Genomic DNA, 54,927 nt, shown 5'->3' with positions numbered 1-54,927 from the left:
GAAGGGCCAGACCGTCGGCAAGATGGCGCTGGGCATCAAGGTCGTCCAGGTCGGCGGGCAGCTGCAGCCCGACGGCGTGCCGACCGACGTCGCACTCAAGCGCGCCCTGCTGACGGTGGGCGGCTACATCTTCTACTGGGTGCCGATCCTGGGCCCGATGATCGCGGGGCTCATCTACGCGCTCAACGGCGCGTCGCAGCTCTGGGACAAGCCGCTGCACCAGACGTTCGGCGACAAGTTCGGCAAGACCGTGGTCGTCAAGGTCAGGTAGCCCTTCAGGGCGACACAAGGGCCGGCTCTGCGCCGGCCCTTGTGTTATGTCCGCGTCCCCCGGTGAAAATGGTCAGAGTCCCCCGTGCGCTGCGAACACGTGAGGTGGGAGATATGGCCGGGACACCGCCAGGACCGCAGGCCCGCCCCGCTGAATGGTGGGAACGCCTGGCCGCCCGCTTCATTGAAGCGCTCGTCTTCGGGGTCTTCTATTACATTCTGTTCATTACGCTGTGGGGCTTCTTGCGGACTGTCGGGATGTCGGAGGTGTTCGGTGGCCGGCTGCCCGGGGTGATCGGTTGGGCGGTGGCCGGGTTCGCTTATGCCGGTTACGACTGGTGGGCTCATTCACGGCGCGGGCGCACGTTCGGTAAGGCGATCATGCGGATTCACCTGGCGCCGGGCGACCGGCCGCCCCGTACGCTGCTGAAACGGTCGCTGGTCTATCCGGCCCCGCTGATGCTCATGGGCATTCCGGTGGTCAATCTGGTGGCCGGAATGCTGCTCTTCGGCGTGGGGCTGCTCATCCTCATGGACAAGCCGCTGGAGCGGGGACCGCACGACAGGGTGGCGGGAACGCGGGTGGTAAAAGATCTTCGGTGAGACCGGCGTACCTGGGGCGACGTCTTTTCGTAAAATTTTCGGTTGATCCGGTAAGGAGCCTGGAGAGACTGGCATTAGGCTATGGGGCGTCCGGGTTGCCGGATGATGGCGCCCCTGCGACACGCAGGGCATCTGTGTGCCGCTATGGTCGGGTACGGGTGGTCATCGCCCGCGCGTCATGAGGAGCCGGGCTCCCGTGGCGGCGCGCCGAGCGCGTAAAGCGCCCCCGAAACCCCGCTAGCCGTGGAGGCGAAGGACGAATGGAAGCCCTAACGGACGTATTGTCAGCGCTCATCCCCCCTCTGGTGGTGGCCGGCGCCTTCATCTTTGGCGTAGTGAAGTTGGTCCGCTCCGAGGCCGTGGGGGGCCGCCGAAACCGCGAGGATCAGCCCGAGCGGCAGAACTGATCGGCTAGTCAGCCGAATCCCCGTAGCGCTGAATTGTCTCCACGCCTTTCCGGGTATATGTTTGGGCAGGCGAATGAAACAATGCTCCGCGAAAGGATTGCGTACATGGCCAAGCAGATCCAGGAGATTCTCATCGATGACCTCGATGGGGGCGAGGCCAATGAGACGGTCAGCTTCGCTATTGACGGCTCCTCCTATGAGATTGACCTCAGCGACCTTAACGCGAAGAAGCTGAGGGACGCTCTCACGCCTTTCGTGCAGCACGCGCGCAGGGCGGGCGCCGTATCCACGCGTCGCCGCGGTCGCGGCGGCAGCCGTGCGATGAGCCGGGAGAAGAGCTCGGAGATCCGTCAGTGGGCCAAGGCCCACGGCCTGCCCGTCAGCGAGCGCGGCCGCATCGCCTCCACCGTCGTGGAGAAGTACGAGGCCGCTCACTGACAAGCCCGTCACTCGACCATGCGCTTATGATGTTCGCCTTGGACCCCGGCGGCCGCCATAAGCGCATGATCGTTTCCCCGGCGTCCCGCGAATCCGGACTCCGTGGAGGATGATCTCCTAAGGCGCCCAAATGTGGGCGTTTTGGGCGCGCGCGTTCACTGGCCATCCCCGGCGCCGGTTTCCGGCGGGTTTCCGGCCGGGGCCGCGTTATGCGGGCGAGCGCGCGCCGAAAGCCGTGTGGGGCGGCCGAGCCCATTCAGGAGTACGCTCCGTGTACGCCGGGCCGGCCGCCCCCATTGCCGTTCCCGGCATGGTCCGCTTGTACGCGGGCGAAATCAGCGACCGCCGGGGGTTAACCCGGCGGCCCAACTCTTCACGCGCTGTAGCGTAAAAGCGTGATCCACTGCCGCCGCATCCGGCGGGAAACCCGTGGCGTACGGATGCGCGGCCGCGCGCGATATCCCGGTCCCGCGCTCCGCTTGCGGGCGCGATATCCAGGCCCCGCCCTCCGTCCGCGGCCATAAGACGCGAGTATGAGCAAGCCTCATGCATTGCCGGTTCCCCGGCATCGGCCCACAATGCGGCCAACTCGCGACCGGCCGGCATTCCGATTGCCGTGCACCTGCTGGTGCAAGGATCACGAGGAATGCGACGCATCAACCGGTGACGGCGTCTCATCATGCGGGATGCGTCCGGTAACCGGGCTGACCGGATGCCGCATTACCGATTACCGTCTGTACGGGCGCCTGCAGAAGCGCGATGCGCGCAGGGTGGCGAGTTGTGCTCAGGGCGTAGTGTGCGCGCTTGGCCAAGCCTCGCATCACCACATACGATGACGTCAGAACAGATACGCGGCATCAGCGACGCGCGGGCGAAGCGGCGTCCCCAACGCCGCCTTCGTGCCAGGCGTCCGATGGCCAGATCCGTGAGGGATCCGCGTGCGCCGCGAGTGGCAATTCGCAGTCGCCCCGCCGGGGCGGCTTAAACATCGTTCGCTTGCGGCGTAGCGGGAACATGTCACCCCCGAACAGTAGTTGGATGGAGGGTGAACGCCCTGCTCTCGGGGAACGTGTCTGCTATAGAGCGTGTCAGCGGCAGAGGGCACGGTTCGCCGAGCCAGGGCTAGCATGCGGGAGGACGGGACCGGATTTACCGGCCTGACTGACCGCTCTGTGAGGAGCGACGAGATGTTCGAGAGGTTCACCGACCGAGCGAGGCGTGTTGTCGTCTTGGCCCAAGAAGAGGCCAGGATGCTCAACCACAACTACATCGGCACTGAGCACATTCTTCTTGGTTTGATCCATGAAGGTGAGGGCGTGGCCGCCAAGGCTCTGGAGAGCCTCGGCATCAGCCTTGAGGGTGTGCGCCAGCAGGTCGAGGAGATCATCGGCCAGGGCCAGTCGGCTCCGTCGGGGCACATTCCGTTCACCCCGCGGGCCAAGAAGGTCCTCGAGCTGTCGCTCCGTGAGGCTTTGCAGCTGGGTCACAACTACATCGGCACCGAGCACATCCTGCTCGGGCTCATCCGCGAGGGTGAAGGTGTGGCGGCCCAGGTGCTGGTCAAGCTTGGAGCTGATCTCAACCGTGTCAGGCAGCAGGTGATCCAGCTGCTCCACGGTTACCAGGGCAAGGAGCCGGCCGCGGCGGGCGGCCCCCAGGAGTCGGCCCCGTCCACGTCCTTGGTGCTCGACCAGTTCGGCCGCAACCTGACCCAGGCCGCCCGCGAGGGCAAGCTGGATCCGGTCATCGGCCGCGAGAAGGAGATCGAGCGGGTCATGCAGGTCCTCTCCAGGAGGACCAAGAACAACCCCGTTCTCATCGGCGAGCCCGGCGTCGGCAAGACCGCCGTCGTCGAGGGCCTGTCGCAGAAGATCGTCAGGGGCGAGGTGCCCGAGACGCTGAAGGACAAGCAGCTCTACACGCTTGACCTCGGCGCCCTGGTCGCCGGCTCCCGCTACCGCGGCGACTTCGAAGAGCGCCTGAAGAAGGTGCTCAAGGAGATCCGCACGCGCGGCGACATCATCCTGTTCATCGACGAGCTGCACACGCTCGTGGGTGCGGGCGCCGCCGAGGGCGCGATCGACGCCGCCAGCATCCTCAAGCCGATGCTGGCCCGCGGCGAGCTGCAGACGATCGGCGCGACGACGCTCGATGAGTACCGCAAATACCTGGAGAAGGACGCGGCGCTCGAGCGGCGCTTCCAGCCGATCCAGGTGGCCGAGCCCTCGCTCAGCCACACGATCGAGATCCTCAAGGGTCTGCGCGACCGCTACGAGGCCCACCACCGCGTGTCCATCACCGATGACGCGCTCGTGGCCGCCGCGCAGCTGGCCGACCGCTACATCAGCGACCGCTACCTTCCCGACAAGGCGATCGACCTCATCGACGAGGCCGGCTCCCGCATGCGCATCCGCCGCATGACGGCGCCGCCGGACCTGCGCGAATACGACGAGAAGATCGCCAACGTCCGCCGCGACAAGGAGTCCGCGATCGACGCGCAGGACTTCGAGAAGGCCGCTGCGCTCCGCGACCAGGAGAAGCAGCTGCAGCTCAAGCGCGAGCGGCGGGAGAAGGAGTGGAAGGCCGGCGACATGGACGTCGTGGCCGAGGTCACTCAGGAGCTCATCGCCGAGGTCCTGGCGACCGCCACCGGCATCCCGGTCTTCAAGCTGACTGAGGAGGAGTCGCAGCGCCTGCTCCGCATGGAGGACGAGCTCCACAAGCGGATCATCGGCCAGGACGACGCCATCAAGGGCCTGTCCCGCTCCATCCGGCGCACCCGCGCCGGGCTGAAGGACCCCCGCCGTCCCGGCGGCTCGTTCATCTTCGCCGGCCCGTCCGGTGTCGGTAAGACCGAGCTGTCCAAGGCGCTGGCGGAGTTCCTCTTCGGCGACGAAGACGCGCTGATCAGCCTGGACATGTCGGAGTTCATGGAGAAGCACACCGTCTCCAGGCTCTTCGGCTCGCCTCCCGGCTACGTCGGCTACGAAGAGGGCGGTCAGCTCACCGAGAAGGTGCGCCGCAAGCCGTTCTCCGTGGTCCTGTTCGACGAGATCGAGAAGGCCCACCCCGACATCTTCAACTCGCTGCTGCAGATCCTGGAAGACGGTCGCCTGACCGACGCCCAGGGCCGGGTGGTCGACTTCAAGAACACGGTCATCATCATGACCACCAACCTCGGCACCCGCGACATCTCCAAGGGCATCGGGGTCGGGTTCGCGAAGTCCAACGACACCGAGTCCAACTACGAGCGGATGAAGGCGAAGGTCCAGGAGGAGCTCAAGCAGCACTTCCGGCCCGAGTTCCTCAACCGTGTCGACGACATCGTGGTCTTCCACCAGCTGACGCCGGTCGAGATCATCAAGATCGTGGATCTGATGCTCGCCCAGGTCGACGCCCGCCTGAAGGACCGCGACATGGGGCTCGAGGTCTCGCCCGAGGCCAAGCAGCTGCTCGCCGACCGCGGCTACGACCCGGTCATGGGCGCCCGGCCGCTGCGCCGGACGATCCAGCGCGAGCTGGAGGACTCCCTGTCGGAGAAGATCCTCTACGGCGAGCTCCGGCCGGGGCAGGTCGTGAAGGTGACGGTGGAGGGCGAAGGCGACGACGCCAAGTTCATCTTCAAGGGGGAGACCTCCTCGAAGATCCCGGACTCGGCCGCCGCGATCGCAGCGCCGATCCAGAACTGACGCCCCTCTGAGGGCCAGGGCTCGATCGAAAGCCCCCGTGTGAGTCGCTCACACGGGGGCTTTCGCGCGTCTGGGAGCAGCGGGGGGCTTTCGCGTGTCTAGGGTCGGCGGGGCTTTCGCGTGTCTGGGAGCAGCGGAGGCTTCCACTGTCTGGGGTCGGCGGGGGCTTTCGCGTGGCTGGGGTCGGCGGGGGCGTTCGTGTGTCTGGCGTCGGCGGGGGTCTTTCCGTGCCTCGGGTCGGCGGGGGCTTCGCGTGCCGGAGGTCAGGGCCTGATCAGGCGGCCGTAGGCGGCGCGGATGTCCGACTTCGAGGACTTGACGAACATGTCGCTGGGCGGGCCGATGTCGACGCCGTAGTAGGTGTAGTGGATGCGGCGCGGGCAGCTGGAGCCGCTGATCTGCACGCTCTTCGGGCCCACGCGCTTGCCGGTGTGCAGCTCGTAGACGCGTACGGGGATCTTCCGCTTTCTGAACGTCACGTACGTGTGGCCGCCGAGGGCGTGCTCGGACAGGTACGGGCAGGTTCTGACGGCGGCGCCGTTCTTGCTCTCGCCGGCGCAGATCACCAGGACGGCGTCCTCGGGGTCCTTGGCCAGCCACGACTTGGGCAGCTTCGCCCGGTGGTCCTTCCTGCCGAGCATGATCGCGCGGTGCGGGCCGCCGCCCCGGTAGCGGGGTGCGCCGTGGTAGGGCGCGGGACGCTTGCAGTAGTCGGGCTCGTCGCCCTTGAGGAGCTTCTTCACGTTCGCCAGCTCGATCTCCAGGCCGGCGCGCTCCTTGCCCTTCCTGGCCTTGGCGGCGAGGTCGTCCTTGGGGTACTGGTCGAGCAGCTGCTCGTACTGGGCCTTGGCCTGCTTCCACTCCTTGTCCTCGGCGAGGGCGTCGCCGCAGCCGACGATCGCCGCGGGCGCGACCTCCGGGACGACGTCCGCTGCGCGGTCCAGCACGCCGTCGCCTGCCTTGTGCTCGGCCAGCCAGTCGGTGATGGTCCTGGTGGCGCAGGCGTCTTTGGTGGGCAGGCCGCCGAGGAAGCCGTCCAGGACCTGCGCCGCCTTCGTCTCCTGGCCTGCCTTGAGTGCTTGCTGCAGATGGGCGAAGCCCGTCTCCAGTGCCTTGGTGTCGCCGGTCAGGGCGGTGGTCAGATCGGTGGTGGCCTGGGCGAGGAAGAGGCCGGCTCTGCGGTCCTCGGCGCCCTGCCAGAGCGCGGCCGGATGCTCGCGGTAGGTCTGGAGGGTGCGGGCGGCCAGCAGCCGGTCGCCCGCGGCCTGCTCGCCGGCCGTCACCAGCAGGCGGCAGGCGGCGCTGCCGTTCTCGGCCCGGACGGTCAGCGGGGCGGCGGCCACGTGGTGGCCGGCCCCCAGTCCGTCCAGGATCGACAGCGCCCGGGCGCAGTCGCCTCGGCGGTGGGCCGCTGCGGCGTCCTGCTCGATCCGGGCGGCGTCGAAGCGCAGGTAGCCGACGGCCAGCAGGACGACGAGGGCCGTACCGAGTCCTGCGAGCCGCTGCTGTCGCACGGGCTCGCCGCCGCGCGCCAGCCACCAGCCGTGGGCGATCAGGGCGACCCACCACACCAGCACCAGGACCTCGAACCAGGTGGCCCGTACGGCCATGACCAGCACGACGAGGAGCCCGTAGGTGATCACGCCGGTGCCGAGGGCGAGCATGGGGCGTCTCATCATCAGGTAGCCGACGCCCAGCAGGGAGGCGTTGCCGAGCGCCACCGCCCAGGGGTCGTGGACCGGCTTCGGTCGAGGTGAACTCACAGGACCCATGAGGGCGCCCTCCTCCGACGAACAGCTCGCTCGCCTGTCATTGTGGGCGGCTTGGCCGGGGAGGGGTCCCCGAAGGCTCTGAGGGGGCTTTTGGGGGGATGGTGGCGTTTGTCGGGTGTTCGGGGTGGGTGGGCGGTTCTGGGGGCCGTACGAGGCGGGTACAGGCGGTCCTCACTCCGGTTGCTGCCGGAAAGAGAGGTCGTTGCCTAATCGTTGGATGGCCGGGTATACCACCACCGCGAGTAGTACTACACTGCGTAGAGCATAGCCAAGTCTCATCCAAGTGAGTCACAAGAGCGCGATCTCAAACTGAGGCTGCTCCCAGAGGAGTAGCGGACCATCAACTCAGGGCGGACGCGCGCGGCAGCCGCAGGCAGGCATGCTCACTTGGTCGCACGCCCGAGGCGGGCGACGGGACAACATCAGCAAGCCGTGGAGGAAACCGATGCGCCTGCGTCACGATGACGGAACGCTCGTTCACCTCGCCTACAACGCAGGCGTCCACCCCGCTGAGGACCTGGAGAACCTCATCGCGCACCTCACCCGATACGCGGTCCCGGTGCGCAAGCGGCTGGGCGTGGAGCGGATGGGGATCGGGTTGTGGCTGTCCCCGAGCGTCGCCGACCACCTCACCGCCGACCGGATCGAGCTCGTACGCCTGCGCCGCTCCCTTGAGGAGCGCGGCCTGGAGGTCGTCAGCCTCAACGGCACCGGCGGCCGCAACCAGGACGTTCCGGGCCCCGACTGGGCCAAGCCCGAGCGCTACCGCTACACGATGGCGCTGGCCAAGATCCTCGCGTTCCTGCTGCCGGAGGACGTCCGGTTCGGCAGCATCTCCACCATCCCCATCGGCTGGCGCCGCGACTGGCCCGCCGACCTGCACTCCATCGCCACCCGCCGGCTCGAGCGGCTGGCCCGAGAGTTGCGCGGCATCTACAGCACGACCGGCAAGACGATCAGGGTCGGGTTCGAGCCGTGGCCGGGGTGCGTGCTGGAGACGACCGAGCAGGCGCTGGAGCGGGTGGGCGGCATCGACTCCGAGCACCTGGGCGTGTGCCTCGACGCCTGTCACCTGGCCGGCGGGGGCGAGGAGCCGGGCGCGGCGCTCAAGGGGCTCGCCGCGGCGGGCGCGCCCGTGGTGAAGCTGGGGCACGTGCACAACCACACCGGTGAGACGCCCAGCACCGGGGCCGTGCTGCACGACACGCTGACCGCCATGCTGTCGGGGGCCGTGAGCGGGAGCGCGCACATCGAGGTCGAGACCCACAACCTGACCGTGCCGGGCCGGGCCAAGGGCCCTGGCGCGCTGGTGTCGCTGCTGGCCGAGGAGCTGGCCTGGGCGCGGACGAACCTGACCAGCCTGGGGTTGCAGCTGGCCGCCTGATTCGTCGTCGAGGGGCCCGGTCGCTGGCGGCCGGGCCTTTCCGCGTTCTCAGAGGTTGCCGAACCAGCCGGGGGTGTCCAGGCGCCAGGGGTTGGCGGGAGTCATGGTGCGCAGGTCGGCTTCGAGGGCGCTGAGGCGGTCCTCGCTGAGCTCGGCGGCCCAGCGGGCGCGCAGGGTGTCGAAGATGCGGGCCGAGCGGGTGAGGGCGTCGATGCCGTACGGGGTGAGGCGGACGAGCTTGCGGCGGCTGTCCTGGGGGTCGGCGGTGCGTTCGACGTAGCCGGCGCTCTCCAGGGTGTCGATGGTCTTGCCGGCCGCCTGTTTGGAGACGCCGAGTGCGCGGCCGAGTTCGACGGCGGTGGTGCCGTCAGGGCCGATGGCCTGCATGACGAACCCGTGCATCGGGCGCAGGGCGGGATGGCCCTGGCGGGCCAGCTCGGCGTGCAGCTCGTCGATGAACATGCGGAACGCGAGCAGCAGGCGCAGTGGTAGTTCGAAGCCGGGGCTTGACATGATAGACAACCTGGTTAACTATATTCGACAATGTGGTTGCCTAAATCTTAGGGGTGAAACCTGGTGGCTGTCATAAGGGGCGCGCAGGCGCGCCGGTCGGAGACTCCTGGCGGGGTCATGACGACGTTCGCCTCGCCTGCGCAGGGCGGGGCGGCCCGGTCGATGTGGCGGGTCGACGCGCGGCCCGGTGCCGTGGGGCCGGTGCACGACTTCGATGCCGAGCAGGTGTGGAGCTGGGTCGCCGGGGCGGCGACCGTCGAGCTGGGCGGGGTGACGTACGCGGTCGCCGCCGGGGACACGGTCGTCATGCCGGCCCGTACCCTGCGGCGGGTGATCGCCGATCCCGACGCCGGCTACAGCGCCGTCGTCACGGCTCCTGCCGGGGCTCGGGCGCTGGCCGCCGATGGTGCCGATTACGGCGTTCCGCCGTGGATCGCGTGAGAGAGGAATGGCGATGAGTGTTGTCACGGCGTCAGAGGCGCGGCGGGTCGAGACGCCCAACGGGGTGATGACCACGCTCGCCTCGCCGACGCAGGGGCAGGCGGGGGCGGCGGTCTGGCGGGTTGAGGCGAGGCCCGGCATGGTGGGGCCGGTGCACGCGTTCGATGCCGAGCTGGTGTGGACGTGGCTCGACGGGGCCGCGGTGGTGACGCTGGGCGGCGAGCGGTACGAGGTGGGCGCCGGGGACACGATGGTGCTGCCTCCGGACGTCAGCCGGCAGATGGTCGCCGACGCCGAGCGCGGCTTCGTCTCGATCGTGACCGCACCGGCCGGGGCGAAGGTGTACAACCCGGACGGCAGGTCGGAACCCGACGCCTGCGACCTCGCCCCCAAGGACACAGAGCGCCTCGTGCCCCCGTGGGTCCGGTGACCCGGCTGTCCCACCGGACCCGGTGAGCCCGCTGCGGTCAGCCCGCTGGGAGCGGTAAGCCGGCGGCCCGCTGTGCGGCGCGCCCGTGCCGGGGCGGTCGAGCTGGTCGGTGGGTTCAGGCGTGGGGGAGGCGGTAGGTGCCGTCGTCCAATGCTTCGGCCAGGCCGTCGGTGATGAGGCCGTCCAGGGCGCGTTCGCGTTGGGCGGCGTCGTCCCACACCGCGTCCAGAGCCGACTTGGGGACCGGGCCGTGGGCGGCGCGGAGGACGGCCAGGAGGCGGCCGCGGCACTGGCGGTCGGTGCCGGCGTACGTCTGGCCCTTGCGGGCGGGGCCCGCGTGCGGCGGCTTGCCGTTGAGGCGCCAGGCGCAGAGCCCCATGATCGGGCAGTCGGCGCAGCGGGGGGAGCGGGCCGTGCACACCAGGGCGCCCAGCTCCATGACGGCCACCCCCCACCGGGGCGCGCCCAGCTCGGGCAGCAGGCTCTCGGCGAGCCGGCGTTCGGCGGCCGAGGTGGCGGTGGGCGGGTATTCCTCGCCGCGGATCGCCCGCGCGAACACCCGCCGCACGTTGGTGTCCAGCACCGCGTGCCGCCCGCCGTAGGCGAAGCTGGCGACGGCGGCCGCGGTGTACTCGCCGATGCCGGGCAGCGACAGCAGCGTCTCGTGGTCGGAGGGCACCTCGCCGTCGTGCTCGTCGGTGATGGCGCGGGCGCAGGCGTGCAGGCGCAGCGCCCGGCGCGGGTAGCCGAGCCGGCCCCAGTGGCGTACGGCCTCGCCCGGTTGCTCGGCGGCCAGCGCCTTGGGGATGGGCCAGCGTTCCATCCACTCGTGCCAGATGGGCAGGACGCGGACGACCGGGGTCTGCTGCAGCATGATCTCGCTGACCAGCACCCCCCACGGGGTCGCGTCGGGGGCGCGCCAGGGGAGGTCCCGGGCGTTGTCCTCGTACCAGTCCAGAACGGGGGTGTGCAGGAGGTTCGGCTCAACCACGCGGTCAAGCGTATTCGTAGATTAAGGCCGTCGGCGTGTCGTCACCCTAGGTGGTCGCTCGCTCACCATCCTTGGCGTATGGACCCGGATACTATGCGCGGCGACGGCGGTGACATCTACTGGCGGCGCCGGATGAGCGTACTGGTGGCGGTGCTCGTCGTGGTGGCCGTGGTGGCCTGGGCGTGCTCCAGTGGCGGCAGCGGGCCGGAGCGGGAGTCCCGTGCCCAGTCGTCACCGAGCGTCAGCGCTACGCCTGCCGTCGATCCGCTGCTCTCGGGCCTGCGTACGCTGGCCATGGGCACCGCGAGCCCGTCGCCCACGCCGACGGCCAGCCCCAAGCCGTCACCGTCCGCCCGGCCCAAGCGACCGGGTGAGCCGTGCGCGGACGAAGACCTCGTCCTCCACCTGCAGGGTGGCGGCAAGGAGCCGATCTACGCGGGCGGCGCGCGGCCGTCGTTCCTGGTGACGCTGGTCAACACGGGCCCGGTGATGTGCACGGCCGACGTGGGGCCGCGCGCCATGGAGGTCCGCATCACCTCGGGGTCCGACCGCATCTGGTCCACGGCCGACTGCGTGAGCGGCGAGGGCACCGACGTCAAGCAGCTGCAGCGCGGGGTGCCGTACGTGCGCTCGCTGGAGTGGGACCGGCGGCGCTCCAGCTCCGACTGCCGCGCCACCCCGCCGTCCGCGCTGCCCGGCACGTACGTGGCCATGGTGCGGATGGGCAAGCTCCGTAGCCCGAAGGGCGTCTTCCACCTGCGCTGACCGCGTCCGCCCTGCGGGTCGGGGCGCGGGGCCGCCGGTCATGCGCGGTCGTAGCGCGTCACCACCACACCCTCGTCGCAGACCCGCGAGCCCGCGAACCGCAGCCCCAGCCGGTCGGCGCCGCGCGGGAACAGCGGCCGGCCGCCGCCCAGCACCACCGGGTGCACGGCGATGTGGTACTCGTCGATGAGCCCGAGCCGGGTCAGCTCTCCTGCCAGGCCGGAGCCGCCTGTCAGCAGCAGGTCGGCGCCTGGTTGCCGCTTGAGGTCGGTGATGCGCTCCGCCAGGTCGGTGCCGATCACTTCGGTGGCCCAGTCGTCGTGCTCGATGGTGGTCGAGGCGACGATCTTCGGGGTACTGCGCCACAGGGGGGCGAACTTGAGGACGTGGGGGTGGTCGGACATCTTCTCGGCGTTCGGCCAGAAGGCGACCATGCCCTCCCAGACGCCCCGGCCGTACAGGAAGGTGTCGCTGCGTTCGCAGAGCGCCTCGGAGTAGGCCGAGAGCTCTTCACCCATCATGGGCCAGTCGAACTCGCCGGCCGGGCCGTCGATGTGGCCGTCGATGGAGGTGTGCACCCAGAAGATGAGCTTGCGCATGGTGTCCGATCCCTTCAGTGGTCGCTGTCGTGAAGGGGTCGGAGCGGATCGGCCGTTCTCGACATGCGGCGGGAGAAAATGTTCCGGCGCTGAGAAAGGCGTTCCGGCCTGCGAAAACGCGGGGCGACAGGGTCAGACGTAGCGTTCGAGTATGGAGGACTCGGCGAGGCGGGACAGGCCCTCGCGGACGCTGCGGGCGCGGGACTCGCCGACCCCGCCCACCGCCTGGAGGTCGTCGATGCTGGCCGCGAGCAGCTTTTGCAGGCTGCCGAAGTGGTTGACCAGCCGGTCGACGACCGTGGCGGGCAGCCTGGGCACCTTGGCGAGCAGGCGGAAGCCGCGCGGGCTGACCGGGCTTTCGAGCTGGTCGGCGCCGCTGTGGCCGAGCACGCGCGCCACAGCCGACAGGTCGAGCAGCTCGCCGGCCGACAGGTGGTCGAGGTCGTGCACGGCCTCCAGCAGGCGGCGCTGGCGGCGGCCGGCCGGGGCCGGGAGGTAGTCGCGGATGACCAGCTCGCGCTCGGAGTCGACGCCGGCCACCAGCTCGTCGAGCTGGAGCGAGAGCAGGCGTCCGTCGGTGCCGAGCTCGACGACGTAGCCCTTGATCTCGTCGGAGATGCGCCTGACCATCTCCAGGCGCTGCGCCACGGCGGCGACGTCGCGCACGGTCACCAGGTCTTCGATCTCCAGCGCCGACAGGGTGCCGGAGACCTCGTCGAGGCGGTGTTTGTAGCGCTCAAGGGTGGCCAGCGCCTGGTTGGCCTTGGACAGGATGGCCGCCGACTCTTCGAGGACGTAGCGGATGCCGTCGAGGTAAAGGGCGATGATCCGCATCGACTTGCTGATCGCGATGATCGGCAGGCCGGTCTGCCGGGCGACGCGCTGCGCGGTGCGGTGGCGGGTGCCCGACTCGTCGGTGGGGATCGAGGGGTCGGGGACGAGGTGGACGGCGGCGCGGACGATCTTGTCGTCGTCGCTCACCACGATGGCGCCGTCCATCTTCGCCAGCTCGCGCAGCCGGGTGGCCGAGAAGTCGACGTCGAGCTCGAAACCGCCGCTGCACAGCTCTTCGACGACACGGTTGTAGCCGAGCACGATCAGCCCGCCGGTCTGCCCGCGCAGGATGCGTTCGAGGCCGTCGCGCAGAGGTGTGCCCGGCGCAACAGCGGCCAGCGCTTCGCGACGGCGGTCGTCAAGACTCCTATCCACCTGACCCCCGTGTCGATCGGTCACCTCAGCTTAGCCGCGCTCAGGTGACGTGTGTGAGTGCGTCCCAGACGTTCTCCGCCTGCACCACCTCGAACCCGGGAGCGAACGCGACCGGCCCGACCGGCACCAGAGCGCGCTGGCCGCCGCGCCTGGGGCCGCCTTCTTCGAGCGATCCGGCGGGCACGAGGGCCCGCTTGAAGCCCAGCCTGGCGGCCTCGGTGAGCCGCCTGCGGACGTCCTTGACCGGGCGCAACTCGCCCGCGAGACCGACCTCACCGAGCGCCACCAGACCGGCGGGCAGCGGCTTGTCGCCTGCCGCGCTCGCGACGGCCAGCATGACCGACAGGTCGACGGCCGGGTCGGCCAGCCGGATGCCGCCGACCGTGGCGGTGAAGACGTCGCAGCCGCCCAGCCTGGCGTTGAGCCGCCGCTCCAGCACGGCGAGGATCATCTGCACGCGATAGGTGTCGAGGCCGGAGGAGGTGCGGCGGGGCTGCTGGGCGTCGGTGCGCGCGACCAGCGCCTGCACCTCGGCGGGCAGCGGGCGGGTGCCCTCGACGGTGACGGTGACGCAGGTGCCGGGCACCGGCTCGCTGCGCCGGGAGACGAACAGCCCGCTCGGGTCGGTGATGCCCTCGATGCCGCGCTCGTGCAGGTCGAAGCAGCCGACCTCGTCGGTGGGGCCGAACCGGTTTTTGATCGCGCGGACCATGCGCAGCCGCGAGTGGCGGTCGCCCTCGAAGTTGAGCACCACGTCGACCAGGTGCTCAAGGGTGCGGGGGCCGGCGATGGAGCCCTCTTTGGTGACGTGGCCGACGATGAGCGTGGCCATGTTGCGCTCTTTGGCCAGGCGCACGAGGTTGGCGGCCACCTCGCGCACCTGCGTGACGCCGCCTGGCACGCCCGTGGTCTGGGTGGTGCCGATCGTCTGGACGGAGTCGACCACGAGCAGTTGTGGCTGCACCTTGTCGACGTGGGTGACCAGGGCCGCCAGCTCGGTCTCGGCGGCGAGATAGAGCTGGTCCTGGATCGCGCCGATGCGGTCGGCGCGCAGCCGCACCTGGGCGGCGGACTCCTCGCCCGTGACATAGAGGACGGTGGTGCGCTCGGCGATGCGGGCGGCGGCTTCGAGCAGCAGCGTGGACTTGCCGATGCCGGGCTCGCCCGCCAGCAGCACGACCGCGCCGGGCACCAGGCCGCCGCCGAGCACCCGGTCGAGCTCGCCCACGCCGGTGGTGCGCGCCGCCGCCACCTCGGCCTTGACCTGGCCGATCGGCAGGGCGGGAGCGCTGGTGGCGCCGGCCTGCACGACGGTGGCGCCGCGGGCGCCCTCTTCGTCGACCGTGCCCCACGCCTGGCACTCGCCGCACCTGCCCACCCACTTGGGGGTGCGCCAGCCGCACTCGGCACAGCGGTATCCGGGCTTCTGGGCTGTCTTGGCCATGAGGAGCAGGCTAGCGCCCGGGGCCGACAATCCCGCCCGTACGGATCAGGACAGGCCGAGCTCGGCCTCCAGCAGGCGCTTCGGCTTGGCGCCCACGATCTGCTTGACCGGCTCGCCGCCCTCGAACAGCAGCATCGTCGGCACGGCCATCACGCCGTAGCGGGCCATGATCTCGGGGTTCTCGTCGGTGTTGAGCTTGCCGATCGTCAGCCCGTGCTCGGCCTCGATCTGCTCGAGTACGGGACCCACCATCCGGCACGGCCCGCACCACTCGGCCCAGAACTCGACCAGCACCGGCTTGTCGTTCCTGAGCACCTGCTCCTCGTAGTTCTCGGTGGTCAGCTTGATCATCTTCATCCCCTCACGAAGCAACCTGGGCAGGACTGGGCGAGCTGGGCGGCCACCTCGGCGCGCCGGGCGAGCAGCACCCGGATCTCCTGGTCGATCTCGCTGAGCTTGCGCTCATAGACCTCGACCGACTCGGCGCACGAGCCTCCTGAGCTGTGACCACGGCGCAGGCAGTCGACGAACGGCCGCGTCTCCTCCAGCGTGAAGCCGATCTGGAGCAGCGCGCGGATCTCGGAGACGAGCCTGACGTCGTCCTCGGTGTAGGTCCGGTAGCCGTTGGACGCCCGCCGGGCGTGGAGCAGGCCGTTCTTCTCGTAGTAGCGGAGGGAGCGGGTGCTCACTCCGGTGCGTTCCGCCAGCTCACCGATGCGCATGCGGCCAGGCTAAACGTTGACATCGGCGTCAATGTCAAGCGCTCAGAAGAAGCGCCAGCGCAGCACGTTGGGGTAGGCCAGCTCAAGGCCGGGTGTCTCGGCGATGGCCTGCTCGGCCACCTCGGGCGCGAACTCGATGCGCAGCACCGCCTCCAGGTCGGCCCTGCGCTGGAAGACCATCCTGAGGTCGAGCGGCCTGCGCTGCCACCCGTGCCGGTCCCAGAACGCCTCGACCTCGCGGGCGGAGTAGGTCGGCACCGTACGCGAGAACCACCGCCCGAACGGCCCCCGCGTCGCGTCGAGGTCCACCACGAACGCGGCGCCGCCCCTGCGGACCACCCGCGACAGCTCGCGCAGCCCCGGCTCGCACCCCGGCCCGAAGAAGTACGCCCACCGCGCCATGGCGACGTCCACCCCGGCGTCGGGCAGCGGCAGGTCCTGGGCGGCCGCGGCGTGCACGGTCACGTTGGGCAGCCCTGAGCAGCGGCGGCGGGCCAGCGCGGCGAGGTCGCCGTGCGGCTCGACGCCGATCACCCGCGCCGCCTCCGCGGCCAGGATCGGCAGGTGGTAGCCGGTGCCGCAGCCGATGTCGAGCACGGTGGCGCCGGCCCAGGGACGCAGCGCGCGCATCGCGGCGTCGGCGGCGCCGTCGGGGTCGGCCGCGCGGTTCTCCAGCTCGTAGATCTGGGGCGTGTTCCAGATGTTGGGGCTGGGGATGGCGCCCTTCGCGATCCGTGGCATGCGTCCCACGCTAGGGCCTTTCTCACACTCCACCGGACAGGGCAAGAAGGGCCTGACGCGCCAGATCGGCTTCTCCGCCTTAGGCTGGCTACGTGGCTGATGTCATCCGCGTGCCCAATGCGAAGATCGCATTGTCCACTGCTTCGGTATATCCGGAACGCACTCCCGACGCGTTCGAGCTCGCCGCCCGCCTGGGCTATGACGGCGTGGAGATCATGGTCGGGGCCGATCCCGTGAGCCAGGACATCGACGTGATCGAGCGTCTGTCCGATCACTACGAGGTCCCCGTCCTGGCCATCCACGCGCCCTGCCTGCTGGTCACGCAGCGGGTGTGGGGGCGCGACCCCTGGGCCAAGCTGGTCAAAGCACAGAAGGCGGCCGAACGGCTCGGCGCGTCGACGGTCGTGGTCCACCCGCCGTTCCGCTGGCAGCGCGACTACGCGCGCGACTTCGAGAACGGGCTGGCCAGGATGCGCGACGAGACCGACATCACGTTCGCGGTGGAGAACATGTTCCCGCTGCGTGCCAGGGGCAACGACGTGGTGCCTTACTCGCCTGACTGGAACCCCATCGACTACGACTTCCCCCAGGTCACGCTCGACCTGTCGCACACCGCCGTGTCCGGCTCCGACGCCATGGAGATGGCGACCAAGCTCGGCGACCGGCTCGCGCACCTGCACCTCGCCGACGGGCTCGGCGTGACCAACAAGGACGAGCACCTCGTGCCGGGCAGGGGCAACCAGCCGTGCGCGCCGATGCTGGAGCGGCTGGCCGGCAACGGCTACTCCGGGCTGGTGGTCCTGGAGATCAACACCAGGAAGGCCGCCAGCCGCACCGAGCGCATCGACGACCTGGCGGAGGGCCTGGCCTTCGCCCGGCTGCACCTGGCGGCGTCCACATGAGCGGGCCGCTCAAGGATCTGGCGCGGACGTTCGACCGGGTGGCCGACGCCTACGACGAGGGGCGGCCCGGCTATCCCGACGAGGTCTACCGCGCGATGACGGAGGTGTCGGGCGTCGAGCTCGACGGCGCCACCACGGTCGACGTGGGGGCCGGCACCGGCATCATGACGCGGGCGCTGCGGGCGCGCGGCTCGCGGGTGATCGCGGTCGATCCTGGCGAGCCGATGCTGGCCCACCTGGTCGCCAAGTCGGCGGCCGAAGCCGGGCCGGAGGCCCGCCCGGCGCCTGGGGCGGACGGCGGGCGGAAGCCCGGCGCGGAGGCCGGCGTGAGCGGCGCGGCGAGGGTGCCGCTCGCGGCGGTGCTGGGTGACGGGAACGCACTGCCGCTGAGCGACGGGGTGGCCGACCTGGTGACGTACGCGCAGTCGTGGCACTGGCTCGACCCCGCGACCTCCATCGCCGAGGCGCGGCGGGTGCTGCGCCCCGGCGGCGCCATCGTGGGCTGCTGGAACTTCAACCACGCCGCCCAGGCCGACTGGCTGGCCGCCTATGAGACCAGGCTGGCGGAGGAGGTGCCCACCTACTACGGCCCGGCGGTCGAGGAGTGGTCGGTGCCGCCGATCGCGTCGTCGTTCGAGGTGGTGGGGGAGCGCTGGATCCCGTGGACGCGGCTGGTCGGCATCGAGCACTTCCTGCTCGACCTGCGCTCCCACTCCTACATGGCGGCGCTGTCGCCTGAGCGGGCCGACGAGGTGGTGGGCCGGCGGCGGGCGGAGCTGCGGGCGGCGTTCCCCGAAGGCGTGCTGTCGGTGCCGATGCGGGCCTATCTGGCGGTGGGCCGGTGAGGTGCTACCGGCCGGGCGGGGTGCCGCGATGACCGCTCAGCGGCGGCGGCCGGGGCGCCGGCCGGGCTCGGCCGACACGCGCGGGGAGATCCTGGCGGCGGCGCGGAAGGTGTTCGCGGAGAAGGGGTTCGACAAGGCGACCGTACGCGGCATCGCGCGGGAGGCCGGCGTCGATCCCGCGCTCGTGCACCACTACTTCGCCACGAAGGAGGGCATGTTCGCGGCGGCCCTGCGGCTGCCGGTCACGCCGGAGGAGGTGATCCCGCTCCTGCTGGAGGGGCCGCGCGAGGAGATCGGGACGCGGCTGGTCCGCATGCTGCTGCGGGTGACGTCCGAGCCGGAGACGCGCGAGCCGATGGTGGCGCTGCTGCGCTCGGCGATGACCCACGAGCAGTCGGCCACGATGTTCCGCGAGTTCATCTCGAACGCGCTGCTCTACCAGGTGGCCGACCGGCTGGAGGTGCCGCACCTGCGGGTGGAGGCGGCCTTCGCGCAGATGTTCGGCGTGATTCTCGCCCGTTACGTGCTCAAGCTGGAGCCCCTGGCGAGTGCGAGCCACGATGAGCTGGTCGAGCTGCTGGGGCCGACGGTTCAGCGCTACTTCTGCGGGTAGAGCATTGTTCTAGAATGGGCGATGACCTTAGGGTATGTCGCGTGAGCCAGTAAAGTTACTCGTGGGTAGGATTGTGGCACATGCCTGCGCGGCGGGTGACCGTACGCTGACAGCCAACGTCGTCTGTGGGAGGACCCGTGCTCTGGGTAGCCGTCATCGGGCTCGTCATGACCGTCGCGGCGGTGGCCGTCGCCGGCCGGAGGGTGCTGTTCCTGTACAAGCTCGCGACCGTGGGCCCACCGGCGCCCGAGCGGACCGAGTACGCCAAGACCCACGTGGGCGACGAGATCAAGGCCCAGCTCGTCGAGGTGTTCGGGCAGAAGAAGCTGCTGAAGTGGACGCCGTCGGGCGTCGCGCACTTCTTCGTCATGTGGGCGTTCTTCATCCTGCTGACCGTCTACATCGAGGCGTACGGCGCGATCATCCAGGGCGCGATCATCGGCACCCCTGACTTCCACATCCCGCTCATCGGCACCTGGGGTGTGCTGGGCTTCCTCCAGGACTTCATCGCGGTGGCCTGCGTGCTCGGCCTGGTCGCCTTCGCGATCATCCGCGTGCGCAACTCGCCGAAGCAGCTCGGCCGCGGCTCCCGCTTCTCCGGCTCGCACCTGGGCGGCGCCTGGCTGGTCCTGTTCATGATCTTCAACATCATCTGGACCCTGTTCCTGGCCAGGGGCGCGGCCGCGGCCAACGGCAACCTGCCCTACTCCTCCGGCGCGTTCGTCTCGCTCGCGCTCGGTGACGTGCTGCCGCAGAGCGCGCTGCTGGAGGAGATCGCGCTGCTCCTGCACATCGGCTTCATGCTGGTGTTCCTGGTCATCGTGGTGAACTCCAAGCACCTGCACATCTTCACCGCCCCGCTCAACGTGCTGTTCTCCCGCCGCCCCGACGGGCTCGGCGGCGCGCCCGAGATGCGGGTGGACGGCAAGCCGGTCGACTTCGAGGACGAGGACCTCGACCCCGAGCGGCTCGGCCGCGGCAAGATCGCCGACACCACGTGGAAGGGCTTCCTCGACTTCTACTCCTGCACCGAGTGCGGCCGCTGCCAGTCGCAGTGCCCGGCGTGGAACACCGACAAGCCGCTGTCGCCGAAGATGCTCATCCTCGACCAGCGCGACCACGCCTTCGCGGTGGCCCCCTACCTGATGGCCGCCCAGAACGGCGTCGAGCACAAGGACACCGACGTGCTCGCGCTGCTGGACAAGCCGCTGGTCGGCGAAGAGGGCGTCATCCACCCCGACGTGCTGTGGTCGTGCACCAACTGCGGCGCCTGCGTCGAGCAGTGCCCGGTGGACATCGAGCACATCGACCACATCCTCGACATGCGCCGCTACCAGGTCATGGTGGAGTCGTCGTTCCCGTCCGAGGCGGGGGTGATGGTGAAGAACCTGGAGAACAAGGGCAACCCGTGGGGCATGTCCGAGATGAAGCGGGCCGACTGGATCGGCGAGCTCGACTTCGAGGTCGAGGTCGTCGAGGACAAGATGCCCGAGGACGCCGAATACCTGTTCTGGGTGGGCTGCGCGGGCGCGCTGGAGGACCGGGCGAAGAAGACCACCAAGGCCGTGGCGGAGCTGCTGCACATCGCGGGCGTCAAGTTCGCGGTGCTCGGCCCGATGGAGGCGTGCTCCGGCGACCCGGCGCGGCGGCTGGGCATGGAATATGTGTTCAACGCGCTCGCCCAGCAGAACATCGAGACGCTCAACGAGGCGGGCGTCAAGAAGATCGTGGCCACCTGCCCCCACTGCTTCAACACGCTGGCGAACGAGTATCCGCAGCTCGGCGGCACGTACGAGGTCGTGCACCACACCCAGCTGCTGGCCAAGCTGGTCGACGAGGGCCTGCTGACCCCGATCACCCCGATCGAGGAGAAGATCACCTACCACGACCCGTGCTTCCTCGGCCGCCACAACAAGGTCTACTCCCAGCCGCGCGACATCATGGCGAAGGTGCCCGGCGTGCAGACACAGGAGATGCACCGCCACAAGGACCGCGGCTTCTGCTGCGGCGCCGGCGGCGCACGCATGTGGATGGAGGAGCGCATCGGCAAGCGCATCAACACCGAGCGCGTGGACGAGGCATTGACCACGAATCCCGACACGGTTTCGACCGCGTGCCCGTTCTGCATGGTGATGCTCGGTGACGCGATCAACGAGAAGAAGAACAACGGCGAGGCCAAGGAATCGCTGGAGGTCGTGGACGTCGCCCAGCTCTTGATCAAGTCCGTCAAGAGCGCGTCCTGACCGTAACCTGTCGGACTCCTCCACATGTGATGTGGAGGAGTCGCATGTCATCGCATGTGACAGGAAGAAATCTGGCATCCACATAACGGGAAAATCACGGTAACCTCAACGTCGCACGGCTCTATTCGACGGGGAGGGGGCTCAGGATGGGCGTCGTCGTCACGGACGCCGAAGTCACCCTGGCCGACGTGCTCTCCCTGCGACTCGCCATCGACGAGCCACTGGGCGAAGGCACCGAACTCGTTCTCCGGCATCGCACCACGGGGGTGGAACGCGACGTGCTGCTCGGCACGCCAGGCGCGCGGGCGCGTGAGGCCACGCTGGCCGTCTCGCTGGAGCCGCTGCGGCTGACCGCCGGCCGGTGGGACGCCTACCTGCGCCACGAGGGCAAACGCAACAGGCTGCGCAGCGTCGATCCCGGCTTCTCGCTCGACCACCTCGACGCGTACGCGCTGTGCCGCCGCACCCTCGCCTACCGCTCCTACCGCACCCGCAACGGCTACCTGGCGCTGAAGATCTCCGAGGCCGAGCCGGTGGCCGAGGTGCGCTCGATCTGGTTCAGGGAGGGCCGCTTCGAGGTGATGGGGCTGCTGGCCTACACCGGCCTGGAGGACGACGACTCCCGTCACGAGGCGGTGCTGACCCTCGACCGCAGGCAGAGCGGCGCCCGCCTGACGGCTACGGCGACCGTGCAGGGCGTGCGCTTCCACGCGGCCGTGTCGCTGGTGGACGTGCTCGCCGCCGACCCGGAGGGCGCCGCCGGCTCCGGCACGTGGGAGCCCGCGCTCCAGGTGGCCGACGTGCCCACGGCGCTGCGGCTCGGCTCGCGGCTCGACGACGTGGACGGCAAACGGCGCCGCCTGCACTACCCGTCGGCCAGGGTCGACGGGGTGCTGATCAAACCCTGCTACACCGCCGACGACGAGCTGCGGATCGAGGTCGGTGGATGAGGATCAGCCTGGTGCTCGCCTCCGCGTACGGCATGCGGGGAGACGTGCGCGCCATGCTGAACCTGGCCACCGCGCTGGCCGAACGCCATGACGTCGAGGTGATCAGCGTCAGGCGGCAGAAGGAGAAACCGTTCTTCCCCGTCAGCCCCAAGGTCGCCCTGCGCAGCGTCGTGGACGCCCGCCCCGGGGTACGCCACCTGCTGCCACGGGGCCAGGTCCGTACGGAGGTCGCGCTCTGGCGGGTGCTGCGCAACCTCAGGTCCGACGTGCTGATCACCACCAGGCCGGGCATCGGCGTGCAGGCGGCCAGGCACGCGCCGCGCGAGACCATCAAGATCGCCCGTGAGTGGGGCAGGCCGGCCGTCCCAGGTCCCGTCAAGCGCTTCTACCCGCGCCTGAGCGCCGTCGTGACGGCCACGGAGTCGGCGCAGGAGGAGTGGACGAGACTGCTCGACGGCGGGCCGGCCGTGCACAGCGTGCTGGACGCGCTGCCCGGCGGCCCCTGGCCGCGCTCGCGGATGGACAACAGGATCGTGGCCGCAGGGGGCCGGTGGACGCCGGTGAAGGCGTACGACCGGCTGATCCGGTCGTTCGCGATCGTCGCCGACAAGCGGCCCGACTGGCGGCTGCGGCTGTACGGCGCGGGCCCCGAGGAGCGGCTGCTGCGCTCGCTGGTGCGCGAGCTGAACCTGCACAACCACGTCTACTTCATGGGCACCACCCCCGACCTCGCGGGCGAGTTCGCCAAGGCGTCGATCGTGGCCAGCACGGCGCGCAGCGAGGACCTCGGCATGGCGGTGCTGGAGGCGATGGGCTGCGGGGTGCCCGTGGTGGCGTACGAGGGCGCGAGGGGGCCCAGGGAGTTCGTGGCGACGGGCTACAACGGGGTGCTGGTGCCCGAGGGTGACCCGCCGATGTTCGCGGCGGCGCTGCTGGCGCTGATCGACGACGAGCGCCGGCGGCGGTCACTCGCGGCGGGCGCACGCGACACGGCGCTGCGGCACTCGGCCGACGAGGTCGTCGAGCAGTGGGAGAAGCTCATCGCGGGACTGCGCTAGCACCCCGGGGTGATACCTCTTACGGGTACCGTAGAAGCATGCATGGGTACAGCGGAGACAAGCAGGCATATCTCACGCGCCTACGGCGAATCGAGGGGCAGATCAGGGGCCTGCAGCGCATGGTCGACGACGACGCTTACTGCATCGACGTGCTGACCCAGGTCTCCGCGGCGACCAGGGCCCTGCAGGCGGTGGCGCTGGGGCTGCTGGAGGAGCACATCTCCCACTGCGTGGCCGACGCCATCAACACCGGCGGGCCAGAGGCCGAGGCGAAGGTCAAGGAGGCGTCTGCGGCCATCGCGCGGCTCGTCCGGTCGTGACGCGGGAGTGCCGGACCCGGCTCGTGCGGTCGTGACGCGAGCGCTCGTGCGGTCGTATGAAGATCGCGGGGACTCATCCGTGAGGTGGATAGTCCGGCGACGGATTGACTAGTTATGTGAAACCCCGGAAACCGGTGTTCCCGACCCCATTGGGCCGGGAACCAGGTCCCCGGGGCTAGTAATCGTGTTGCTTCTTCAGCGGCTCGCCGAAGTCCGCAATCCGAGCGCGTCGTCGAGTTCGTCCAAGGTCAGCCGCCGCTCGCTGACAGCCACGGCCGTGAGCACCTCGGCGTAGAGCGCAATCTCGTCCAACGCGACACGGTCGTGGACCCGAGAGTCCAGGTCGTCGTGCCCCACCGCGTCGTCCTTCCTTCCGCAGCCCACACCCTCTACGAGGTTACGGCGCGGCCCCTTCCGGCGACATGGCCCATCGGAGTCATTCCTTTCGCCGCCTCGGGGCCCCCAGGAGGATCATTTCCCGAATCCGAGATCACAATTCAGCTAAATGCCTGTTATCGGAAGTGTTAGAACGATAGAGCCGAGGTAAGATGGAAATAGCGGTATTAGTGGTTTACGTGTGACGTGTGTGGTGATGGTCGTCGCGTTCATGGACGATCCTGCGCACCAGCGCCGTCTGACCCGCCAGCCCGCGCTCAGGCATCTTGGCTCCCGTCAGCCGCTCCCACGCCTGCCCCGTCGCGTACGCGGCCCCCAGCACCGCCGCCGCGCTCGCCCGGTCGGGCGGCGCCACCTCCAGCACCGGAGCGGGCGCCACCGACACGCCCCCGCCGCACACCGGGAAGCCCTCCGGCTCGGTCGCCTCGCCGGCCGAGGTGCCCGTCAGGCCCGCGCGGCGCAGATCCTCGTACGCCATCCGCAGCCGGTGATCCAGCCGCCCCGGCAGCGCGCCCCTGGAGTCGGACAGATCGGCCAGGAACGTGGCCGCCGCCTCCCGGGGGCCGGGCATGAAGGATAGGGCGTCCACGAGGTCGTACAGGGCGTGGGAGAAGTGCTCTTCGAGGTCGTTCTCGACGAGCAGCGCCCGGCACAGCCGGGCCGGGCAGCGCTCCAGCCACGCCTGCCGCAGCGCCGCGTCGTCGTCGTACGGGTCGCCGATCTCGGCCTGGCGCAGCATCGGCTCGACCATCGTGAGCAGCGCCAGCGCGCGCGGCCTGAACCGGGTGTCGAGCAGCAGGATCTGCGCGGTGTCCGCCATGACGGCGGCCAGCCTGAGCGCCGCGCGCGGCCGGCCCGCCCGCAGCCGCTCGGCGACCAGCGTGGCGAGGTCGAGCAGCGGCGGCGCGGGCAGCCAGCGCACCCACTCGTCGCCCGGCAGCGGGCGGCACAGGTATTCGCCGAAGACCGTGATCAGCCGCTCGTTGCCGTCGAAGGCGGGCGCGTACGCGCACCACATGACCGTGCCCCACACGGCCGCGACCGTGCTCGGCACGTCGGAGGCGAAGATCTCGTCGAAGGCCGTCAGCGGGTAGTCGAGCTCAGACTTGGTGCCGGAGGCGCGGACGAGCTGCCTGACCTGCTCGGTGAGGCCCTCGGGCACGTCGGGACCGATGAACGACTGCGTGGAGCCGGGCTCGGCGTGGAAGTCGTGGCCGTGCGGCACCACGGCGTCGGGCAGCACCGCGGCGGTATGGCCGACCCTGCGGGCGCGCAGCCGCCGGGGCGGCGGCGCGGGGAGCCAGCGGCCGTCGGCGGGGTCGTGCAGGTGCCAGCGCGCGTGCGCGCCGAACAGCCACCGGTCGCCGTCAGGCGTCACCAGGATCCTGGCCGCGAGGACGTGGGCGCGATCGGGGACGGACAGACCCTGCCAGCGCGGGTCCGCGACCATCGCGCGTACCTCCGCCTCCGTGGCGGTGAACGCATCCCAGGGTGGCACGGCGGTCATCGTACTGGGGGAACGTGGATCATCCATTGGCATTTCACGGCAGAATGGCCGCTATGAGGGCGAAGGTTGCGGGTTTTGTGGCGGTCGTCAGCGTGCTCTCCAGCTGCGGTACGGAGGCGCCGGCGCAGCCGACACTCTCAGGGCCGGGAGTTCTCACGCTACAGAACGCCACCGCGCCGGCGCCCGGCGGGGAGGTGGGCGGCGCGTCGGCGGAGTTCGACGACGCGGCCGACCTGACCATGTGGACCAAGCTGAGCGACGCCGAGAAGGACGTCGACAGGATCGCCAAGCTCGACGTGAACAAGACCGTGAAGGGCTCGATGTACCTGGAGCCCAAGACCTCCGCCTGGTTCGACGGCTTCCGCGGCCCCTTCGTCTATCAGGAGCTGGCGGGCGACATCGTCATGCACGCCAAGGTCAAGGTCAGCGGCAGGAGCGGCGGGCGGCCGAAGCGGCTGTTCTCGCTCGGCGGGCTGATGGCCAGGCAGCCCGGCTCGTACGCCAAGCCCAACTGGGTGTCGGTGACCACCGGCACCGGCGAGAAGAGCGGCCAGGTCGAGGCGAAGTACACCCAGGACGGCAGCTCCAAGCCGAAGGAGCTGGCCGTCAAGGACGGATGGGTCGAGCTGGTGCTCGGCCGGGTCGGCCGGGTGTTCGTCGCCCTCTACAAGGAGGAGGGCGGCGCGTGGAAGGTGGGTCAGCGCTGGCCTTCGACGCTGCCCGACGTGCTGCAGTGGGGGGTGACGGCCTATACCGACTGGGACAGCTACAGCACGCTCAAGCAGGACCCAGCCAAGGGCAACGCCAAGCAGGTCAAGGGCACGCCCGACCTCAAGCTCAGCGTCGACTTCGTCCGCTTCCTGCGGCCCGAGCTGCCGGAGTACGCCGACCCGCTCAACGAGGCGTCGGTCTCGGACGAGGTGCTGGTCAAAGTGATGACGCCTGCCGGTGCCTGATCGCCTTGGCCTGGTAGTTGTCCGGCGTACGGGCGAAGGAGGCGCGGTCGTCGTCGGTCAGCTCGCGCACGATCTTGCCCGGCACCCCCGCGACCAGCACCCCCGCCGGGATCTTCTTGCCGGGCCCCACCAGCGCTCCTGCCGCCACCAGCGTGCCCGCGCCGATCCTGGCGCCGCCGAGGACGATCGCGCCGATGCCGACCAGCGCGCCGCGCTCGACGTGCGCGCCGTGCACCATGGCCTTATGGCCAAGGCTCACCCGGTCTTCGAGTATCGCCGGCTCGCCGGGGTCGGAATGCAGGCACGACAGATCCTGTACGTTGCACTCCTCGCCGATCTCGATCCGCTCGTCGTCCCCGCGGAGAACGGAGCCGTACCAGATGCTGGACGCCCGGCCGATGCGTACGCGGCCGACCACGACGGCGCCGGGCGCGATGTACGCATCGGGATGTATGTCCGGGGTCGCGCCGTCATCCAACGCTGCTATGTACATTCGAGGCATCTTATTTCCTGGTCGGGGTATGGCGTTCGGGTTGCGGACGTGGGCCGATGGCAGGAAAGTCGTTTCCTGACGTCTCGTCGCCAGACCCTCACAACCCGCAGTTTTCCCCCGCCTCACGCAAACCCTTAGGTAACCCCCATGATGAACCAGCACGAGAACTTTCCCGATCTGATGCAAGAGGACACCTTCGAGGTCGTCATGCGCGGCTACAACCGCCGCCAGGTCCACGACTACATGATGCGCACCCGTAACCAGATACGGGATCTCGAGGAGCGGCTGGCGCGGGCCATCGAGCAGGCGGAACAGGGCCGGATCGAGCTGGCCGAGGCCCGGCGGCGGATGGTCGAGACCCCGCAGAGCTATGAGGACCTGAGCCCCCGGCTCGCGCAGATCCTCCGGCTCGGAGAGGAAGAGGCGCAGGCCAAGCGGGAGGACGCCGAGGCCGAGGCCACCCGGGTGCGCGAGGAGGCCAAGACCGAGGCCGACCGGCTGGTCACCACCTCACGCGAGACCGCCGACAAGATCCTCACCTCCGCCCAGGCCGAGGCGGAGCGCCGGGTGAGCGAGGCGACCCAGGCCGCCGAGCGCATGCTGGCGCAGGCGGGCAGCGACGCCGAGGAGCAGCTGACCGCGGCCCGTACGGAGTCGGAGGAGACGCTGACCGGCGCGCGGGCCGAGGCCGAGCGGCTGGTCACCACCGCGCGCGAGGAGTCCGAGCAGCTTCTCGCCTCGGCCCAGGCGCAGGCCGAGCAGATCGTGTCGGGCGCGCGGGCCGAGGCCGACGCGCTGCTGACCGCCGCCCAGCAGCGGGCGGCGTCCATCGACGAGCAGGCGGGCCGCCGGGTCGACTACCTGAGCAACACGCACACGGAGGTCGTACGGCGGCTCACCGAGATCAGCTCGGTGCTCGGCGACCTCATGCAGGCCGAGTCGAACGCCGGGCCGCTGGTGCCGGAGGCCCAGCCCCCCGCTGGAGCCCCCACTGTGGCCCCCACTGCGGCCCCCACCGCGGCCCCCACGCCCCCGCAGGAGCATGGGGACCCGGAGCTCACGCAGGACGTCAAGGGCCGGCAGGACCCCGAGCTCACGCAGGACGTCGAGGTCCCGCAGGACGACGTGCGGGTCATCGTCGAGGACGAGACGGAACCGGCCGTCAAGGAGGAGCCCAAGGACGTCTCGGACGACACGGACGTGCACATCGTGCGCGTGCCCGAGACCAGGGCGCGCAACTAGGCCGCCGCAGGGAGCGGAAGCCCCCGCCCCCGATAGGGTCGGAGGCTTCCGCGTTCGTGGCCCCTCCTGATTTGGGGGCCCGGTACCGGGGCCGCCGAGACGCTGGACCCGGCACCGGGCTGCTCGTGTGCGCGAGGTGGCGTGACGCTCCGCCACCTCGCGTCATGGAGGTGGGGGGCCGGCCCCCCAGACCTCTTGCTCGCCGACCCGCCTCTCCTGGTCCCTGAGCTGCTCGCGCAGCCCTTCCGGGTCGTCCGCGTCGATGGTCATCGCACATCCGGCCGCGCGCTGCGCCGCGCTCAGCGGATGGTGTCTCGTGGCCCACCAGCGGCCCGCGTCGCTCCGCCAGATGGTCCATTGGGGGTGCTCCCGGGCGATCTCGGCGAGATGCCGATCAAAGGACATCGCTGTCCACCTTCCCGGGCCCCAGGCGAGGTTCCATCTCTTAAGAAGATGCGCCACCTCTCTAGAGAATTCAATGATCGCCAGGGTCAGGTCAACGTTGCCTTGACATATGGCCTTGAATCATGCGTCGAAGTCGTATTGGAGTACATACGCGGCCGAGTCCAGGATCATCTCGTTGAGCTCGATGGGCAGCCCGCCCGACGTGTACGCGGTCCGCGCGATCACGATGACCGGGGTGCCGCCCGGCAGGTCGAGCAGGCCGCTCTCGCGGGGCTGGGGCATGCGGGCGCGTACCTCCTCGGTGAAGTGGGCGGGGGGCAGGCCGAGGTCGCCGAGCCTGGCATAGACGCCGCCGGGCCCGGTGTCGGCGAGGGTGATCGGGCTGCCCTCGACCAGGTGGGCGGGGAAGTAGGAGGTGGCCAGCTGCACGGGCCTGGCGTCCACCGAGTAGCGCCGCCTGCGCACCCACACCTGGTCGCTGTCCAGCACGGCGGCCACCTCCTCCGCGGCGCGTTCCAACGCCACCTCCACCCCGTCCACGGTGAACGGTCGCCCGCGTGCGTCCGCGTCCCAGATGGCCCTGCCCTGACCCCACTGCTCCCGCGACAGGCGGCGTGCGCCGTGCCTGCGGATCGGTTTGAACAGCCGCACGTAAACCCCCGAACCTCGTTTGGGCACCGCCAGCCCTTCGTTGATCAGTACGGCAAGCGCCTGCCTGGCGGTGGCTCGTGCGATTGCGTAGTCGGCCATCAGCGCGTTCTCGCCCGGTAGTCGGTCCCCGTCGCGCAGTTCGCCGGCAAGAATCCGGGCGCGGAGACCGTCGGCGATGCGTCGATAGATAGGGGGCTCGTGGGGTACCGGGGATTCAGACAACTTTGATCACCCTCTGTCACCAACCAGGTTGTGGCGTCTCCAGAGAACTTGCCCCGTCTTGTCCACGATCGCACAGATGCAGGCAATGGTCGCGGGCGGATTTTGAGCGGATCGTGCCCGAGTGGTGAATTCCGCAGCGTTTTAGCAGACCGTTACCGTGGAACGGTCCCAGCCGGTATTCGATCGGCCCACCAGCGGCGAGTAACCAAAGAGAAGATCGCGGCGCCGGTCGCGTTGAGGATGACGTCGTCCACGGAGGAGAAGCGGCCGAGCCGAAGCGCGTACTGGAGCACTTCGACCATGACCGAAAAGGCCGCCGCGAGGGCCGCAACCCTGGCCGTCGAGGACATCGCGCGGCTGCGTACGGGCAGCAGCGCGCCCAGCGCGGCGAAGACCAGTAGATTGCCTCCGACCTGCACGAACACCGCGTCCCACGGCGCGCAGGCCAGGTCGGCGAGGTCGCTGAACGGCACCAGCGCCACGCCGCTCGCGCCGCCCGCAGGCGTGAGGATCATCCCTATCCATGGAGCGGTCCCCACGGCGATGCCGACGTCGGCGATCGAGACGCGCAGGGGCGCGGGATGGCCGGCGCGGGCGCGATGGCGGGCGAGCAGCACGATTGCTAGCAAGGCGAGGGGAAGTGCAATGGTGCCAGCAATAATGACATTTCCCCACAATTCCCACGTCCGCGCCATTTGACCATGATGGCGATGATCTAGGGGTACCGGAAGATGTCCATTCGGACAGGTCTCACCGGACGGGCAGCCGCCGATCGAGGAAGTCGAGCGCCACCGCCCACGCACGCTCCGCAGCCTCGGGATGGTGGAACATCGGCGCCTCGCTGTTGTGGAAAGCGTGCCCCGCCTCCTCCTCGATGTGCATCACCACGTTCGGACGCGACCGCGCCGCCTCCTCCACCACGGCCACCCGGTCACGCGAGATGAACGGATCGTCACCGCCGAACACCAGCAGCAGCGGCGCGTCGATCCGCTCCATCAGCCCGGTCGACTCCGGCACGGCCGAGCCGTAGAAGGACAGCACGGCCGCCAGATCGACCTTGGTGGCCAGCATGAACGCGACCGTGCCGCCCAGGCAGAAGCCCAGCGCGCCGACCCCGCCGCGCACCTCGGGCATGGCGCGCAGGTGCGCCACCGTGAGCGCGCAGTCGGCCACCCCCTGCGGCAGGTCGAAGTCGCGGGCCAGCTCGATCGACGTCGCGGTGCCCTCCTCCGTGTGCTCGCCGCGCCAGTGCGGCCTGATACGCCAGAACAGGTCGGGAGCGGCCACCACGTAACCCCTGGAGGCCAGCTCGCCGGCGACCTTCTCGATGTAGGGGCCGACCCCGTAGATCTCCTGGATGAGCAGGATGCCGGGCCCGCCGCCGGTCTCCGGCAGCCAGGTCCGTACGTCGAAGGTGCCGTCGTGGGCGGTGATGCGATCGGTGCGGGTCTGCATGTTCACCAGCATCGCGCATGGCGCCCGCCGCGATCCGGCGAGACGATGCGATCGGTGGGTCCGTGTCGTCCGCGTACCCGATCCCTACCGGAAAGCGAGGGAGAGATGAGGAGAGTGTGGTGCTGACCCATTTCATCGGTGGCGGACCGGTGGCCGCGGGACTGGGCTTCCCCGTTCACGACCCCGTCACGGGCACCGTGGCCAGGCACGTCCACGAGGCCGACCCCGAGGTCGTCGACCGGGCGGTCCGCGCGGCCAGGGAGGCTTCGCGCGACTGGGCGGCGATGCCCGTCGGCGAGCGGGCCGGGTGGATGCGCCGTCTGGCCGATGGCATCGAGGAGCGCTTCGACGACCTGGTGGCGGCCGAGGTCGCCGACGCGGGCAACCCGCTCGACCAGACCCGTACGCTCGACGTCCCGCGCGGCATCGCCAACTTCCGGGCCTTCGCCGAGATGGCCGCCCAGCGCCCCGAGGACGCCTTCCACCTGTCCGGCACGCTCAGCTACACCGTGCGCAGGCCGCTGGGCGTGGTCGCCGCGATCATCCCGTGGAACCTGCCGTTCCTGCTCATGACCTGGAAGCTCGCGCCCGCCCTGGTCTCCGGCAACACCGTGGTCGTCAAGCCGTCGGAGCACACGCCGGGCTCGGCGGCGATCTTCGCGGAGATCTGCGCCGCCGCGGGCCTGCCGCCCGGCGTGGTGAACATCATCTTCGGCCACGGGCCGGCGGGCCAGCTCCTGGTCGAGCACCCGGACGTGAACGCGGTGACGTTCACCGGCTCCACCAGGACCGGCTCGGCGATCATGCGGACCGCGGCCCAGCGGGTCAAGCCGATCTCGTTCGAGCTGGGCGGCAAGAACGCTGGGCTGGTCTTCGAGGACTGCGACCTCGACAGGGCCGTCGAGGGCACGGTGCGGTCGGTCTTCACCAACGGCGGCCAGGTGTGCCTGTGCACCGAGCGCGTGTACGTCCAGCGCTCGATCTTCGAGGAGTTCTGCGCCCGCCTGGCCGCCCGCGCCCAGGAGGTCGAGCCGCAGCCGATGATCTCGGCCGCGCACCGCGACAAGGTGCTGTCCTACTACGCCCTGGCCCGCTCGGAGGGAGCCAAGGTGCTGACGGGCGGCGGCGTGCCGGTGTTCGGCGACCACCGCGACGGCGGTTATTTCGTCGAACCGACGGTAGTGGCAGGCTTGTCGGAATGGTCGAGGTTCAACCGGGAGGAGATCTTCGGTCCCGTGTGTCACGTCGCGCCCTTCGACAGCGAGGCCGAGGCGATCGACCTGGCCAACTCCAGCGAGTACGGCCTGGCCGCCACGGTCTGGACGGACGGCCTGGACCGCGCGCACCGCGTCGCCCAGCGCCTGGAGGCCGGGCTGGTCTGGGTCAACACCTGGTACGTACGCGACCTGCGGACCCCGTTCGGCGGCGCGAAGCTGTCGGGCATCGGCAGGGAGGGCGGCACCCGGTCACTCGACTTCTACTCAGAACCCACCACGATCACCATCAAACTGGAGCAGCCCGATGCATGACGAATGGTCCCAGGCAGTGGACGCGCACGCCCAGGCGGCCGACCGGCTGGCGCAGGCGGCGCGTACGGGCAAGCCCTGCGCACCGATCAGGGACCTGGTCAGCACGCAGGCCGACGGGTACGCCGTCCAGGAGATCCACACCAGGCGGGCGCTCGGCGCCGGCCGCCGGCTGGTCGGCAGGAAGATCGGCGTCACGAACCGGGTGCTCCAGGAGCGCTTCGGCATCGACCAGCCCGACTTCGGCATGTTGTTCGCCGACACGTCCTACTGCGACGGACTGCCGATCCCGTACGAGCGGTTCCTGCAGCCGCGCGCCGAGGCCGAGGTGGCGCTGGTGCTCGGCGCCGACCTGACCGGCGGCCCTTTCACCGTGGCCGACGTGATCAGGGCGGTGGACTTCGCGCTGCCCGCGATCGAGATCGCCGACTCGCGCATCGCCGACTGGGACATCACGCTGGCCGACACCATCGCCGACAACGCCTCGGCGGGGGCGTTCGTGCTGGGCGGCACGCCGGTCCCGCTGAGCGGGCTCGACCTGCGGGCGGCCGGGATGACGATGACGCGCGGCGGCACGGAGGTCTCGACCGGCTCCGGCGAGCTGTGCCTCGGCCACCCGCTCAACGCCGCCGTCTGGCTGGCCACCCGGCTCGGCCGCACCGCGTACGCGCTGCGGGCCGGCGACGTGGTGCTGACCGGCGCGCTCGGCCCGATCGTGCCGGTCGAGCCGGGCGACGTGTTCGAGGCGAGGATCGAGGGGCTCGGCTCGGTACGGGCGGTGTTCGGCAAGTGAGACCGCCGCCCAAGGCCATCCGGGTGCCCGGCAAGGCCATGCCACGAGGCCGGTTCCCGCACGTCAAGCGGGCCGGCGATTTTCTGTACGTGTCGGGCACGAGCTGCCGCAGGCCCGACGACAGCTTCGTCGGCGTCGAGGTGGACAGGTACGGCGCCACCAGCCTCGACATCCGCGCCCAGACCAGGGCGGTCATCGAGAACGTCGGCGACATCCTGAAGGCCGCGGGCGGCTCGCTGGCCGACCTGGTGCAGATCACCACGTACCTGGTCAACATGAACGACTTCAAGGGCTACAACGAGGTCTACGCCGAGTTCTTCGACGAGGAGGGGCCCACCAGGACGACGGTCGCGGTGCACCAGCTCCCGCATCCCCACCTGCTCATCGAGATGCAGGCGGTGGCCTACCACCCCCAGGAGCGGGCGTGAGCTGAAGGGAGCCTCCCCATGCGCGTCCCTGTGCCGGGGCTGCCGGTGGCCGGTTTCCTGGTGCTCATGGTGGCCGGTTGCGGCGGCGCGGTGCCGCCGCCCGACGGTGACGAGCCGCCGGTCGAGGTCGGCGCGATCATCACGCAGATCGGCGTGTACGCGGCGCTCGGCGACGAGATGGAGACCGCCATGCGCCTCTATCTGGACGAGCACGGCGGGCGCCTGGGCGGGCGGCCCGCCCGGCTGGTCGTGGCCGACGACGCGGGCAACCCCGACCTGGCCAGGCAGGAGGCCAGGCGGCTGATCGAGGACGGCGCCGACGTCCTGACCGGCCTGATCTCCTCACCGGTCGCGGTCGCGGTCGCCGACGAAGCAGGTGAGGCGACGGGGCCTGTGCCGGTGGTCGTGGCTAACGCCGGCGCCGACGAGCTGACCGGCCCGCACGTCTTCCGCGTCTCCTACACCAACCATGAGCACGGCCGCGCGGCCGGCCGGTACGCCGCCGAGCGGTACGCGGGCAGGGCCGTGGTGCTCATGGCCTCCGACCACCAGGCAGGCGTCGAGACGCTCAGGGGCTTCACGGCGGGCTACGGCGCCGAGCCGCTGGCCCGCGTCATGACGCCGCCCGGCACGGTCACCGGCTTCGAGCAGCACTTCGCCCGCATCCCGGCGGAGGCCGAGTTGCTGTTCGCCTTCTACGCGGGCGGCGAGGCGGTGGCGTTCGCGCGGGCGTACAAGCAGCTCGGCTACGACGCCAAGGTGCCGCTGCTGGCCTGCAGGAACCTGACCGACGAGGAGGTCGTGCGCGCGATCGGCCCGGACGCCGAGGGCATCACGAGCGCCGGCATGTACGCCCCCAGCCTGAACAACCCGGACAACGCCGCCTTCGTCGCCCGCTGGCGGGCCAGGACGGGCCGGAACCCGTCGGCGGTGGCGCTGCAGGGCTGGGACGCGATGCGGGTCATCGACGCCGCGCCGGCGAGGGGCGGCGACCTGGCGCGGCGGCTGGGGGAGCTGGGCGAGCTGGCGGGGCCGCGCGGCCCGTTCCGGCTGAACGATCAGCACGATCCGGTGCAGAACTGGTACGCCCGGAAGTATCAGAATGGGGTGAACAGCGTCATAGCCACCATTCCGCCATGAATTAGGAGCGACCGTTGGATCGCGACCAGTGCCTCGCCCTCGACGCGCAGGACCCGCTGCGGGCCTTCAAGGACGAGTTCGTCCTGCCGGAAGGCGTGATCTACCTCGTCGGCAACTCGCTGGGCGCGCTGCCGCGCCGTACGGCGGAGCGGATGCGGCGCACGGTCGAGGAGGAGTGGGGTGAGCGGCTCGTCGGCGGCTGGAACCACGCCGGCTGGTACGAGCAGCCGCTCACCATCGGCGACCGCCTGGCTCCGCTCATCGGCGCGGGCCCCGGCCAGGTCGTGGTGGGCAACACCACCTCGATCGCGATCTTCCAGGCGGTTGCGGCCGCGCTGTGGCTGCGTCCCGAGCGCCGGGTGATCGTCTCCGACGCCGCGAACTTCCCCACCGACCACTACATGGTGCAGGGGCTGGCCGGGCTGCTCGGCGGCTACGAGGTGCGCGACCTCGCCGAGGGGCGCTTCGACGACGCGGCCGTGGTGCTGCTGTCGGAGGTGGACTACCGGACGGGCGCGCGTCAGGACGTGCCCGCGGTGACCGCCGCAGCGCATGCCGCGGGGGCGCTCATCGTGTGGGACCTGTGCCACAGCGTGGGCGCGATGGAGGTGGACGTCTCGGAGGCGGACTTCGCGGTCGGATGCACGTACAAGTATCTGAGCGCGGGGCCCGGCGCGCCCGCCTTCCTCTACGTCAACCCGCGCCACCAGGCCATGGCCGAGAACGTGCTGTCCGGCTGGCACGGGCACGCCGCGCCGTTCGCGTTCGAGACCGACTACCGGCCGGCCGACGGCATGCGCAGGTTCGTGGTGAGCACCCCGCACGTGCTCTCGCTCGCGGCCCTCGACGCGGCGCTCGACATCTGGGAACGCGTGCCGATGGCGCAGGTCAGGGCCAAGAGCATGGCGCTCACCTCGCTCTTCGTGGACCTCGTCGGCGACCGGCTGGAGCTGGCCTCGCCCGCCGACCCGGCCGCCCGTGGCAGCCAGATCAGCCTGCGCCACCCCGACGGCTATCCGGTGATGCGGGCGCTGATCGACCTCGGCGTGCACGGGGACTTCCGCGCGCCCGACACGCTCAGGTTCGGCTTCGCGCCGCTCTACCTCGGCTACACCGACGTCCACGACGCCGCCGCGACCCTGCTGGAGGTGCTGGACAAGGAGCTGTGGCGCGACGAGAAGTACGCCGTCCGCCTCGCCGTCACCTGACCACGCGCCACGCGCCACGCGCCCGCCCCGGCCTCGCGCCCGCGCCAGGGGCGGGCGGCCGGCCCTCAGCGTGCGTCGAGCTCCTTGATCGCGCGCTTGGGCGCGACCGCGCGGTAGCTCTCCTCCACCCAGTCGAGCAGCACGTCGGTCGCGGGCAGCTCCGACAGGAACGGCACCGTCACCCAGCCCGCCTTGCCCAGCCCGTGGCCGCTCGGCTGCGCGCCCTCGACGCTCAGCGCGTGGCCATGGGCCTCGGACAGCAGCTTGACGGTGAACGTGGGGGCCCACCGGTCGGTCGGCTCGTCGGAGCCGAGGAAGACGAAGATCTTCTTGTTCACCTTGACGACGGTGTCGCCCCAGGGGTGGTCCTCGCGGGCCTCTGGCAGGCCCAGCGCGAACGCCAGCAGCTCTTCCCGCACATCGTGCCAGTCGCTCATGCCTCCCGACCCTAACCGGCCCGGCGGAATTCTTCGAGCTTGTGTTCGATGGCGTCCCTGATGCGGTCGCGGGCCTCCATCCGGGGCACGCCCGCCATCAGCAGCTTGTCGTAGTCGGTGTCGAGATGCCGGATGGAGGCGATCACGGCGAGCGTGATGGCGTTCTCGTCGAGCGCCCTGGCCGCCGCCGACCTGCCCACCCGGCCGCTGCCGCGCTGACCGGCGTGCTCGGCGATCTCGCGGGCGCGCGGCTCGGGGCAGCCGGGGAACAACCGGGCGATCTCGGCCGCCATCATGGCCTGGAACTCGACGTCCTGCTCGGCCCTGCGGACGCGGTCACGCTCGCGGCGGCGCAGGCGTACCTCCTCGTCGGCCAGGCAGCGCTCCTCGGCGGCGGCCAGCGCGGCCTCCTCCACCAGCAGGCCCTGGCGCTGGTAGACCTTGCGCCGCCGGTTGTACTGGACGACGACCGCCGACAGGCCGCTCTCCTGCTTGGCGCGCCGGCTGAGCGCCGCGTTCCCGGCCGGCAGGAACACCAGGTGGTCGAGGTCGGCGCAGGTCAGGCAGTGGGGCTCGTCGTCCTCCATGATCAGGTAAGGGCCCGTGTCGCGGCAGGACGCGCACGTGAACGGCTTGAGCGGCGCCACCACCACCAGGTCGGGCGCCTTGCTCTGCGCCTCGGTGAGCCGGCGCACCCTGGCCTCGCTCAGGTCGGGCGACAACCAGTGCACGCGGAACGGGCTCTGGTCGGGACCCGTGGTGAAGCGCAGCTCGCGGCGGTCGCGGGTGCCCGCGACGTAGGGGGTCTCGACCGGCCGCAGTCCCTTGGCCAGCGCCCAGTCGCGTAGCAGGGCCGCCGTGGTGAGCAGCCGCTCCTCGTCCACCGCGGCCAGCTCCGCCAGCGTGCCGGCCCTGCCCTGCCGCCAGACGTCCACGTGCCGGGTGTGCAGCCAGCGCAGCCCCGTCACCACGTCGAGGAACGTCACGTATTTGCGGGTGGTCAGCGCGATCTCGGCCGCCTGCGCGACCCGGCGGGCCAGGTTGGGCTTGGACATCCTCCAAGTTTGTCGTGTGATGGCGCGGCACGTAGCTTTCCTTGGGCCGGTTACGGCAAGTAACTCCTTCGGATCCGGGGCCCCGAAGGAGAAGAAGTGCGTCTGTTCTGGCCTGCCCTGCTCGTGCTCGCCACCTCGTGCGGGCTGGCGGACGAGGGCACGCAACCCGTCGTGTCCGGGCGGTTCGGCAGCCGGCCGATCGTCACCATCCCCAAGGGCAAGCCGGGCAGGACGCCGCAGATCACGGTGCTCTCGACGGGCAGCGGGCGGCGCACGGTGCCCGGTGACGTGGTGCTCGCCGACGTGGACATCCGGCGCTGGAAGGGCAACCAGCCGTACATGAGCACGTACGACGGCAACCAGCCCACCACGGTCGTCTTCGACGGCCGGCAGGTGTCGGAGACCTGGCGGCAGTCGCTCATCGGCCGGCCCGCCGGCAGCCGGATCATGCTGGTCAGCCCGGCCGCCGAGGCGCTCGGCCCCAACGTGCCGCTGACCGGCGTCTCGCCGCACGACACGCTGGTGCTCGTCTTCGACATCCTCGGCGGCTACCCGCCGGACGCCAGGCTCGTCGGCCGCACGCTGCCGGTCGTCCCCGCCGACCTGCGGCCCGTCGACCCGCCGCGGGTGCTCATCGACGGCTCGGGCAGGCAGGTCGTCGCCGGATCGAAGGTCGTCATCCAGTACGTCGCCGCGTCCTGGCCGTCCCGCGAGGTCGTGGACTCCTCGTACCGGCGGGGCGGGCCCAGCGCGTTCACGCTGGAGGCGGGCGCGGTGCCGGCCGCCTGGGTCGGCGCGCTGGCCGGGCAGCGGGTCGGCAGCAGGATCGCGGTGCCGTCGCCCGGCGAGCGGCCCAAGCTCTATGTGATCGACATCCTCGACACGATCACAAGCGCGTAGGCCGGGCGGCCCTCTCGCCGCCCGGCCTCCGGTTCACGCTTCTCACTCAGCTGCAGTGCTCCCATGGGCTGTTGTACGCCGTGGAGCCGGCCTTGCCGCCCCACTTGACGCAGGTCGCCCGAGCCACCGCCTTGACCGGTCCCGCGTAGTAGCCGAAGTTGCCGGAGTCGGTCTTGCGTGTACTGCCCTGCACTTCCAGGTAGGCGCTGGTCGCCGTGGCCGTGCCGAGCGACTTCGCCTTCAGCGTCACCACGCAGTTGTTGGCGTTGCTGGAGTTGTAGAGCAGGTAGACGGTGCCGTCGCTGCCGAGCGCGGCCGAGTCGATCACGCTGAAGCCGGAGCCGCACACCTCCTGCGGCGTGTACGGGTTCGATGAGCCGCCGCAGTTGCGCGAGGTCAGGGTCTGGTTCGGGTATCCGAACGTGGTGCCGTTGAAGACGGCCCGCTGAATGTTGGACGGATAGCTGCTGCCCAGCCGTACCTCGTAGTGGAGGTGCGGCGAGATGTTGTTGCCCGGTCTACTGGTGTTGCCGACGGTGCCGATCTTCTGGCCCTGGGAGACGGACTGCCCTGCGCTGACCGAGCGGGTGTTCAGGTGCGCGTAGTACGTCGACCACCCGCCCCCGTGATCGATCTTGACGAGGTTGCCGAAGCCGTTGGTCGAGCCCTGGTGCGCCGAGATCGCCACCGTGCCGGACGCGGCGGCGACCACGGTGTCGCCGAGGTCGGCGTCCGCGGTGCTGCCCCGGTTGAAGTCGATCTCGTACGACCGGTGCGCGCTGCTGGCGCTGGAGTTGCCCGTCCACGACTGGCCACAGGGGAAGGGGAGCTGGAAGTTCGTCGCGAGTATCTGGGCCTCCGCCGATTCCGGCGCCGGATCGGCCGCCGCGGGGCCGGCCGTGCCCAGACCGGCGAGCAGCACGAGGCTCGCGACCATTGCTCCGTAGAGCTTCATCGGGTGATCCTTTCCGTGGGATCTCTGAGACCCAGGGTCCGCACGAGCCGCACAGAAACTGTCCACAACCGATACAAACGGCTGTCAGGCCTCTGTAGAGGAGCTGATGCGGATGACGGTCACCTTCCACGTGCTAGGGCCGCTGGAGGTCCGCCGCGACGGGCACCCCGTCCGGATCTCCGGCAGGAAGCCCCGCCTGCTGCTCGCCACGCTGCTGCTGGACGCGGGGCGAATGGTGGGCGCCGACCTGCTGGCCGAGGTGCTCTGGGCGCACCGGCCGCCGCGCTCGGCGCAGGCCAACCTGCGGACGTACGCCAGCTCGCTCCGCACCGACCTCGGCGGGCACGTCCTGCGTTCCGACGGCGGCGGGTACGCCCTCGACGTGACCGCGTCCGAGCTGGACCTGCTGGCCTTCGAGGAGCTGGTCGACCGGGGCGAGTACGACGCGGCGCTCGCCCTGTGGCGCGGCGCGCCCTTGTGCGACCTGCCCGGCAGCCCGGTCTGGGACCGCAGGCTCGAACCACTCCGTGAGCTGCGCGCGCGGGCCGCCGAGGCGCTGATCGAGCGGCGCATCGCGGCCGGCGACCACGACGGCGCGGTCTCGGAGTTGCGCGGCCTGCTGGCGGAGCAGCCGTACCGTGAGGACCTGTGGGGGCGGCTGGTGCTGACCCTGCACAGGGGCGGCAGGAAGGCCGAGGCGCTGCGGGCGTACGCGACCGTGCGCGGCCGGCTGGTGGACGAGCTGGGCGTCGAGCCCGGCGCGGAGCTGCGCGGCGCGTACGAGCTGATCCTCGCCGACGAGAGCGCGCCCGTCGTGCCCCGGCAGCTCCCGCCCGACCTGCCCGACTTCACCGGCAGGGCCGAGGCCGTCGCCGTGCTCGGCCTGCCGCACCCTGTCGCGGTCGTGTCGGGGCCGCCGGGCTGCGGCAAGTCGGCGCTGGCCGTGCACGCGGGGCACGCGTTACGCGCGGCGTACCCGGCCGGGCAGCTCTACCTGGAGCTGGGCGACCGCGAGCCGGACGACCTGCTGGCCGAGGCGCTCAGAGCGCTCGGCGTCGCGGCGCCGCCGCCGACGACCGCCGAACGCTCCGCGCTGCTGCGCTCGCTGCTGGCCGAGCGTCCCATGCTGATGCTGCTCGACGACGCCCGCGACGCCGACCAGGTACGCCCCCTGCTGCCCGGCAACGACAGCGCGGTGATCGTCACCAGCCGGCGCAGGATCACCGAGCTGCCCGGCGCCGCGCTCGTCCAGCTCGGTCCGCTCACGCCCGACGAGGCGCTGTCGCTGCTCGCCAGGGCGGCAGGCGCGGACCGGGTGGCCAGGGAGCGCGAGGCCGCGCAGGCCATCGTCGCGGCCTGCGGTCACCTGCCGCTCGCCGTCAGGAACGCGGGCACCCGCCTGGCCGCCCGCCCCGGCTGGTCGCTGTCGGTGCTGCGGCAGCGGCTGGACGACGACTGGCTGAGCGAGCTGCGCGAGGTGCGGACGGGCCTGGACCGCGGGTACGCGCGCCTGCCCGCCGACGCCGCCCGCACACTGGCCGCCCTGGGCCTGCTCGGCCCCGCCGCGCAGCCCGGCTGGGTGGTCGACGCCGCACTCGGCCGCCACGGCGCGAGCGACGTCACCGACCTGCTGGTGGACGGCAACCTGCTGGACCCGGTCGGCACCGACGAGATGGGCCAGCCGCGCTACCGGGTGCCCGACCTGATCGCCCGGCACGCCAGGTCCCAGCGCGGCGACCCGGCGGCCGTGGGACGGGTGCTCGCGGCGTGGACGGCGACCGCGGAGCACGCGATGGCCCGGCTGCCGACCACGGTGTTCAGCCTGACGGCGGCGGGCGCGCCGCGCTGGCGGCTGCCCGGCGCCACGCTCGACCGGCTCACCTCCGACCCGGTGACGTGGTTCGAGGCGGAGCACGAGACGCTGAGCGCGGCCGTGGAGACGGCGGCGGGCAACGGGGCCGCCGAGTCGGCGTGGGGGCTGGCCGCCGCGATGGTGCCGTACCTGGACCTGCGCTGCCACCTCGGCACCTGGCGGAGCACCCACACCACCGCACTGGCCGCGGCCCGCGCGGCCGGCGACCGGTACGGCGAGGCCGCCATGCTCAGGGGCCTCGCCCAGGTCGCCCTCTACCAGGACCGCTACGACGAGGCGGCCGACGCCTTCATCCGCTCCCGCCGCATCTTCCGCGAGCTGGGCGACCGCAGGGCGGAGGCCACCTCGATCTGCGGCCTCGGCGCGGTCAGCCAGTTCCGCGGCCGGTACGCGCAGTCACTCGGCCACTTCAGGGACGCCCTGACGATCTTCGAGGCGACCGGCGACAGGCCGGGCGAGGCGTACGCGAGGCAGGCCATCGGCCGGGTGTGCCTGAAGTCGGGCGACCTCGCGCAGGCGTCGGAGTCGCTGAGCCGGGCCATGCGGCTGGCCCAGGAGCTGGGCGACGCGCACCGGGAGGGTTGCGTGTGCGTGCAGATGGGGCACCTGCATCGGGCGATCTCGTTCCACCGGCACGCGCTGGAGATCTTCGAGTCGCTGGGCGACCGGCACTGCGGGGCGTACGCGCTGCAGAGCCTGGCCGGCTTACAGGCGGCCGGCGGCGACCTCGCGCTCGCCTCCACCGGGCTCGAACGCTCGCGGGAGATCTTCCAGGAGCTGGGCGACCGCAGCGGGGAGGCGTCGAGCACGCAGCTCCTCGGCGAGCTGCACCGCTCGGCGGGGCGTACCGGCCTCGCGCTCGACTACCTCAGGCACGCCGACGCACTGCGCGCCGACCTGTGAGGCGCCTAAGGACGGGACACGATGCGGCGGACGAACCTGGTGAGCCGCGACTTCTGCTGCTGCCTGGCCGGCGGCGGGGCGTCGCGCAGCGCCTGCAGGGCCTGCGCCGCCGTGGGCCGCTTGGCGGGGGAGTGGTCGAGCATCATGCGGACCACTTCGGGCACGTCGGGGCCCTGCGCGTCGGAGCTGGTCGGGAGCCGGCCGGTGAGCAGCTGGTAGGCGATGGCGCCGGCGGCGTAGACGTCGGAGGAGGTGGTCATGAGGTCGGGCCGCTCCTGGCACTCGGGCGCCACGTAGTGGGCGTCGAGCACGTTGCCCAGCTCGTGGGCAACGGTGTAGTTGCGCGGCCCAGGCTTGGCGTAGTCGAAGCCGGTGAGCACCGCGTGGCCGTCGTCGGCGACCAGCACGGAGGCCGGGGTGAGCGCGCGGTGCACCACCCCGTGCAGGTGAGCGTGCGCCAGGCCGCGCAGCAGGTCCTGGATGACGCCCATCGGGGCGGCCTTGCCCATAGCCAGGTGCAGCGCCTCGCCGTGCACGTCGTCGAGCACCAGCACGAACCGGCTCTCGTCGTCGATGGCGAAGAAGTCGCGCGAGCGCACCACGCACGGGTGGGGCGGGATGCGGGCCAGCGTCTGGTAGGCGTTGGCGATGCGCTGCCGCTCGGCCGCCCGCGACTCCTGGTCAGCCAGCGGGTCGGCCTGGTAGACGCGCAGCAGCACGGTCTCGCTGCCGGGCAGCGTGGCGTTGAACGCGCGGTATTCGGTGACCTTGGCGTCGCCGCCGAGCTGCTCCTCGACCTCCCAGTTGCCGAACCTGGGCGGCGCGGTGCTGCGGCGGACGGTCTGGTTGAGCGCGTCGAGGATCGCCGTGACGTAGGGACGCACGTCGGGGCTGCAGCCGCGGCGCACCCGCGAGACGTCGCTCAGCGTGGCCACCAGGCCGGGCAGGTCGGTGACGTTGACCGCGTCGCGCCCGACGGGATCGACCAGCTCGGCGTCGGGTGAGGTGAGCACGACCAGGCTGTCGACATAGACCCGCTCCAGCTGGGTGGCCCGCGAGACCAGCAGGCCCTTGAGCGCCTTGGCGGTGCCCCGCAGCTTCGTCACCGGCGAGCCGAACGCCTCCCTGCGCGGCGGGAACCAGCGCGTGCCCGACACCTCGATGCGGCCCCTCGTGCCCTTGACGTCGACCACCACGAGCGAGTGACCGGTCAGGACGAGCACGTCGACCTCGAACACGTCGTGCCCGCGCGGCACCTCGACGTTGTGCAGCAGCAACCAGTCGGCGGGCGCGTGGTCTCGCAGATATGCGATCACGCGCCGCTCGGCGTCGTTGACCGGACGTCCTCCGCCGACGATCTCTGCCATGACCACTATCCTCGCACGGGATCGGGCCCGGACTCCCGCTGGGAGCCGTCCCGGCCGGCCGATGGTTCCCGCACGTCATCGCGGGTGTCCCCGGCCTTCCCACGGCGATGCGGCGGCCATTCCAAAAGCGTTTTCCTGCTGCCGGATACCAGCGCCAAGCAGCGGTCGATCATTGCCCAAAGACCGGTGAACGGACCCCCCATAAGCGGCGCGGCCGATCGGCGCTACCGGTTCAATGGCGGTCCCGCGCGGTGTCGCCCATGCGCCGCCGGCGCAGTGCAGGAAAACCGGCTCAAAAAATCCAGATGGCTCTTTGACCTTGCCGAGAGATTTTCCAGTTGCGCTTTTCCAGGGTTCCCGTGATGGTTATTCGCGGCACCTAGCAGCCCTGCAACGAACGACCACGGCGCCAGGAAATTCACGCCGTTCCATGGAGGAAAGCAAACATGATCCGTCGCATTCTGGCCGGTGCCGCAGTCGCGGCCGCAGCCTTCGGCTTCTCCGCGTCGGCCGCGTCCGCTGACGTGGGTCCCAACCCGTACAACAAGGGCGCGGCCATCGCGAGCCAGTTCCAGATCCTGGACGACGTGCTCAACGACGTCGGCAACCACTCGCTGAACAACCTCGAGGTCAGCATCCTGACCGCGCTCGACGAGGTCAACGTCGCGCTGCTGAACAACAACCAGCCGCAGGTCGGCCACGCCAACAGGAACACGCGTATCGACAACGGCGACGCCCGCGCCCAGTAGGCCGGGCAGGCGGAAGGGGCGACGACCGACGCCCCGCCGCCGGTGCGCGTGTAAAAGGTGAAGGCCCGCGACAGCAATGCCGCCGCCGATCCATCGGGTGCCCGCCCGCGATATGCGGACGCCGGTTTCCAGCGCCGTGCCGGCGAAACCTGATGTCAAGGAATCGAGGCGGCTTCTTGACCTCCATTAGGTCTTTCCGGGTTGCGGGCCCAGCCGCCTGCCGCGATTGTTATTCGCGGCACCTCACAGCCCTGCACGAACGACTATGGCGCCGGGAATTCCGGGCCGTTCCATGGAGGAAAGCAAACATGATCCGTCGCATTCTGGCCGGTGCCGCAATCGCGGCCGTCGCTCTGGGCTTCTCCGCGTCCGGCGCGTCCGCGGACGTCGGGCCCAACCCGTACAACGGGGGCCAGGCCGTCCTCAGCCAGTTCCAGATCCTGGACGACGTCCTCAACAACGTCGCCAACCACTCGCTCAACGACCTCGAGGTCAACATCATCAAGGTCCTCGACGAGGTGAACGTGAGCGCGCTGAACAACAACCAGCCCGAGGTCGGCAACCACAACAAGGACACCAGGATCCAGAACGGTCAGGCCCAGGCCAGGTAGGACTCAGACCTGAACGATCGTGGCGATCCGCGAGGCCACGGAGCGGTTCCCTGGAACACCGGAGCGTTCGACGGCCGTACGCCGTCGCGGCGAGCGACATCGCCCAGGACCGTACGGCCGGCGCCGTCGGAGAACGCTCACCGGAAATAAGCCGGAAAAGGCCACCGATCGTGCATCGGAGCTTTTTCGGCGATAAGCCGGGAATCAGCACCACAGCATTCAAGCGCTCCTTGACCTCCATAACGAGTCGCCATCTCCGAGGTCTGCCACGATCACCGTCAGCGGCACCGCACAGCCCTGTACGAAAGAAGCTGGCGCCGGTAATTCCGCGCCGATTCATGGAGGAAAGCACACAATGATCCGTCGTATTCTGGCCGGCGCCGCCGTGGCGGCCGCCGCCTTCGGTTTCGCCACCTCCGCCGCGTCCGCCGACGTCGGCCCCAACCCGAGCAACAAGGGTCAGGCCCTGCTGACGCAGTGGCAGATAGCCGACGACGTCCTCAACAACCTGCTCAACCACTCGGCCAACGACATCGAGGTCGGCATCCTCCAGATCCTGGACGAGACCAACGTCGCGCTGCTGAACAACAACCAGCCGCAGGTCGGTGACGGCAACGTCAACACCGACATCGACAACGGCCGCGCGCAGGCCAGGTAGGACCTGGACGCAGCAGGCGGGGAGGGCGCGGCGGTCCCCTACCGGACGGGCCGCGTGGCCAACGGTCCTCCCTCGACCTGGGTGAGCCGGTGAGGCCGGCCGTGGAGACTCGCGAGGCCACGGCGCCGCCTCTCCGGTGACCGAATGTTCGGTACGCCGTACGCCTCCGGCGCGGGACCCCATCAGGGCCCGCCCGGAGGCGTACGGCATTCTGCTGACTCAGAGGTCCTGGTCGCCGCGGCCGACCTCCACCCGGACGATGCCGAGCAGGTCCGCGCGGTCCAGCGGGTCGATGCGGACCTGGGCGCCGGTGTGCGGCGCGTGCACCATCCGCTCGGCGTCCACCGCCAGCCCCACGTGCTCGGGGCCGGGGGTCGCCTTGTCGCTGTCGAAGAAGACCAGGTCACCCGGCTCCAGCAGCTCTTTCGTGATCCTGATGCCCGCGCGCCACTGCTCGTACGTGGTGGTCCCGATGAGCGCGCCGGCCCGGGCGTAGGCGTACTCGGCGAGGCCGGAGCAGTCGAAGCCCTTGGTGGTGGCGCCGCGCCCGATGCCGTACCCGGGCCCGTGCACCCCGCCGCCGCCCCACGAGTACGGCACCCCGATCATCTCCAGCGCCGCCCGCAGCGCGATGCTCCCCGCCACCGACCTGGCGCTCACGGAAGACGTGGCCCCCGTCGCGAGGGCCACGAGCGCGACCAGGCAGACCGCCGCCACCCGCAGCGCCGACGGCCCGGCCGGTCCCCGCAGGTCCCGCCTACGCCGGCTCCGCTGTCTTCGCTGTCTCCGTCTCTGGTCCATGGCACATCGACGCTCCCGATCCGAGCCGCGCCAGGCGCCGCCGTCGCCGCCCTGCCCGCAGTTGTCTCCTCTGTGGCTTTTCTCGCCTTCTATGGCGAGAAAACGCCATCGGTGGCGGCCCGCTAAAAGATGAAATTTCCACCAATTGTGGGTCGGTCTCTGCCCGCGCCAGCGCCTCCCTAGATCCTCGGCAAACGACTCCAGAGCCCCGCTGCCCAGGCCCGGCGAGCCACCGCGAAGCACGCGGGACCGAAAACTTCCGGATTATCCGAAAAACCGGTCATATTCCGACGAAAAATCCATAGCCCGGCATACTTCGTGTAGCCTAGGTTTCGGATTAATCGCCGGAAAGCGCGTGCGACAGATCCGCAGGTGCGACCACGGCGACAACCCCCAAGAGCCAGCGTGTTGGGGGGTGCGGGGAGCGTGAGCGTCCAAGAACGGCTGCTGTACCAAGACCGACAGCTGACGATCAGTACGGCGGTGGCGCCGGGCCTGCCCGCCGTGCCGGCGGTCGCGCTGATCGGCGAGATCGACGTGACCAACAGCCGCGCGGTGGCCAGCACCCTGGCGAGTTGCCGCCAGGGCACCTACATCGTGGTCGACACAGGAGAGCTGACCTTCATCGACGTCTCGGGGCTGCGCGTGCTGGCGATGCCCGCGCTGCCACCCGCCGAGCGGTGGATCCGCCTGCGCAACGTCACGCCGTACCAGCGGCGCCTGCTGCGCATGCTGGACTGGTTCTACCAGCCGCCGAAGGACGTCAACGTCCCGCTGCAACAGGGCTGACGGAGACAGGGCCGACGGCGACGGGGCTGACGGTGACAGGGCTGACGGCGCCCGGCGGCCTGATGACCGCGGCCGAGGTGCCGAGCCCGGTGGGACCGTGGAAGCGCGGCAGCGGCGCCTGGTGGTGCCGCTGCAGCGACGGCTCGTCGTAGCGGAAGCAGCCCTGGTGCCAGTTGAGGATGCCGGCCAGCCAGTCGCCCAGCTCGGTCAGGAAGCCGTCGAGGTCGCGCCGCGCCTCCTCGCCGAGGCCGAAGTCGTCGCACACGATCGGCAGCTCGTTCGCCGCGATGTGCTCGAACTGCCGCACCCTCGAGGCCATCAGGTCGGCCACGATGCCGAGCGCGGTCGGGTAGTCGCAGCCGAAGAAGTTCTGGACGACGAGGATCGCGTTGTGCACCTCGCCCTCGTACTCGATCTCCTTCTGGTACGAGAACACGTCGTTGACCAGCGTGCCCGCGTCCATCATGGCGTTCTCCAGCGCCACCATCGGCCCGCTGGCGTAGAACTCGTCGGGGATCGACTTGGAGTGCCGCAGCCGGCTCAGGCTCATCGTGAGCTCCGAGCCGAACGTGTGCCGCCGCATCTCGATGTAGTCGACCGGGTCGGGGATGTGGTGGGCGATCTCGCCGGCTAGCTCCCACAGCCACGCCTCGCACATCGCCTCCACGGCCGCCCGCAGCCTGCGCCGGTCCTCCTGCGGCATCGGCCCCGCCGTACGCGCCCAGATGTCGGCCAGCGACCGCTCCAGCGCGTTGGCGGGCGCGGGGGCGGGCGTGCCGTCGAGCGGCATGAAGTCGCCGAACCTGGCGACCGCCGCCTTGGCGGCGGCCAGGTTGCGCGGGCGGCCGAAGACGACGGGGAAGTAGTCGTCGCCGTACGTCCCCCAGGCCAGCCAGGCGGAGGCCAGGTCGAGCTCCTCGGGCGTCGCGCCGGGATGCAGCCCCGCCGCGCACAACGGCAGGTCGTAGTCCACGAGCTTGGCCTCGTCCCAGACGGCGGGCCCGGCGACGCCGTGCGGCGGCTCCAGGATCCCCATCTCGCGGCACCAGGAGACCAGCTCGCGCCTGGCGCCGTCCAGGTGGGGTGACAGGCGCAGCTCGAACGGCACGTACAGGTCGGGGATCCGCGAAGGACCCACCGGCCGGTACGGCACGTGCGTGAACGAGCGCACCCGCTTGGCCCCCAGCAGGTCGATCACGGACGACATGCCGAGCGGCCGGCTCGCCCCCGCCCGCTCGTTCATGTAGCGGCTGGAGCGCATGTGCCACTCGTGCCCGCCCGCCTGCCAGTCCTGCAGCCCCTTCACGTACGCCGCGACGCCGGCCGCGCTGAGCGGGTCGATGCCGTGCTCCACGAACAGCGGCCCCAGCTCGAAGACCGCGGTGTGCTCGAACTGCTGCAGCCGCGAGGTCAGCAGGTCGTTGACCGCGTTCGCGGCCTCCTGCGTGGAGCAGCCGAGGAACTTCTCCAGCACCAGCACCCCGTTGCTCAGCTCGCCCTCGTCGGTGACCTCCCGCTGGTAGGAGAACAGGTCGTTGCGCAGGTGCACGGCGTCGGAGAAGGCGTCCTTGAGCACCCGCAGCGGCCGGGAGCCCGCGATCACGGCCGGCACCTCGGCGCCCACCGCGTGCTCGACCAGCCCGGCCGACCAGGGCGCGCCGCCGACCTTGCGGCGCATCTCGATGTACTCGACGGGGTTGGCGACGCGGCCCCTGTTGATGTTGGCCAGCTCCCAGAGCGACTCGTCCAGCAGGTTGCGGGTGCTCTCGGCGAAGCGGGCCCGCCAGTCGAGCGACATGCTCGGCACCGTACGCGGCCACAGGTCGGCGAGGCCCGCCTCCACCGGGTTCTCCGGCTCGGGGACGGTCAGGTCGAGCCCCATGGGCATGAAGCGGGCCAGCCGCGCGAGATACTCCTTGCCGCCCTTGAGGTCGCCGGTCCTTTTGAAGAACTCCAGGAAGTGGTCGTCGAAGAAGAAGACCCACACGTACCAGTCGGTGATCAGGCCCAGCTCTTCCGCGTCGCAGTCGGGATGCGTATAGGCGCACATCAGCGGATAGTCGTGGGCGTCGAGGTCGGCCTCCTCCCAGACGCCCGAACCTTCGAGCATGCCCATGTCGCGCGCCCACTGTCGGGAGTGCACGCGGGCCTCGTCCAAGTGGCGGTTGAGCCGGGCCGGATACGGCAGGTAGAAGTCCGGCAGTTCGAACGGCTGCGTCATGGTCGTCTCCTTCGCGTCGTCAACGGTTCGGGCGGCAAGCGGCCCCGCCCGCCACAGGTGGCGGACGGGGCCGTGGGACGGTCTAGCCGTTGCGGCCGAGCTCGACGTCCTCCAGCACGCCCAGCGCGTCGGGGACCAGGACGGCGGCCGAGTAGTAGACGCTGACCAGGTAGGAGATGACCGCCTTCTCGTTGATGCCCATGAACCGCACCGACAGGCTCGGCTGGTACTCGTCGGGGATGCCGGTCTGGTGCAGCCCGACGACGCCCTGGTTCTCCTGTCCCGTCCGCATCAGCAGGAACGACGTGGTGCGCGCGGCGGAGACGGGGATCTTGTTGCACGGGAAGATCGGCACGCCCCGCCAGGCCGGCACCCGGTGCCCGTTGACCTCGCTCTGCTGCGGGTAGACGCCGCGCTTGCTGCACTCGCGGCCGAAGGCGGCGATGGCCTGCGGGTGGGCGAGGAAGAACGAGGGCTCCTTCCACACCGTGGACAGCAGGTCGTCGAGGTCGTCGGGGGTGGGCGGGCCGGAGCGGGTGCGGATGCGCTGGCTGAAGTCGGCGTTGTGCAGCAGGCCGAAGTCGCGGTTGTTGACCAGCTCGTCCTCCTGCCGCTCGCGCAGGGCCTCGATCGTGAGGCGGAGCTGCTGGTCGAGCTGGCTCATCGGCTGGTTGTACAGGTCGGAGACCCGGCTGTGCACGCGCAGGACGGTCTGGGCGACGCTCAGCTCGTACTCGCGGGGGGTCTGCTCGTAGTCCACGAACGTGCCGGGCAGCTCGGCCTCGCCCGTGTGACCGGCGGACATGTTGATCGCGGCCTCGCCGTAGTCGTTCTGGGCGTGGTTCCCGCTGGTGCGCCAGGTCTCGACGTGCTCGCGCAGGGCGGGCGAGCGCTCGGCGACCTGCTCGTAGTCCTGCCTGGACAGCGTCAGCACGGTGGTGGCGGTCTTGGCGCGGGCGGTGAACTCGTACTGGCCGCCCTGGATGAGCACCTGCTCGCCGAGGTGGTCGCCGTCGGCCAGCACGCCGAGGTTCTGGTCGTCCCCGTACGCGCCCCGCCCGACCTTGGCCACCCGCCCGTGGGCGATCAGCACCAGCCGGTCCACCTCGGCGCCCTCGGCGACGATCTCCTCGCCGGCCGCGACCTCGCGCTGGGTGAACCGGTCGGCCAGCGCCTCCAGCACCTCCATGTCGTCGAAGCCGCGCAACATGGGCAGCTCGGTCAGCTCGGCCGGGATCACCCGCACGTCGGCGCCCGTGGTGCTGAAGGTGATCCGGCCATCACCCAGTGTGTACGTCAGTCGCCGGTTCACCCGGAACACACCACCCGAGCACTGGACCCACGGCAGCAGCCGCAGCAGCCAGCGGGAGGTGATCTCCTGCATCTGCGGCGGCGTCTTGGTCGTCGTCGCCAGCTGTTTGGCGGCATCGGTGCTGAGGCTGAGCTGACCGTTGCCGTTGGGGCTGCCGTTGCTCGGCGCGGTCGAGTGGGTCGTTTCTGTCATCGTGCACCACCAATCTGGATGTGCGGGCTAGCCGCGGTTGCGGGAGGTTCGGAGTTCGAGCGGAAGAGAGAACGTCAGGGTCTCCTCGGTCAGGGTCACCGGCTGGACGTCGGTGAACCCGCGGGCCGAGAGCCAGTCGAGTAACTCCGTGACCAGCGGCTCAGGCACGGACGCGCCGGAGCTGACCCCGACCGTGCGCACGCCGTCGAGCCAGCGCTCGTCGGCGTCGGAGGCCCGGTCGACCAGGTGGGCCGCGTCCGCTCCCGCGTTGACCGCGACCTCGACCAGCCGCCGCGAGTTGGAGGAGTTGGCCGAGCCGACCACGACCACCAGCTCGCACTCGGGCGCGATGCGCGCGACCGCCTCCTGGCGGTTCTGGCTGGCGTAGCAGATGTCGTCGCTGGGCGGATCGACCAGGCCGGGGAACCGCTCGCGCAGCCCTTCGACCGCCCGCATGGTCTCGTCCACGGCCAGCGTGGTCTGCGACAGCCAGCTCACCGGCTCCGAATCGTCCAGCTCCAGCTCCTCCGGCCGCGCCGGATCCATGACGTGGATGTGCTCGGGGGCCTCGCCCAGCGTGCCCTCGACCTCCTCGTGCTCGGCGTGCCCGATGAGCACGATCCGGTGCCCGGACTCGGCCATCCTGGCCGCCTCCTTGTGCACCTTCGTGACGAGCGGGCAGGTGGCGTCGATCGTCCGCAGGCCCCGCAGGCCCGCCGCCTCCTTCACCGCCGGGGCGACGCCGTGCGCCGAGAAGACGACCAGCGCCCCGTCGGGCACCTCGTCCAGCTCCTCGACGAAGACCGCGCCGCGCCTGGTCAGGTCGTCCACCACGAACGTGTTGTGCACGATCTGCTTGCGTACGTAGACCGGCGCTCCGAAGCGCCGCAGCGCCTCCTCCACCGTGACGATCGCGCGTTCGACGCCCGCGCAGTAGCCGCGCGGGGCGGCGAGAAGTACCCGTCCCATGTTGGGGATCCCCTCACTTGCTGCGATGTGCGAGCCGGTCGGCCATCTCGGCGAGCACGCCGGCCGCCTCTGGCTTGACCTGCGCCTCGCTCAGTGCCGACATGGCCTGGCGGACGCGGTCCTCGATCATGTCCTCGACCCTGGCCAGCGCGCCGGTGTCGATGAGGATGCGGCGCACCTCCTCGGCGCGCTCCTCGGTCAGCTCCGGGTTGCCGTGCCAGGTGCGCAAGTGGGCGAGCTGGGCGGGGGAGGCGTGCTGCACGGCGTGCGCGTACATCACGGTCTGCTTGCCCTCGCGCAGGTCGTCCAGCGCCGACTTGCCGGTCTCCGAGGCCGAGCCGAACGTGCCGAGCACGTCGTCGCGGAGCTGGAACGCCTCCCCGAGCGGCACCCCGAACCTGGAGTAGGCGTCGATCAGGTCGGACGGCGCCCCGGCGAGCGCGCCGCCGATCTGCAGCGGCCGCTCGACGGTGTACTTCGCGCTCTTGTAGCGGATCACGGTCAGCGCCTGCGCCTCGGTCGCGCCGGAGCGCAGCTGGGCGAGGACGTCGAGGTATTGGCCGCTGATGACCTCGGTGCGCATGGCGTCGAACAGGTGGTGCGCGGCACGCAGCCGCGCCGGGTCGATGCCGCAGGACGACAGCAGCGCGTCGGACCAGGCCAGGCTGAGCGTGCCGAGCAGGATGCCGCCGGCCCGGCCGAACGCCTCGGCGCCCGGACCGCGGTGCAGGTCGGACAGGCTGCGGTGCACGGTGGCCTGCCCGCGGCGCAGGTCGCTGCCGTCCATGATGTCGTCGTGGATCAGCAGCCCCGCGTGACACAGCTCCAGCGCGGCGGCGGCGCTGATGATCTCCTCGCAGTCGTCGCCGCCGGCGCCGCGCCAGCCCCAGTAGCACAGCTGGGGCCGCACACGCTTGCCGCCGCCGAGGATGAAGTCCGCCAGCAGGCCGTACGCGGCCTCGACCCCGGGGTCGGAAACCGGGTTGCCCCAGTCCTCGAGAAAGCCGCAGAGCCGCTGGTCGATGCGGGCACCAAGGGAGTGCAGCGGGAAGCTCACCGGCATACGCGCGGCCCTTCTGTCGTCCGTCACTACCCCTAGTTACTCACTGAATACGGAGTGTGTAAAGTAGCTTTTGCGGCCCAAGCTTTCTTTTGCCACAGCAGTCACACGGCCTGGGGATGTCATGAAGACGCTGCTGACTCACGTGTCCACCCCCGACGACCTGCGCGCCCTTCCGGCCGAGCTGCTGCCGGGGCTGGCCCGCGAGATCCGCGACTTCCTCATCGAGAAGGTGAGCGCGGCGGGCGGCCACCTCGGCTCCAACCTCGGCATCGTCGAGCTGACGATCGCGCTGCACCGGGTCTTCGACTCGCCGGACGACGCGATCGTGTTCGACACCGGGCACCAGGCGTACGTCCACAAGATCCTCACCGGCCGCCGCGACGCCTTCGACGGGCTGCGCGTGCGCGGCGGGCTGAGCGGCTACCCCAGCAGGGACGAGTCGCCGCACGACCACGTCGACAGCTCCCACGCCTCCACCGCGCTCGCCTACGCCGACGGCATGGCCAAGGCGCGCCGGCTGGCCGGCGAGGGCGGCCGTCCCGTGGTCGCGGTGGTCGGCGACGGCGCGCTCACCGGCGGCGTGGCCTGGGAGGCGCTCAACAACCTCGGCGCCGACCGCGGCCTGCCGGTCGTGATCGTGCTCAACGACAACGGCCGCTCCTACGCGCCCACGGTCGGCGGGTGGGCCGAGCACCTCGGCAGGCTGCGGGCCGCGCCCGGGTTCAGCGTGTTCGAGAGCCTCGGGCTGCGCTACCTCGGCCCGGTCGACGGCCACGACATCGCCGCCCTTGAGCAGGCGCTGCGCACGGCCCGCGAGCTGCGTACGCCGGTCGTGGTCCACTGCGTCACCCGCAAGGGCCGCGGCTACGGCCCCGCCGTGCAGGACCTCGACGAGCACCTGCACGCCATCCCGGCCTCCGACCCGGCCACCGGACAGCCGCTGTCACCGCCGCGCGGCACCTGGACGCACGCCTTCTCCCACCACCTGTGCGCGCTCGGCGAGCGCCGCCGTGACGTGGTCGCCGTCACCGCGGCGATGCCGGGGCCCACCGGGCTCGCGGCGTTCGGGCGGCGCTTCCCCGGGCGCATGTTTGACGTCGGCATCGCCGAGCAGCACGCCATGGCCTCGGCGGCCGGCATGGCGATGAGCGGGCTGCATCCGGTGGTCGCGATCTACGCCACGTTCCTCAACCGGGCCGTCGACCAGGTGCTGATGGACGTCGCGCTGCATCGGCTGCCCGTGACGCTCGTGCTCGACAGGGCCGGGATCACCGGGCCCGACGGGCCCAGCCACCACGGCATGTGGGACCTCGCGACGCTGGCGGTCGTGCCGGGGCTGCGGGTGGCCGCGCCGCGCGACGCCGTACGGCTGAGGGAGTTGCTGGACGAGGCGGTCGCCTGCGACGGGCCCACGGCGCTGCGGTTCCCCAAGGCGGCGGTCGAGGCGGAGATCCCGCCCGTCGGCAGCGTCGGCGAGGTGGACGTGCTGGCGTCGGGCGGTCAGGACGTGCTGCTGGTCGCGGTCGGCGCGATGGCCGGGCCGTGCCTGAGCGCGGCGGCGCTGCTGGCCGAGTCGGGCATCGGGGTGAGCGTGGTCGATCCGCGGTGGGTCATCCCGGTCTCCGCCGACCTGCGCAAGGCGGTCGGCGGCAGCCGGCTGGTGGTGACCGTCGAGGACGGCGTCGCCGCCTCGGGCGTCGGCGCGCTCGTCCGCCAGGTGTGCGCGCCCGGTCAGGGGATGCTCAACCTGGGGCTGCCGTGCGCGTTCATCGGCCAGGGCGGGCGCTCTGAGCTGCTGGCCGAGGCGGGGCTGACCGGCCAGGGCATCGCGCGGGCGGCCGGCGACGCCCTGCGCGCCCTCGACCGCACCTGACCCCGCCTCAAGCGGTGTGCGGTGGACGGCCCAGCTCGAAGGTCATGCCGTGGCTGCTCGCCGTCGTGGTCACCGGGCGGCGGAGCAGCTCGCTCGCGCGGTGCGCCACCTCCTGGAACTGGCGCTGCCGCTCGGGGGTGTCGGCGGACGCCAGGCGGACGGAGCCCTTCTGCGCGAGCTCCTGGGCCAGCCACTGCGCCATGGAGGTGTAGAAGCGCGCCTCCTCGTCGGCGTCGAGCGGGGCCGGCTGGACGCGGCCGGTCTCGGGCGCGGGACGGTGCACCGCGCGCGGCTCCAGGACGGATTCGCCGGCACGGGGCTCCAGGGGGTTCTCCATTGGTAGTCAGGGGCGCGGTGCCGTGAAGGCCCGGTTCCCCATCCCCCTTTCAATTCCGTACGTGCGGTTTTCCCGCATACGGCTTACCGAT

General features: G+C 70.6%; 55 protein-coding genes (1 of these 55 only partly in view). 29 read left to right on the top strand and 26 right to left on the bottom strand.

The window, feature by feature from the left end; all coding sequences use genetic code 11:
- The 4 genes from AB0K18_RS41225 to AB0K18_RS41210 all read left to right on the top strand — a co-directional run.
- On the top strand, positions 1–271 hold the final stretch of the coding sequence (locus AB0K18_RS41225) for an RDD family protein (RefSeq protein ID WP_364926149.1). It extends 1,115 nt beyond the left edge of the window; 271 of the gene's 1,386 nt are visible here — the last part of the coding sequence; its start codon lies beyond the left edge, outside the window; it ends in the stop codon at positions 269–271.
- A gap of 113 nt (positions 272–384) precedes the next feature.
- Complete coding sequence (locus tag AB0K18_RS41220; protein ID WP_364926148.1) at positions 385–873, top strand: RDD family protein; 489 nt, start codon at positions 385–387, stop codon at positions 871–873.
- 512 nt (positions 874–1,385) lie between these two features.
- Positions 1,386–1,718 carry an Lsr2 family protein gene (locus AB0K18_RS41215; RefSeq protein WP_090937978.1) on the top strand — a complete coding sequence of 111 codons (333 nt, stop codon included), beginning with the start codon at positions 1,386–1,388 and terminating at the stop codon, positions 1,716–1,718.
- Positions 1,719–2,905: 1,187 nt separating this feature from the next.
- Positions 2,906–5,407, top strand: a complete 2,502-nt coding sequence (locus AB0K18_RS41210; protein WP_364926146.1) for an ATP-dependent Clp protease ATP-binding subunit — start codon at positions 2,906–2,908, stop codon at positions 5,405–5,407.
- Between the two features lie 263 nt (positions 5,408–5,670).
- Here the strand turns inward: AB0K18_RS41210 and AB0K18_RS41205 are convergent, their stop codons facing one another.
- Positions 5,671–7,170: a hypothetical protein gene (locus tag AB0K18_RS41205; protein WP_364926144.1), complete on the bottom strand. Its 1,500-nt coding sequence runs from the start codon at positions 7,168–7,170 to the stop codon at positions 5,671–5,673.
- A gap of 454 nt (positions 7,171–7,624) precedes the next feature.
- Between AB0K18_RS41205 and AB0K18_RS41200 the strand changes: the two genes are divergently transcribed.
- Positions 7,625–8,563: a TIM barrel protein gene (locus tag AB0K18_RS41200; protein WP_364926142.1), complete on the top strand. Its 939-nt coding sequence runs from the start codon at positions 7,625–7,627 to the stop codon at positions 8,561–8,563.
- 48 nt (positions 8,564–8,611) lie between these two features.
- Here the strand turns inward: AB0K18_RS41200 and AB0K18_RS41195 are convergent, their stop codons facing one another.
- Positions 8,612–9,076, bottom strand: a complete 465-nt coding sequence (locus tag AB0K18_RS41195; RefSeq protein ID WP_364926140.1) for a MarR family transcriptional regulator — start codon at positions 9,074–9,076, stop codon at positions 8,612–8,614.
- A 63-nt stretch (positions 9,077–9,139) separates the two neighbouring features.
- Here AB0K18_RS41195 and AB0K18_RS41190 point away from each other — a divergent pair, with 63 nt between their 5' ends.
- Entirely contained in the window at positions 9,140–9,517 is a 378-nt protein-coding gene (locus tag AB0K18_RS41190) for a cupin (RefSeq protein WP_364926138.1), read from the top strand.
- Positions 9,518–9,530: 13 nt separating this feature from the next.
- Positions 9,531–9,947, top strand: coding sequence for a cupin domain-containing protein (locus tag AB0K18_RS41185; RefSeq protein ID WP_364926136.1), 417 nt, complete (start codon positions 9,531–9,533; stop codon positions 9,945–9,947).
- A 115-nt stretch (positions 9,948–10,062) separates the two neighbouring features.
- On the opposite strand, the gene AB0K18_RS41180 is transcribed toward AB0K18_RS41185, so the two are convergent.
- Positions 10,063–10,938, bottom strand: a complete 876-nt coding sequence (locus AB0K18_RS41180; protein ID WP_364926134.1) for an A/G-specific adenine glycosylase — start codon at positions 10,936–10,938, stop codon at positions 10,063–10,065.
- Positions 10,939–11,016: 78 nt separating this feature from the next.
- Between AB0K18_RS41180 and AB0K18_RS41175 the strand changes: the two genes are divergently transcribed.
- Entirely contained in the window at positions 11,017–11,703 is a 687-nt protein-coding gene (locus tag AB0K18_RS41175; RefSeq protein WP_364926132.1) for a hypothetical protein, read from the top strand.
- Between the two features lie 38 nt (positions 11,704–11,741).
- Here AB0K18_RS41175 and AB0K18_RS41170 read toward each other — a convergent pair whose 3' ends face one another.
- The 6 genes from AB0K18_RS41170 to AB0K18_RS41145 all read right to left on the bottom strand — a co-directional run bounded on the left by AB0K18_RS41170 (position 11,742) and on the right by AB0K18_RS41145 (position 16,418).
- Positions 11,742–12,302, bottom strand: coding sequence for a dihydrofolate reductase family protein (locus AB0K18_RS41170; RefSeq protein ID WP_364926130.1), 561 nt, complete (start codon positions 12,300–12,302; stop codon positions 11,742–11,744).
- Positions 12,303–12,434: 132 nt separating this feature from the next.
- On the bottom strand, positions 12,435–13,511 hold the full coding sequence (gene disA, locus AB0K18_RS41165; RefSeq protein WP_345392320.1) for a DNA integrity scanning diadenylate cyclase DisA: 1,077 nt from the start codon (positions 13,509–13,511) through the stop codon (positions 12,435–12,437).
- A 40-nt stretch (positions 13,512–13,551) separates the two neighbouring features.
- Positions 13,552–14,955, bottom strand: coding sequence for a DNA repair protein RadA (gene radA, locus AB0K18_RS41160; RefSeq protein WP_364926127.1), 1,404 nt, complete (start codon positions 14,953–14,955; stop codon positions 13,552–13,554).
- Positions 14,956–15,000: 45 nt separating this feature from the next.
- Positions 15,001–15,312: a thioredoxin gene (gene trxA / locus AB0K18_RS41155; RefSeq protein WP_364926125.1), complete on the bottom strand. Its 312-nt coding sequence runs from the start codon at positions 15,310–15,312 to the stop codon at positions 15,001–15,003.
- Positions 15,309–15,677, bottom strand: a complete 369-nt coding sequence (locus AB0K18_RS41150; protein ID WP_355412580.1) for a MerR family transcriptional regulator — start codon at positions 15,675–15,677, stop codon at positions 15,309–15,311. The genes trxA and AB0K18_RS41150 overlap by 4 nt, the downstream gene beginning before the upstream one ends.
- A 42-nt stretch (positions 15,678–15,719) precedes the next feature.
- A complete protein-coding gene (locus AB0K18_RS41145) occupies positions 15,720–16,418 on the bottom strand; it encodes a class I SAM-dependent methyltransferase (RefSeq protein WP_345392311.1) in 699 nt (232 codons plus the stop codon).
- Between the two features lie 92 nt (positions 16,419–16,510).
- Between AB0K18_RS41145 and AB0K18_RS41140 the strand changes: the two genes are divergently transcribed.
- The 7 genes from AB0K18_RS41140 to AB0K18_RS41110 all read left to right on the top strand — a co-directional run bounded on the left by AB0K18_RS41140 (position 16,511) and on the right by AB0K18_RS41110 (position 23,349).
- On the top strand, positions 16,511–17,320 hold the full coding sequence (locus tag AB0K18_RS41140) for a sugar phosphate isomerase/epimerase (protein ID WP_364926122.1): 810 nt from the start codon (positions 16,511–16,513) through the stop codon (positions 17,318–17,320).
- Positions 17,317–18,165: a class I SAM-dependent methyltransferase gene (locus AB0K18_RS41135; protein ID WP_364926120.1), complete on the top strand. Its 849-nt coding sequence runs from the start codon at positions 17,317–17,319 to the stop codon at positions 18,163–18,165. Before AB0K18_RS41140 ends, AB0K18_RS41135 begins: the two co-directional genes overlap by 4 nt.
- A gap of 28 nt (positions 18,166–18,193) precedes the next feature.
- Positions 18,194–18,778, top strand: a complete 585-nt coding sequence (locus AB0K18_RS41130) for a TetR family transcriptional regulator (protein WP_364926118.1) — start codon at positions 18,194–18,196, stop codon at positions 18,776–18,778.
- A gap of 137 nt (positions 18,779–18,915) precedes the next feature.
- Positions 18,916–21,021, top strand: coding sequence for a (Fe-S)-binding protein (locus tag AB0K18_RS41125; RefSeq protein ID WP_364926115.1), 2,106 nt, complete (start codon positions 18,916–18,918; stop codon positions 21,019–21,021).
- A 146-nt stretch (positions 21,022–21,167) separates the two neighbouring features.
- Complete coding sequence (locus tag AB0K18_RS41120) at positions 21,168–21,971, top strand: hypothetical protein (RefSeq protein ID WP_364926113.1); 804 nt, start codon at positions 21,168–21,170, stop codon at positions 21,969–21,971.
- The gene (locus AB0K18_RS41115) at positions 21,968–23,029 is read left to right on the top strand and encodes a glycosyltransferase (protein ID WP_364926111.1); all 1,062 of its coding nucleotides are present in this window, start codon (positions 21,968–21,970) and stop codon (positions 23,027–23,029) included. The genes AB0K18_RS41120 and AB0K18_RS41115 overlap by 4 nt, the downstream gene beginning before the upstream one ends.
- Positions 23,030–23,067: 38 nt before the next feature.
- Complete coding sequence (locus AB0K18_RS41110) at positions 23,068–23,349, top strand: metal-sensitive transcriptional regulator (protein WP_080044376.1); 282 nt, start codon at positions 23,068–23,070, stop codon at positions 23,347–23,349.
- A gap of 195 nt (positions 23,350–23,544) precedes the next feature.
- Here the strand turns inward: AB0K18_RS41110 and AB0K18_RS41105 are convergent, their stop codons facing one another.
- Positions 23,545–23,706: a hypothetical protein gene (locus AB0K18_RS41105; RefSeq protein WP_020540796.1), complete on the bottom strand. Its 162-nt coding sequence runs from the start codon at positions 23,704–23,706 to the stop codon at positions 23,545–23,547.
- A gap of 214 nt (positions 23,707–23,920) precedes the next feature.
- Positions 23,921–25,252 carry a hypothetical protein gene (locus tag AB0K18_RS41100; protein ID WP_364926109.1) on the bottom strand — a complete coding sequence of 444 codons (1,332 nt, stop codon included), beginning with the start codon at positions 25,250–25,252 and terminating at the stop codon, positions 23,921–23,923.
- Between the two features lie 53 nt (positions 25,253–25,305).
- On the opposite strand from AB0K18_RS41100, the gene AB0K18_RS41095 reads away from it, so the two are divergent.
- Complete coding sequence (locus AB0K18_RS41095) at positions 25,306–26,208, top strand: hypothetical protein (protein ID WP_364926107.1); 903 nt, start codon at positions 25,306–25,308, stop codon at positions 26,206–26,208.
- On the opposite strand, the gene AB0K18_RS41090 is transcribed toward AB0K18_RS41095, so the two are convergent.
- Entirely contained in the window at positions 26,180–26,710 is a 531-nt protein-coding gene (locus AB0K18_RS41090) for a gamma carbonic anhydrase family protein (protein ID WP_364926105.1), read from the bottom strand. The genes AB0K18_RS41095 and AB0K18_RS41090 overlap by 29 nt on opposite strands.
- A gap of 138 nt (positions 26,711–26,848) precedes the next feature.
- Between AB0K18_RS41090 and AB0K18_RS41085 the strand changes: the two genes are divergently transcribed.
- On the top strand, positions 26,849–27,943 hold the full coding sequence (locus AB0K18_RS41085; RefSeq protein ID WP_364926103.1) for a hypothetical protein: 1,095 nt from the start codon (positions 26,849–26,851) through the stop codon (positions 27,941–27,943).
- Between the two features lie 162 nt (positions 27,944–28,105).
- Here the strand turns inward: AB0K18_RS41085 and AB0K18_RS41080 are convergent, their stop codons facing one another.
- The 4 genes from AB0K18_RS41080 to AB0K18_RS41065 all read right to left on the bottom strand — a co-directional run bounded on the left by AB0K18_RS41080 (position 28,106) and on the right by AB0K18_RS41065 (position 30,676).
- A complete protein-coding gene (locus tag AB0K18_RS41080) occupies positions 28,106–28,348 on the bottom strand; it encodes a hypothetical protein (RefSeq protein ID WP_364926101.1) in 243 nt (80 codons plus the stop codon).
- A 120-nt stretch (positions 28,349–28,468) separates the two neighbouring features.
- Positions 28,469–29,221: a GntR family transcriptional regulator gene (locus tag AB0K18_RS41075; RefSeq protein ID WP_364926099.1), complete on the bottom strand. Its 753-nt coding sequence runs from the start codon at positions 29,219–29,221 to the stop codon at positions 28,469–28,471.
- Positions 29,222–29,373: 152 nt separating this feature from the next.
- Positions 29,374–29,916, bottom strand: coding sequence for a VanZ family protein (locus tag AB0K18_RS41070; RefSeq protein ID WP_364926097.1), 543 nt, complete (start codon positions 29,914–29,916; stop codon positions 29,374–29,376).
- A 55-nt stretch (positions 29,917–29,971) separates the two neighbouring features.
- On the bottom strand, positions 29,972–30,676 hold the full coding sequence (locus AB0K18_RS41065; protein ID WP_364926095.1) for a dienelactone hydrolase family protein: 705 nt from the start codon (positions 30,674–30,676) through the stop codon (positions 29,972–29,974).
- A 119-nt stretch (positions 30,677–30,795) separates the two neighbouring features.
- Between AB0K18_RS41065 and AB0K18_RS41060 the strand changes: the two genes are divergently transcribed.
- Genes AB0K18_RS41060 through kynU form a run of 5 tightly spaced genes read left to right on the top strand, consistent with a single transcriptional unit; the run spans position 30,796 to position 35,771 of the window.
- On the top strand, positions 30,796–32,205 hold the full coding sequence (locus tag AB0K18_RS41060; protein ID WP_364926093.1) for an aldehyde dehydrogenase family protein: 1,410 nt from the start codon (positions 30,796–30,798) through the stop codon (positions 32,203–32,205).
- Positions 32,198–32,995, top strand: coding sequence for a fumarylacetoacetate hydrolase family protein (locus AB0K18_RS41055; protein WP_364926090.1), 798 nt, complete (start codon positions 32,198–32,200; stop codon positions 32,993–32,995). The genes AB0K18_RS41060 and AB0K18_RS41055 overlap by 8 nt, the downstream gene beginning before the upstream one ends.
- The gene (locus tag AB0K18_RS41050; RefSeq protein ID WP_345392278.1) at positions 32,992–33,423 is read left to right on the top strand and encodes a RidA family protein; all 432 of its coding nucleotides are present in this window, start codon (positions 32,992–32,994) and stop codon (positions 33,421–33,423) included. Before AB0K18_RS41055 ends, AB0K18_RS41050 begins: the two co-directional genes overlap by 4 nt.
- An 18-nt stretch (positions 33,424–33,441) precedes the next feature.
- Entirely contained in the window at positions 33,442–34,563 is a 1,122-nt protein-coding gene (locus AB0K18_RS41045; protein ID WP_364926088.1) for an ABC transporter substrate-binding protein, read from the top strand.
- 14 nt (positions 34,564–34,577) lie between these two features.
- Positions 34,578–35,771: a kynureninase gene (kynU, locus tag AB0K18_RS41040; RefSeq protein ID WP_364926086.1), complete on the top strand. Its 1,194-nt coding sequence runs from the start codon at positions 34,578–34,580 to the stop codon at positions 35,769–35,771.
- Between the two features lie 65 nt (positions 35,772–35,836).
- Here kynU and AB0K18_RS41035 read toward each other — a convergent pair whose 3' ends face one another.
- Both AB0K18_RS41035 and AB0K18_RS41030 read right to left on the bottom strand, forming a co-directional pair.
- On the bottom strand, positions 35,837–36,208 hold the full coding sequence (locus AB0K18_RS41035; protein ID WP_364560828.1) for an MmcQ/YjbR family DNA-binding protein: 372 nt from the start codon (positions 36,206–36,208) through the stop codon (positions 35,837–35,839).
- Between the two features lie 11 nt (positions 36,209–36,219).
- Positions 36,220–37,263 carry a DUF2293 domain-containing protein gene (locus tag AB0K18_RS41030; RefSeq protein ID WP_364926084.1) on the bottom strand — a complete coding sequence of 348 codons (1,044 nt, stop codon included), beginning with the start codon at positions 37,261–37,263 and terminating at the stop codon, positions 36,220–36,222.
- Positions 37,264–37,359: 96 nt separating this feature from the next.
- On the opposite strand from AB0K18_RS41030, the gene AB0K18_RS41025 reads away from it, so the two are divergent.
- The gene (locus AB0K18_RS41025) at positions 37,360–38,163 is read left to right on the top strand and encodes an FKBP-type peptidyl-prolyl cis-trans isomerase (RefSeq protein ID WP_364926082.1); all 804 of its coding nucleotides are present in this window, start codon (positions 37,360–37,362) and stop codon (positions 38,161–38,163) included.
- 46 nt (positions 38,164–38,209) lie between these two features.
- Here the strand turns inward: AB0K18_RS41025 and AB0K18_RS41020 are convergent, their stop codons facing one another.
- Positions 38,210–39,118 (bottom strand): M23 family metallopeptidase, encoded by a 909-nt coding sequence (locus AB0K18_RS41020; protein ID WP_364926080.1) that lies wholly within the window; start codon positions 39,116–39,118, stop codon positions 38,210–38,212.
- A gap of 112 nt (positions 39,119–39,230) precedes the next feature.
- Here AB0K18_RS41020 and AB0K18_RS41015 point away from each other — a divergent pair, with 112 nt between their 5' ends.
- Positions 39,231–41,894: a BTAD domain-containing putative transcriptional regulator gene (locus tag AB0K18_RS41015; protein WP_364926078.1), complete on the top strand. Its 2,664-nt coding sequence runs from the start codon at positions 39,231–39,233 to the stop codon at positions 41,892–41,894.
- Positions 41,895–41,899: 5 nt separating this feature from the next.
- Here AB0K18_RS41015 and AB0K18_RS41010 read toward each other — a convergent pair whose 3' ends face one another.
- Entirely contained in the window at positions 41,900–43,261 is a 1,362-nt protein-coding gene (locus AB0K18_RS41010) for an NERD domain-containing protein kinase family protein (RefSeq protein ID WP_364926076.1), read from the bottom strand.
- A gap of 446 nt (positions 43,262–43,707) precedes the next feature.
- Between AB0K18_RS41010 and AB0K18_RS41005 the strand changes: the two genes are divergently transcribed.
- The 3 genes from AB0K18_RS41005 to AB0K18_RS40995 all read left to right on the top strand — a co-directional run bounded on the left by AB0K18_RS41005 (position 43,708) and on the right by AB0K18_RS40995 (position 45,279).
- On the top strand, positions 43,708–44,010 hold the full coding sequence (locus tag AB0K18_RS41005) for a hypothetical protein (protein ID WP_364926074.1): 303 nt from the start codon (positions 43,708–43,710) through the stop codon (positions 44,008–44,010).
- A gap of 308 nt (positions 44,011–44,318) precedes the next feature.
- Positions 44,319–44,621, top strand: coding sequence for a hypothetical protein (locus tag AB0K18_RS41000; RefSeq protein ID WP_364926072.1), 303 nt, complete (start codon positions 44,319–44,321; stop codon positions 44,619–44,621).
- A gap of 355 nt (positions 44,622–44,976) precedes the next feature.
- Positions 44,977–45,279: a hypothetical protein gene (locus AB0K18_RS40995; RefSeq protein WP_364926070.1), complete on the top strand. Its 303-nt coding sequence runs from the start codon at positions 44,977–44,979 to the stop codon at positions 45,277–45,279.
- 219 nt (positions 45,280–45,498) lie between these two features.
- Here the strand turns inward: AB0K18_RS40995 and AB0K18_RS40990 are convergent, their stop codons facing one another.
- Positions 45,499–46,080 carry a C40 family peptidase gene (locus tag AB0K18_RS40990; RefSeq protein WP_364926068.1) on the bottom strand — a complete coding sequence of 194 codons (582 nt, stop codon included), beginning with the start codon at positions 46,078–46,080 and terminating at the stop codon, positions 45,499–45,501.
- A 426-nt stretch (positions 46,081–46,506) separates the two neighbouring features.
- Here AB0K18_RS40990 and AB0K18_RS40985 point away from each other — a divergent pair, with 426 nt between their 5' ends.
- Positions 46,507–46,869: an STAS domain-containing protein gene (locus AB0K18_RS40985; protein WP_364926066.1), complete on the top strand. Its 363-nt coding sequence runs from the start codon at positions 46,507–46,509 to the stop codon at positions 46,867–46,869.
- On the opposite strand, the gene AB0K18_RS40980 is transcribed toward AB0K18_RS40985, so the two are convergent.
- From AB0K18_RS40980 to AB0K18_RS40965, 4 genes are all read right to left on the bottom strand, one after another.
- Entirely contained in the window at positions 46,844–49,090 is a 2,247-nt protein-coding gene (locus tag AB0K18_RS40980) for a terpene synthase family protein (RefSeq protein ID WP_364926064.1), read from the bottom strand. The two genes, AB0K18_RS40985 and AB0K18_RS40980, sit on opposite strands and share 26 nt — an antisense overlap.
- Before the next feature lie 82 nt (positions 49,091–49,172).
- Complete coding sequence (locus AB0K18_RS40975; protein ID WP_364926061.1) at positions 49,173–50,594, bottom strand: family 2B encapsulin nanocompartment shell protein; 1,422 nt, start codon at positions 50,592–50,594, stop codon at positions 49,173–49,175.
- A 27-nt stretch (positions 50,595–50,621) separates the two neighbouring features.
- Entirely contained in the window at positions 50,622–51,563 is a 942-nt protein-coding gene (locus tag AB0K18_RS40970) for a 4-hydroxy-3-methylbut-2-enyl diphosphate reductase (RefSeq protein WP_364926058.1), read from the bottom strand.
- Between the two features lie 13 nt (positions 51,564–51,576).
- Positions 51,577–52,653 (bottom strand): polyprenyl synthetase family protein, encoded by a 1,077-nt coding sequence (locus AB0K18_RS40965; RefSeq protein ID WP_364926056.1) that lies wholly within the window; start codon positions 52,651–52,653, stop codon positions 51,577–51,579.
- 94 nt (positions 52,654–52,747) lie between these two features.
- Here AB0K18_RS40965 and AB0K18_RS40960 point away from each other — a divergent pair, with 94 nt between their 5' ends.
- Positions 52,748–54,499: a 1-deoxy-D-xylulose-5-phosphate synthase gene (locus AB0K18_RS40960; RefSeq protein ID WP_364926054.1), complete on the top strand. Its 1,752-nt coding sequence runs from the start codon at positions 52,748–52,750 to the stop codon at positions 54,497–54,499.
- A 7-nt stretch (positions 54,500–54,506) separates the two neighbouring features.
- On the opposite strand, the gene AB0K18_RS40955 is transcribed toward AB0K18_RS40960, so the two are convergent.
- Positions 54,507–54,836: a hypothetical protein gene (locus AB0K18_RS40955; RefSeq protein WP_364926052.1), complete on the bottom strand. Its 330-nt coding sequence runs from the start codon at positions 54,834–54,836 to the stop codon at positions 54,507–54,509.
- Positions 54,837–54,927: the final 91 nt, after the last annotated feature.

Origin of the sequence: Nonomuraea sp. NPDC049421 (assembly GCF_040677005.1) — a bacterium.
In the GTDB taxonomy this organism is placed as follows: Bacteria; Actinomycetota; Actinomycetes; order Streptosporangiales; family Streptosporangiaceae; genus Nonomuraea; species Nonomuraea salmonea.
The sequence above is the reverse complement of the archived record's forward strand: the minus strand, read 5'-3'. Positions and strand labels throughout refer to the sequence as shown.

What these genes read in the sequence shown, in the direction of transcription:
- AB0K18_RS41220 (WP_364926148.1), top strand. Translation starts at nt 385, where the DNA reads ATGGCCGGGACACCGCCAGGACCGCAGGCCCGCCCCGCTGAATGGTGG.
- AB0K18_RS41215 (WP_090937978.1), top strand. Translation starts at nt 1,386, where the DNA reads ATGGCCAAGCAGATCCAGGAGATTCTCATCGATGACCTCGATGGGGGC.
- AB0K18_RS41210 (WP_364926146.1), top strand. Translation starts at nt 2,906, where the DNA reads ATGTTCGAGAGGTTCACCGACCGAGCGAGGCGTGTTGTCGTCTTGGCC.
- AB0K18_RS41200 (WP_364926142.1), top strand. Translation starts at nt 7,625, where the DNA reads ATGCGCCTGCGTCACGATGACGGAACGCTCGTTCACCTCGCCTACAAC.
- AB0K18_RS41195 (WP_364926140.1), bottom strand. Translation starts at nt 9,076, where the DNA reads ATGTCAAGCCCCGGCTTCGAACTACCACTGCGCCTGCTGCTCGCGTTC.
- AB0K18_RS41185 (WP_364926136.1), top strand. Translation starts at nt 9,531, where the DNA reads ATGAGTGTTGTCACGGCGTCAGAGGCGCGGCGGGTCGAGACGCCCAAC.
- AB0K18_RS41175 (WP_364926132.1), top strand. Translation starts at nt 11,017, where the DNA reads ATGGACCCGGATACTATGCGCGGCGACGGCGGTGACATCTACTGGCGG.
- AB0K18_RS41170 (WP_364926130.1), bottom strand. Translation starts at nt 12,302, where the DNA reads ATGCGCAAGCTCATCTTCTGGGTGCACACCTCCATCGACGGCCACATC.
- radA (WP_364926127.1), bottom strand. Translation starts at nt 14,955, where the DNA reads ATGGCCAAGACAGCCCAGAAGCCCGGATACCGCTGTGCCGAGTGCGGC.
- trxA (WP_364926125.1), bottom strand. Translation starts at nt 15,312, where the DNA reads ATGAAGATGATCAAGCTGACCACCGAGAACTACGAGGAGCAGGTGCTC.
- AB0K18_RS41150 (WP_355412580.1), bottom strand. Translation starts at nt 15,677, where the DNA reads ATGCGCATCGGTGAGCTGGCGGAACGCACCGGAGTGAGCACCCGCTCC.
- AB0K18_RS41145 (WP_345392311.1), bottom strand. Translation starts at nt 16,418, where the DNA reads ATGCCACGGATCGCGAAGGGCGCCATCCCCAGCCCCAACATCTGGAAC.
- AB0K18_RS41135 (WP_364926120.1), top strand. Translation starts at nt 17,317, where the DNA reads ATGAGCGGGCCGCTCAAGGATCTGGCGCGGACGTTCGACCGGGTGGCC.
- AB0K18_RS41130 (WP_364926118.1), top strand. Translation starts at nt 18,194, where the DNA reads ATGACCGCTCAGCGGCGGCGGCCGGGGCGCCGGCCGGGCTCGGCCGAC.
- AB0K18_RS41120 (WP_364926113.1), top strand. Translation starts at nt 21,168, where the DNA reads ATGGGCGTCGTCGTCACGGACGCCGAAGTCACCCTGGCCGACGTGCTC.
- AB0K18_RS41115 (WP_364926111.1), top strand. Translation starts at nt 21,968, where the DNA reads ATGAGGATCAGCCTGGTGCTCGCCTCCGCGTACGGCATGCGGGGAGAC.
- AB0K18_RS41110 (WP_080044376.1), top strand. Translation starts at nt 23,068, where the DNA reads ATGCATGGGTACAGCGGAGACAAGCAGGCATATCTCACGCGCCTACGG.
- AB0K18_RS41100 (WP_364926109.1), bottom strand. Translation starts at nt 25,252, where the DNA reads ATGACCGCCGTGCCACCCTGGGATGCGTTCACCGCCACGGAGGCGGAG.
- AB0K18_RS41095 (WP_364926107.1), top strand. Translation starts at nt 25,306, where the DNA reads ATGAGGGCGAAGGTTGCGGGTTTTGTGGCGGTCGTCAGCGTGCTCTCC.
- AB0K18_RS41090 (WP_364926105.1), bottom strand. Translation starts at nt 26,710, where the DNA reads ATGCCTCGAATGTACATAGCAGCGTTGGATGACGGCGCGACCCCGGAC.
- AB0K18_RS41085 (WP_364926103.1), top strand. Translation starts at nt 26,849, where the DNA reads ATGATGAACCAGCACGAGAACTTTCCCGATCTGATGCAAGAGGACACC.
- AB0K18_RS41080 (WP_364926101.1), bottom strand. Translation starts at nt 28,348, where the DNA reads ATGTCCTTTGATCGGCATCTCGCCGAGATCGCCCGGGAGCACCCCCAA.
- AB0K18_RS41070 (WP_364926097.1), bottom strand. Translation starts at nt 29,916, where the DNA reads ATGGCGCGGACGTGGGAATTGTGGGGAAATGTCATTATTGCTGGCACC.
- AB0K18_RS41065 (WP_364926095.1), bottom strand. Translation starts at nt 30,676, where the DNA reads ATGCAGACCCGCACCGATCGCATCACCGCCCACGACGGCACCTTCGAC.
- AB0K18_RS41055 (WP_364926090.1), top strand. Translation starts at nt 32,198, where the DNA reads ATGCATGACGAATGGTCCCAGGCAGTGGACGCGCACGCCCAGGCGGCC.
- AB0K18_RS41045 (WP_364926088.1), top strand. Translation starts at nt 33,442, where the DNA reads ATGCGCGTCCCTGTGCCGGGGCTGCCGGTGGCCGGTTTCCTGGTGCTC.
- AB0K18_RS41035 (WP_364560828.1), bottom strand. Translation starts at nt 36,208, where the DNA reads ATGAGCGACTGGCACGATGTGCGGGAAGAGCTGCTGGCGTTCGCGCTG.
- AB0K18_RS41030 (WP_364926084.1), bottom strand. Translation starts at nt 37,263, where the DNA reads ATGTCCAAGCCCAACCTGGCCCGCCGGGTCGCGCAGGCGGCCGAGATC.
- AB0K18_RS41020 (WP_364926080.1), bottom strand. Translation starts at nt 39,118, where the DNA reads ATGAAGCTCTACGGAGCAATGGTCGCGAGCCTCGTGCTGCTCGCCGGT.
- AB0K18_RS41015 (WP_364926078.1), top strand. Translation starts at nt 39,231, where the DNA reads ATGACGGTCACCTTCCACGTGCTAGGGCCGCTGGAGGTCCGCCGCGAC.
- AB0K18_RS41010 (WP_364926076.1), bottom strand. Translation starts at nt 43,261, where the DNA reads ATGGCAGAGATCGTCGGCGGAGGACGTCCGGTCAACGACGCCGAGCGG.
- AB0K18_RS41005 (WP_364926074.1), top strand. Translation starts at nt 43,708, where the DNA reads ATGATCCGTCGCATTCTGGCCGGTGCCGCAGTCGCGGCCGCAGCCTTC.
- AB0K18_RS41000 (WP_364926072.1), top strand. Translation starts at nt 44,319, where the DNA reads ATGATCCGTCGCATTCTGGCCGGTGCCGCAATCGCGGCCGTCGCTCTG.
- AB0K18_RS40995 (WP_364926070.1), top strand. Translation starts at nt 44,977, where the DNA reads ATGATCCGTCGTATTCTGGCCGGCGCCGCCGTGGCGGCCGCCGCCTTC.
- AB0K18_RS40990 (WP_364926068.1), bottom strand. Translation starts at nt 46,080, where the DNA reads ATGGACCAGAGACGGAGACAGCGAAGACAGCGGAGCCGGCGTAGGCGG.
- AB0K18_RS40980 (WP_364926064.1), bottom strand. Translation starts at nt 49,090, where the DNA reads ATGACGCAGCCGTTCGAACTGCCGGACTTCTACCTGCCGTATCCGGCC.
- AB0K18_RS40975 (WP_364926061.1), bottom strand. Translation starts at nt 50,594, where the DNA reads ATGACAGAAACGACCCACTCGACCGCGCCGAGCAACGGCAGCCCCAAC.
- AB0K18_RS40970 (WP_364926058.1), bottom strand. Translation starts at nt 51,563, where the DNA reads ATGGGACGGGTACTTCTCGCCGCCCCGCGCGGCTACTGCGCGGGCGTC.
- AB0K18_RS40960 (WP_364926054.1), top strand. Translation starts at nt 52,748, where the DNA reads ATGAAGACGCTGCTGACTCACGTGTCCACCCCCGACGACCTGCGCGCC.
- AB0K18_RS40955 (WP_364926052.1), bottom strand. Translation starts at nt 54,836, where the DNA reads ATGGAGAACCCCCTGGAGCCCCGTGCCGGCGAATCCGTCCTGGAGCCG.